The sequence below is a fragment of the Delftia sp. DLF01 genome, assembly GCF_014852125.1.
In the GTDB taxonomy this organism is placed as follows: Bacteria; Pseudomonadota; Gammaproteobacteria; order Burkholderiales; family Burkholderiaceae_C; genus Comamonas; species Comamonas acidovorans.
Genome location: NZ_JACVAZ010000001.1, coordinates 1,815,199 through 1,872,292 on the forward strand (window position 1 = coordinate 1,815,199; position 57,094 = coordinate 1,872,292).

At 67.5% G+C, this 57,094-nt stretch carries 47 protein-coding genes and 1 riboswitch (2 of these 48 running past the window's edge); of the genes, 29 read left to right on the forward strand and 18 right to left on the reverse strand.

The features are described 5' to 3' along the window. Positions 1–326: the 3' portion of a hybrid sensor histidine kinase/response regulator gene (locus tag IB269_RS08070; RefSeq protein WP_034393830.1), read on the forward strand. The gene continues 805 nt to the left of window position 1, outside the view; 326 of the gene's 1,131 nt are visible here — the last part of the coding sequence; the start codon falls outside the window, past its left edge; it ends in the stop codon at positions 324–326. Positions 327–370: 44 nt separating this feature from the next. On the opposite strand, the gene IB269_RS08075 is transcribed toward IB269_RS08070, so the two are convergent. From IB269_RS08075 to IB269_RS08090, 4 genes are all read right to left on the reverse strand, one after another. Further along, positions 371–739: a response regulator gene (locus tag IB269_RS08075; RefSeq protein ID WP_012205652.1), complete on the reverse strand. Its 369-nt coding sequence runs from the start codon at positions 737–739 to the stop codon at positions 371–373. A 184-nt stretch (positions 740–923) separates the two neighbouring features. Further along, complete coding sequence (locus IB269_RS08080) at positions 924–1,739, reverse strand: metallophosphoesterase family protein (RefSeq protein ID WP_192366856.1); 816 nt, start codon at positions 1,737–1,739, stop codon at positions 924–926. 23 nt (positions 1,740–1,762) lie between these two features. Beyond that, the gene (locus IB269_RS08085; protein ID WP_192366857.1) at positions 1,763–2,770 is read right to left on the reverse strand and encodes a diacylglycerol/lipid kinase family protein; all 1,008 of its coding nucleotides are present in this window, start codon (positions 2,768–2,770) and stop codon (positions 1,763–1,765) included. Between the two features lie 157 nt (positions 2,771–2,927). Next, the gene (locus IB269_RS08090) at positions 2,928–5,561 is read right to left on the reverse strand and encodes a GGDEF and EAL domain-containing protein (RefSeq protein ID WP_192366858.1); all 2,634 of its coding nucleotides are present in this window, start codon (positions 5,559–5,561) and stop codon (positions 2,928–2,930) included. 440 nt (positions 5,562–6,001) lie between these two features. On the opposite strand from IB269_RS08090, the gene IB269_RS08095 reads away from it, so the two are divergent. The 5 genes from IB269_RS08095 to IB269_RS08115 all read left to right on the forward strand — a co-directional run bounded on the left by IB269_RS08095 (position 6,002) and on the right by IB269_RS08115 (position 15,881). Then, entirely contained in the window at positions 6,002–6,484 is a 483-nt protein-coding gene (locus tag IB269_RS08095) for a YjfI family protein (protein ID WP_225613995.1), read from the forward strand. Positions 6,485–6,525: 41 nt separating this feature from the next. Beyond that, positions 6,526–7,236: a PspA/IM30 family protein gene (locus tag IB269_RS08100; RefSeq protein WP_012205647.1), complete on the forward strand. Its 711-nt coding sequence runs from the start codon at positions 6,526–6,528 to the stop codon at positions 7,234–7,236. Positions 7,237–7,310: 74 nt separating this feature from the next. Then, positions 7,311–7,979 (forward strand): ubiquinone biosynthesis protein UbiH, encoded by a 669-nt coding sequence (locus IB269_RS08105; RefSeq protein WP_192366859.1) that lies wholly within the window; start codon positions 7,311–7,313, stop codon positions 7,977–7,979. Between the two features lie 98 nt (positions 7,980–8,077). Further along, entirely contained in the window at positions 8,078–10,153 is a 2,076-nt protein-coding gene (locus tag IB269_RS08110; RefSeq protein ID WP_012205645.1) for a hypothetical protein, read from the forward strand. A 136-nt stretch (positions 10,154–10,289) separates the two neighbouring features. Next, on the forward strand, positions 10,290–15,881 hold the full coding sequence (locus IB269_RS08115) for a DNA repair ATPase (protein ID WP_225613996.1): 5,592 nt from the start codon (positions 10,290–10,292) through the stop codon (positions 15,879–15,881). Between the two features lies 1 nt (position 15,882). On the opposite strand, the gene IB269_RS08120 is transcribed toward IB269_RS08115, so the two are convergent. The 3 genes from IB269_RS08120 to IB269_RS08130 form a co-directional block, all read right to left on the reverse strand. Then, the gene (locus IB269_RS08120; protein WP_225613997.1) at positions 15,883–18,405 is read right to left on the reverse strand and encodes a TonB-dependent siderophore receptor; all 2,523 of its coding nucleotides are present in this window, start codon (positions 18,403–18,405) and stop codon (positions 15,883–15,885) included. 114 nt (positions 18,406–18,519) lie between these two features. Continuing rightward, positions 18,520–19,542, reverse strand: coding sequence for a FecR domain-containing protein (locus IB269_RS08125; protein WP_318652145.1), 1,023 nt, complete (start codon positions 19,540–19,542; stop codon positions 18,520–18,522). Then, positions 19,521–20,039: a sigma-70 family RNA polymerase sigma factor gene (locus IB269_RS08130; RefSeq protein WP_043822453.1), complete on the reverse strand. Its 519-nt coding sequence runs from the start codon at positions 20,037–20,039 to the stop codon at positions 19,521–19,523. Before IB269_RS08130 ends, IB269_RS08125 begins: the two co-directional genes overlap by 22 nt. Positions 20,040–20,309: 270 nt before the next feature. On the opposite strand from IB269_RS08130, the gene paoA reads away from it, so the two are divergent. The 7 genes from paoA (at position 20,310) to IB269_RS08165 (ending at position 27,854) form a co-directional block, all read left to right on the forward strand. Continuing rightward, a complete protein-coding gene (gene paoA, locus IB269_RS08135) occupies positions 20,310–20,954 on the forward strand; it encodes an aldehyde dehydrogenase iron-sulfur subunit PaoA (RefSeq protein ID WP_016453395.1) in 645 nt (214 codons plus the stop codon). After that, positions 20,951–21,901, forward strand: a complete 951-nt coding sequence (locus IB269_RS08140; RefSeq protein ID WP_013802388.1) for an FAD binding domain-containing protein — start codon at positions 20,951–20,953, stop codon at positions 21,899–21,901. Before paoA ends, IB269_RS08140 begins: the two co-directional genes overlap by 4 nt. A 4-nt stretch (positions 21,902–21,905) precedes the next feature. Beyond that, entirely contained in the window at positions 21,906–24,158 is a 2,253-nt protein-coding gene (gene paoC, locus IB269_RS08145; protein WP_192366861.1) for an aldehyde oxidoreductase molybdenum-binding subunit PaoC, read from the forward strand. Positions 24,159–24,449: 291 nt separating this feature from the next. Further along, entirely contained in the window at positions 24,450–25,790 is a 1,341-nt protein-coding gene (locus IB269_RS08150) for an MFS transporter (protein WP_192366862.1), read from the forward strand. Between the two features lie 68 nt (positions 25,791–25,858). Next, entirely contained in the window at positions 25,859–26,266 is a 408-nt protein-coding gene (ligA, locus tag IB269_RS08155; protein WP_192366863.1) for a protocatechuate 4,5-dioxygenase subunit alpha, read from the forward strand. Continuing rightward, positions 26,266–27,138, forward strand: a complete 873-nt coding sequence (locus tag IB269_RS08160) for a class III extradiol dioxygenase subunit beta (RefSeq protein ID WP_192366864.1) — start codon at positions 26,266–26,268, stop codon at positions 27,136–27,138. The genes ligA and IB269_RS08160 overlap by 1 nt, the downstream gene beginning before the upstream one ends. After that, positions 27,135–27,854, forward strand: a complete 720-nt coding sequence (locus IB269_RS08165; RefSeq protein ID WP_192366865.1) for an alpha/beta fold hydrolase — start codon at positions 27,135–27,137, stop codon at positions 27,852–27,854. The genes IB269_RS08160 and IB269_RS08165 overlap by 4 nt, the downstream gene beginning before the upstream one ends. An 18-nt stretch (positions 27,855–27,872) precedes the next feature. On the opposite strand, the gene IB269_RS08170 is transcribed toward IB269_RS08165, so the two are convergent. Further along, positions 27,873–29,153, reverse strand: coding sequence for a LysR family transcriptional regulator (locus IB269_RS08170; protein ID WP_192366866.1), 1,281 nt, complete (start codon positions 29,151–29,153; stop codon positions 27,873–27,875). A gap of 168 nt (positions 29,154–29,321) precedes the next feature. On the opposite strand from IB269_RS08170, the gene IB269_RS08175 reads away from it, so the two are divergent. Both IB269_RS08175 and IB269_RS08180 read left to right on the forward strand, forming a co-directional pair. After that, entirely contained in the window at positions 29,322–29,774 is a 453-nt protein-coding gene (locus IB269_RS08175) for a nuclear transport factor 2 family protein (RefSeq protein WP_192366867.1), read from the forward strand. Positions 29,775–29,890: 116 nt separating this feature from the next. After that, positions 29,891–31,069 carry a porin gene (locus IB269_RS08180; RefSeq protein WP_192366868.1) on the forward strand — a complete coding sequence of 393 codons (1,179 nt, stop codon included), beginning with the start codon at positions 29,891–29,893 and terminating at the stop codon, positions 31,067–31,069. 98 nt (positions 31,070–31,167) lie between these two features. Here IB269_RS08180 and IB269_RS08185 read toward each other — a convergent pair whose 3' ends face one another. The 4 genes from IB269_RS08185 to IB269_RS08200 all read right to left on the reverse strand — a co-directional run bounded on the left by IB269_RS08185 (position 31,168) and on the right by IB269_RS08200 (position 34,408). Then, entirely contained in the window at positions 31,168–31,914 is a 747-nt protein-coding gene (locus tag IB269_RS08185) for an anti-sigma factor domain-containing protein (protein WP_192366869.1), read from the reverse strand. Beyond that, positions 31,911–32,489: a sigma-70 family RNA polymerase sigma factor gene (locus IB269_RS08190; RefSeq protein WP_192366870.1), complete on the reverse strand. Its 579-nt coding sequence runs from the start codon at positions 32,487–32,489 to the stop codon at positions 31,911–31,913. The genes IB269_RS08185 and IB269_RS08190 overlap by 4 nt, the downstream gene beginning before the upstream one ends. Positions 32,490–32,554: 65 nt before the next feature. Next, positions 32,555–33,127, reverse strand: coding sequence for a DUF3455 domain-containing protein (locus tag IB269_RS08195; RefSeq protein ID WP_043822431.1), 573 nt, complete (start codon positions 33,125–33,127; stop codon positions 32,555–32,557). Between the two features lie 333 nt (positions 33,128–33,460). Continuing rightward, a complete protein-coding gene (locus IB269_RS08200) occupies positions 33,461–34,408 on the reverse strand; it encodes a Dyp-type peroxidase (RefSeq protein WP_013802400.1) in 948 nt (315 codons plus the stop codon). 37 nt (positions 34,409–34,445) lie between these two features. On the opposite strand from IB269_RS08200, the gene IB269_RS08205 reads away from it, so the two are divergent. Beyond that, positions 34,446–34,838 (forward strand): hypothetical protein, encoded by a 393-nt coding sequence (locus tag IB269_RS08205; protein ID WP_192366871.1) that lies wholly within the window; start codon positions 34,446–34,448, stop codon positions 34,836–34,838. Positions 34,839–34,854: 16 nt separating this feature from the next. Further along, complete coding sequence (locus IB269_RS08210; RefSeq protein WP_192366872.1) at positions 34,855–35,274, forward strand: hypothetical protein; 420 nt, start codon at positions 34,855–34,857, stop codon at positions 35,272–35,274. A 115-nt stretch (positions 35,275–35,389) separates the two neighbouring features. Here the strand turns inward: IB269_RS08210 and IB269_RS08215 are convergent, their stop codons facing one another. The 3 genes from IB269_RS08215 to IB269_RS08225 all read right to left on the reverse strand — a co-directional run bounded on the left by IB269_RS08215 (position 35,390) and on the right by IB269_RS08225 (position 39,804). Further along, a complete protein-coding gene (locus IB269_RS08215) occupies positions 35,390–37,588 on the reverse strand; it encodes an AAA family ATPase (protein WP_192366873.1) in 2,199 nt (732 codons plus the stop codon). After that, positions 37,585–38,835, reverse strand: coding sequence for a hypothetical protein (locus IB269_RS08220; RefSeq protein WP_043822406.1), 1,251 nt, complete (start codon positions 38,833–38,835; stop codon positions 37,585–37,587). Before IB269_RS08220 ends, IB269_RS08215 begins: the two co-directional genes overlap by 4 nt. 147 nt (positions 38,836–38,982) lie before the next feature. Beyond that, positions 38,983–39,804 carry a hypothetical protein gene (locus tag IB269_RS08225; protein WP_192366874.1) on the reverse strand — a complete coding sequence of 274 codons (822 nt, stop codon included), beginning with the start codon at positions 39,802–39,804 and terminating at the stop codon, positions 38,983–38,985. A gap of 205 nt (positions 39,805–40,009) precedes the next feature. On the opposite strand from IB269_RS08225, the gene IB269_RS08230 reads away from it, so the two are divergent. From IB269_RS08230 to IB269_RS08265, 8 genes are all read left to right on the forward strand, one after another. Beyond that, a complete protein-coding gene (locus IB269_RS08230; protein ID WP_065345810.1) occupies positions 40,010–40,741 on the forward strand; it encodes a 2OG-Fe(II) oxygenase in 732 nt (243 codons plus the stop codon). 12 nt (positions 40,742–40,753) lie between these two features. Next, positions 40,754–41,404 (forward strand): DNA oxidative demethylase AlkB, encoded by a 651-nt coding sequence (alkB, locus tag IB269_RS08235; RefSeq protein WP_192366875.1) that lies wholly within the window; start codon positions 40,754–40,756, stop codon positions 41,402–41,404. Between the two features lie 18 nt (positions 41,405–41,422). Continuing rightward, a complete protein-coding gene (locus tag IB269_RS08240) occupies positions 41,423–42,106 on the forward strand; it encodes a 2OG-Fe(II) oxygenase (protein ID WP_192366876.1) in 684 nt (227 codons plus the stop codon). A gap of 12 nt (positions 42,107–42,118) precedes the next feature. Beyond that, a riboswitch (cobalamin riboswitch) is annotated at positions 42,119–42,438 on the forward strand. Positions 42,439–42,558: 120 nt separating this feature from the next. After that, complete coding sequence (locus IB269_RS08245) at positions 42,559–44,715, forward strand: TonB-dependent receptor (RefSeq protein WP_192366877.1); 2,157 nt, start codon at positions 42,559–42,561, stop codon at positions 44,713–44,715. After that, complete coding sequence (locus IB269_RS08250; protein ID WP_192366878.1) at positions 44,715–45,758, forward strand: ABC transporter substrate-binding protein; 1,044 nt, start codon at positions 44,715–44,717, stop codon at positions 45,756–45,758. The genes IB269_RS08245 and IB269_RS08250 overlap by 1 nt, the downstream gene beginning before the upstream one ends. Further along, a complete protein-coding gene (locus tag IB269_RS08255) occupies positions 45,745–46,830 on the forward strand; it encodes a FecCD family ABC transporter permease (protein ID WP_016453415.1) in 1,086 nt (361 codons plus the stop codon). Before IB269_RS08250 ends, IB269_RS08255 begins: the two co-directional genes overlap by 14 nt. Continuing rightward, positions 46,827–47,615, forward strand: coding sequence for an ABC transporter ATP-binding protein (locus IB269_RS08260; protein ID WP_192366879.1), 789 nt, complete (start codon positions 46,827–46,829; stop codon positions 47,613–47,615). The genes IB269_RS08255 and IB269_RS08260 overlap by 4 nt, the downstream gene beginning before the upstream one ends. Continuing rightward, positions 47,602–48,384: a (2Fe-2S) ferredoxin domain-containing protein gene (locus tag IB269_RS08265; RefSeq protein ID WP_225614000.1), complete on the forward strand. Its 783-nt coding sequence runs from the start codon at positions 47,602–47,604 to the stop codon at positions 48,382–48,384. Before IB269_RS08260 ends, IB269_RS08265 begins: the two co-directional genes overlap by 14 nt. Before the next feature lie 4 nt (positions 48,385–48,388). Here IB269_RS08265 and IB269_RS08270 read toward each other — a convergent pair whose 3' ends face one another. After that, the gene (locus IB269_RS08270) at positions 48,389–49,315 is read right to left on the reverse strand and encodes a LysR family transcriptional regulator (RefSeq protein ID WP_179217879.1); all 927 of its coding nucleotides are present in this window, start codon (positions 49,313–49,315) and stop codon (positions 48,389–48,391) included. Between the two features lie 166 nt (positions 49,316–49,481). Between IB269_RS08270 and IB269_RS08275 the strand changes: the two genes are divergently transcribed. Together IB269_RS08275 and IB269_RS08280 are read left to right on the forward strand one after the other, a co-directional pair. After that, positions 49,482–50,807: a serine hydrolase domain-containing protein gene (locus IB269_RS08275; RefSeq protein WP_192366881.1), complete on the forward strand. Its 1,326-nt coding sequence runs from the start codon at positions 49,482–49,484 to the stop codon at positions 50,805–50,807. A 126-nt stretch (positions 50,808–50,933) separates the two neighbouring features. After that, positions 50,934–52,766 (forward strand): methyl-accepting chemotaxis protein, encoded by a 1,833-nt coding sequence (locus IB269_RS08280; RefSeq protein WP_192366882.1) that lies wholly within the window; start codon positions 50,934–50,936, stop codon positions 52,764–52,766. 68 nt (positions 52,767–52,834) lie between these two features. Here IB269_RS08280 and IB269_RS08285 read toward each other — a convergent pair whose 3' ends face one another. Beyond that, positions 52,835–53,827 carry a Bug family tripartite tricarboxylate transporter substrate binding protein gene (locus tag IB269_RS08285; RefSeq protein WP_192366883.1) on the reverse strand — a complete coding sequence of 331 codons (993 nt, stop codon included), beginning with the start codon at positions 53,825–53,827 and terminating at the stop codon, positions 52,835–52,837. 269 nt (positions 53,828–54,096) lie between these two features. Between IB269_RS08285 and IB269_RS08290 the strand changes: the two genes are divergently transcribed. Beyond that, positions 54,097–54,765 carry a GntR family transcriptional regulator gene (locus IB269_RS08290; RefSeq protein ID WP_012205610.1) on the forward strand — a complete coding sequence of 223 codons (669 nt, stop codon included), beginning with the start codon at positions 54,097–54,099 and terminating at the stop codon, positions 54,763–54,765. Between the two features lie 73 nt (positions 54,766–54,838). Here the strand turns inward: IB269_RS08290 and IB269_RS08295 are convergent, their stop codons facing one another. After that, a complete protein-coding gene (locus IB269_RS08295; RefSeq protein ID WP_192366884.1) occupies positions 54,839–56,440 on the reverse strand; it encodes a gamma-glutamyltransferase family protein in 1,602 nt (533 codons plus the stop codon). A gap of 284 nt (positions 56,441–56,724) precedes the next feature. Between IB269_RS08295 and IB269_RS08300 the strand changes: the two genes are divergently transcribed. After that, positions 56,725–57,094: the 5' portion of a GntR family transcriptional regulator gene (locus IB269_RS08300; protein WP_192366885.1), read on the forward strand. It continues 332 nt past the right edge of the window; 370 of the gene's 702 nt are visible here — the first part of the coding sequence; its start codon is at positions 56,725–56,727; the stop codon falls past the right edge of the window.

The following is a 57,094-nucleotide window of genomic DNA, read 5'->3' on the forward strand; positions in this document are numbered from 1 at the left end:
TGCTGGGCAATGCCATGCACCACGGAGATCCCGCGCAGCCGGTGCAGGTGACGGCCGATGGCCGCCAGGACGATCGCGTGTCCATCACGGTGCGCAACGGCGGCACCATTCCCGCGGAACTGCTGCCCACGCTGTTCAACCCGTTTCGCGGTGGTGAACGCCGGCCCGGCCAGCACCAGGGACTGGGCCTGGGGCTGTTCATTGCGCACCAGATCGTGCGTTCGCACGGCGGGCGCATCGATGTGCGCTCCGCCGACGGAGTGACCAGCTTCAGGGTGGAATTGCCGCGCGAGGCGGCGGTGGGAGGCTCCAAGGCCGTGCTGTGACGGCGGGAGCCGGGGGCGCCGGGGCGCGCGAAAGCGCGAACGCTTCAGTGGGCGGGGTTGCCGAGCGCTTCCTGGATGGAGTCCAGCAGCGTCTCCAGGTCCTCGATCTCGAAGGGCTTGAGCAGGGTCCGCACATGGGGGCCCCAGGCCGTGGGGTAGGGGCCCAGGTCGTAGCCGGAGCACAGGATGATCCAGCGCTGGGCATCGGCCTCCAGCAGCTGCCGCGCCAGGTCGGTGCCTGACAGGCCGGGCAGGCTGACATCGGAAACCACCACGTCGAAAGGCTGGGCCGCATCCAGTTCCAGGGCCTGCTCGGCGGTGGCGCAACTGGTCACGAAGCGCGATTCGCTCTCCATCAGCAGGCCAATGGTTTCGCGCAGGTCGGCATTGTCTTCAACGTACAGGATTCGCATATCTCTTTGTTGCAGTGCATCATGCTGCTATCAAAAAGGCAGCATTGACGAGGGCTGATCATCCACACCCTCGGGCGGCCATCGCGTAGGACAGCATGCAAACTTTTCTGCCGCCGCCTGCGTGGAGCCGAGGTTGTGGATTGTGCAATACAACGAAGAACGCCAGAGCAAGGCTTGCGCGCGTTCAGCGGGTGGAGGCCTGCGGCGGGTCCAGAACATGCTTTTGAACGGGCAGGAATTCATCCGCCTGCCGTGAATAGTCCCAGCGCGTGAGCTCGCGGCGCCAGGCCGGGCCCTGTCCAGCCGAGTCCTCCTGCTGCTCCAGCGTGAACAGGCTGTTGGGCGCATGCGCGCGCAGCCGCAGCGATACCGCAGTGCCCGCCTGCGCCGCCCACAGCCCCGGCAGCGGCTGGATCAGACCGGGGTCATGTCCATGGCCTGACAGCACCAACTGCGCTCCGGCGTCGCGCCAGGCCGCCAGGGCCGTTGCCGCGCGGTGCGGGCGGTGGCTGCAGTCCTGCGCATGGGCGGCTGCCAGCGGGTGGTGGCCGACCACAATGCGCCAGTCGCCGGGGCTGGCCTGCGCCAGCCTTTGGGCCACCTGCCGTATCTGGCTGGCCGACAGGCTGCCGCGCTGGTGGCGCCACCAGCGCGTGGTGTCCACGCCAATCACGCAAAAGCCCTGCTCTGCGCACCAGGGCTGCAGGTCGGCACTGATCCAGCGGGCGTAGCGATCATGGGCATGGCCGCCCAGCCGCTCCCACCAGGCCAGCAACGGCAGATCGTGGTTGCCCGGCACGACCAGGCGGCGCGGTACGGGAAGGGCATCGAGAAACTCGCGCGCCTGGGCAAACTGTGCGGCCGTGGCACGCTGGGTCAGGTCGCCGGAGACCACCAGCAGCGCCACGGGCAGACGTGCGGCCAGTCTTGCCGCGGCGGCGCACACGGCCGGATCGTGGGCGCCGAAATGCAGGTCCGACATATGCATGAGCAAAGCCATGGGCGTTCCTTGTCCCTTGATGATCAGGAGGAGGGCCCGGCATCGCCCGGCACGACCAGCCACAGCGGCTTATCGCCCAGGCGAAAACGAATGGGCGGCGCCATCCATTCGCGCTCGCCATCAAAGGCCACCTTCAGGCGCCGCGGGCGCCGGCCTGCGGGCTCTGCCACCAGCTCGGTGCAGGCCAGGCTGGCCACCGCATCGTCCTGCGCCAGCCGTCCCAACACGGCATTCCAGACCACGCGCGCCGGGGCCTCGCTGGCCTGCGGCAGCAGCAGCACGGCGGCCAGGTGCTGGCCGTCGGCCACGGCGCGGGCTTCGGCAATGCCCACGCGCTCCAGCTGCATCGGGTTGTTGCCCACGAACAGTGTGCTGGCCAGGTGCTCCTGCTGCTGCAGCGGCGCCTGGCGGTCGGAGCGCAGGGCGATGCGCCAGCGGCGCGCGCTGCCACCGCGAAGAATGCTCCAGATGGAGGCCGCAATGGCCACCAGCCGCGTGCGGCCAAAGCGTGTGGACGCGCGCTCGCGTTCGTCCAGCAGGCGCGGGTACAGGCCCAGGCTGGCGTTCACCAGAAACAGCCGTTCATTGACCAGGCCCACGTTCACGGGCCGCATCTGGCCGGCCTGCAATGCCTGAAGAATGTCCTGCACGGCCTGGGCAGGCTCCAGCGACAGCGCCTGCTCGCGGGCGAAGTAGTTGAAGGTGCCCAGCGGAACCACGCCCATGGGCACGCCCCGCGCCCAGGCTGCGGCGGCCACCGCATTGATGGTGCCGTCACCGCCGGCGGCCACGACCAGGCCGCCATCCTGGCTGGCCCTGTCCACGGCGCGGGCGGCCAGGTGCACGATGTCGGCGCGTGCGCCAGGCACATGCCACTGCACGCTGCGCTGCTGCAGCGCGGGCACGCTGGTGAGGCGGGCGCGCAGCTGTTCCAGGTCGGCGCCTGGGCGCAGGGGCACGATCAGGTGGATGGGGCCGGCGGGGTCCAGACGGGGCGGGGGCGGCTGGCTCTCGGAATAGGTGGGCGTCATGGAAGGCGGGAGGCTGGAACAGGCGCCGATTGTTTCGTGGATTGCACCTGCATGTGCACCGGATCATGCAAGCGGCACACGTCAGCCAAAGCCGACAGGCAGGGCACCACAAGGCAGCAGTGGATCACCAGCGACTCCCTGGTGGCCCACTGGTGGCTCACTCGTGCCAGGGAGAGCGGTACTCCAGCATCTGCGCCAGCGGCACGGGCCGCTCGAACAGATAGCCCTGTGCATGCTCGCAGCCCAGGGCGTGCAGCAGCCTGGCCTGGGCCTGCTCCTCCACGCCTTCGGCCACGACCTTGACGCCAAAGCCCTGGGCGATGCGCAGCACGGCGGTCACGATGGACTTGTCGGATTCGGACTCCGGCAACTGGCCAACGAAGCTCTGGTCGATCTTGATGCAGTCAAAGCGCAGGCGGCTGAGATAGGCCAGGGAGGAGTAGCCGGTGCCGAAGTCGTCAATGGCGATCTTCACGCCCAGCGCGCGGATGGCGGCAATGCGCTGCAGCGTGGCGTCGCTGTCGTCCAGCAGCATGGACTCCGTCAGCTCCAGGGTCAGCAACCGGGCGGGCAGGCCGCTGGTGGCCAGTGCCTGCTCCAGCGTGGAGGCGAAGTCGGACTGGATGAGCTCGCGTGCCGACATGTTGACGTGCAGCTCGAAGTCGGCGGGCAGCCGGGGCAGGTGGGAGGCGATGTCGTGCGCCGCCGTGCGCAGCACCCATTCGCCCACGCTCAGGATCAGGTCCGACTCCTCGGCCACCGGAATGAAGACGCCGGGCGGCACCATGCCGCGCGTCGGGCTGTTCCAGCGCACCAGGGCCTCGGCGCCGACCATGCTGCCCGTGGCCAGGTCCACCACGGGCTGGTAGAACACGCGCAGCTCGTTGCGCTCCACCGCCTGGCGCAGCTCCATGGCCAGCTGCGTGCGGCCCAGCATTTTCTGCGCCAGGCTGGGCTCGAACAGCAGGAAGGGGTGCGAGCCGCGCTGCGCCTCACCCAGCGCAATGCTGGCGTTGCGCAGCCACTCGGGCAGCGCGCCCGGCAGCAGCTCGCCGCTGACGGCGCCCGCGCAGGCGCGCAGCACGATGTCGTCCTTGCCCACGGAAAATGGCTGGTCGAAGATTTCCAGCAGATGGCGGCATTTGTCCTGCATCTGCTGCGGCGTGCAGTCATGCAGCCACAGCATGGCGAACTCGTTGCTGGCCGTGCGCGCCAGCAGGGCAGGAAACTGCAGATGGTGGTTGCGCAGCCGCTCGGCCACGGCCCGCAGCAGCTGCTCGCCCGTGCCGTGGCCCACATCGTCGCGGACGCTGCGGAAATTCTGCAGCTCCAGCAGGCACAGCGCTGCAGGGCAGGGCGTGTTGGCGGCTGCCGCCGCATCGGCCTGCTCGATCAGGCCGGCGCGCGTGAGCAGCTGCGTCAGGCTGTCGTACTGCAGCCGGGTGCGCATGTGCTCGAAGGATTCCTGCAGCCGCTGCGCCATGTTGTGGAAGGCCGAAACCAGGGACGATGTCTCGACCAGGGACGTATCCGGCAGCGCCCCTACCGCGCTCCAGTCACCCTTGGCCAGGCGGTTGGCCGCATCGGCCGTCACCGCCAGGGGGCGCAGCGCCCGGCGCAGGCACCACACGCCCAGCCCCAGTCCCAGCAAGGCCAGGCCGAAAGCGAGGACCAGCGCATGGCGGCTGTCCGCCCGCATGCTGCTGACCAGATCGGATTCGGGCTGCAGCACCAGGATCCGCCAGTCGATGCCGCGTCCATCGTGGAATGCGGTGACCTGGCCGTGGTAGATCTGCCCCTGTTCCTTGAAGCTCAGGTTGATGGTGTTCTCGGGACCCGCTGGCGCCGATGAATCCGCGCTCAGATGCGCAGGCAACAGGGCGGCCAGGCTGCGCAGCGCAAGATCGGGGCTTTCGGACAGCCGCAGGCGCACGGGCGGGTCATAGGGGCCTTCGCGCCGCTTCAGCACCGACAGCTCGGACGAGTGCGCCACCATGTAGCCCTGTGCGTCGACCACGGCGATATGGCCGTTGCCACGCAAGGGCTCGTCGCGCAGAAAGAGGTTCATGCTGCTCAGCCGCACATCGGCGGCCACCACGCCGGCCAGCTGGCCGGACACCCGCACGGACGTGGATGCGGAAATCGTGGTATCGCCGCGGTCGCCAGTCACCGTGTAGATGGGCGACCAGTGCGGGCCGTCTTTGTGGATGGCAGGCTGGTACCAGGGGCGCACGCGGGGGTCGTAGCCTGCAAGGCTGGACATGGGTGGGCCGGGCTCCAGCCCCTCGAAGATCTGCAGGGCGCCCTGGGTGCTGCGGTCCTGGAGAATCAGGCGGTAGCGGCCATCGGGCTCCAGCCGCACGCCCGTGTATTCACCTTGTACGCCGCCAAAGCTCAACAGGCTGATCTGGTGGTGCTGGGCATACAGCTCGGTGAATGAGCGTGTCAGATAGCCATAGATGGGGCGCAGGTCGCCGGGTGTGTAGAGCGCCTGCCGGGCCACGGTTTCGGCCAGGGCCTGCTGCACGCGCAGCGGGGTCTCCAGGTAATCGGCCAATTGGTGGCGCGTGGTGGTGGACAGGGAGTCGAGCAGCCGCAGGCTTTCGCGGTTGATGAGTTGGTCCACCTGGCGCTGCTGCCATGCCGCCAATAGCCCGGCCGTGACCACGAACACCGCTATGAAGGGGGCTGTGACTGCCGTGCGAAGTGAGAGCCTGAAGGCGGGCATGCAGAGGTTTCCGTAGCGTGCGCCGGGCAGCCAAGGGCCGGATCTGCCTGCGACAGCGGCCATTGTGCAGTGCCTTCGCAGCCCTGCGCCGCCGCCGCCGCAGTCCGCGCCTGGGCGCTCCTGTGGTTGATAGGAAAATTTGTTGATAAATGGTTTTGGGTAGAAAAAATGAATTCTTGATGGCGATTTGCCAGAACGCAAAGGCGGGCCGTGGCCTGCGCAAAGCCGACCATTGCGCCACTCGGTTTACATATCCGTTTACAAATTGATCGCCATTACATGTAGACATCACATGTAATGGCCGCTATGGTATCCGCATGGAACAAAAGACATCAGCCCATTACCAGCGCCTGCACCGGCAACGGCTGCGCGAACAGGGGCTGGTGAAAAAGGAGGTCTGGATTCTTCCAGAGTACGGCGCGGCATTGCAGCAATTGGAAAAGCAAATGCGCGTGCCGGGATTGCAACCGGAATCAATGGTTCTCATCCACAAGGAGGGCGGCATGGACAACAGCAGACAGGCATATCGGGATATTCACGCCTTGGCGGGCGATCTGCAGCAATCGGCACTGGTGCAAGGCGGCCGGCTCCATATCGAGGTGCTGGAAGGCGCAGACGCAAGTTTGCTGGTCAGCCTGCCCGAATTCGGCGATCTGCCGGTGCATGTGGCGCTTTCGGGCGACCAATTGGTGGTGGAGGCCTTTCTGTGGCCCGCCGACCAGGTGCACGACCGCGCCGGTCTCAACGAGCAGATGCTGCGCCTGCAAAAACTGTTTCCCTTCACCACGATGGCGCTGGAACCCCAGGCCCACGGCGGCGAGGGCTACGTGATGTTCGCCGCCCTGCACGCCAGCAGCAGCGAGGGCGACATCATTGCCGAGATCCTGACCCTGGCCGACAGCGTCATCCAGGCCACCGAGGCACTGGCCCACTACCTGACGCCGGTGCCCGCACCCGCGTCCGCATCCGCCCCCGTGCAGGCCTGACGCCCCGCCCGTTGAAGACACTGAGCCCCTAGGAGATCATCATGACCATCTGGAACAAGCTGGTGACAGCGTTGCGCGGCGCCGCCCACGAGGCCGGCGAGGCGGTGACCGACAGCCAGGCCCTGCGCATCCTGGACCAGGAAATCCGCGATGCCGACAGCGACCTGAACAAGTCCAAGGAAGCGCTGGCCGACATCATGGCCAAGCAGAAGCTGGCGGCCGGCAAGCTCAAGCAGACCCAGGAACGCATTGCCGAATACGAGGGCTACGCCGTCAAGGCGCTGGACACCAGCGACGAGGCGCTGGCGCTGGAAGTGGCCGGCAAGGTTTCCGTGCTGGAGACGCAGCGCGACGAGGAGCAATCCCAGCTGGACGCCTACACGCAAAGCGTGGAGCAGCTGCGCGTGGCCATACAGACGGCGCAAACGCATATCAAGCGCCTCAAGCAGCAGGCCGACACGGTCAAGGCCACGGAAAGCGTGCAGCGCGCCCAGGCCACGGTGGCCGGCCGCTACGCAGGCTCGCAGACGCGCGTGCAAAGCGCGCTGGATTCTCTGGAGCGCATCAAGCAAAAGCAGGCCGAGCGCGGTGCGCGCATGGAAAGCGCGGCCGAGCTGGCGCGCGACAGCAGCGAAGACGCGCTGGATGCCAAGCTGCGCGCTGCCGGCATCACGCCCCAGGCGGGCAATGCGCAGTCGGTGCTGGAACGCCTGAAGGCGCAGCGCGCCGCAACTGGCGGAAAAAACGCTTGATGCGCGGCCGTTGTCCAGGCAGGCACTGTCAGGCCTGCCGCCTCGGCTGCCGGATTTGAGGGGAGGGGAGAAACATGTCTGCATTCCTGCAATACGCGTTTGGCTTTCCGACTTTCATCTTTGGCGCCTTGCTGCTGTTCATGCTGCTGTACTGGCTGATCGCCATGCTGGGCCTGCTGGAGGTGGACTCGCTGGACCACTGGGTGCTGTTCGACGGCAGCGACCATGCGCACGGCGTGGAGCATTCGGTCAGCGCGCTGGCCGGGCTGCTGCTCAAGGTGGGCCTGGGCGGCATTCCGCTCACGGTCATCCTCACCGCGCTGTTCCTGATGTCCTGGCTGGCCTCGTATGTGCTGTGCCATTTCGTGCCCATGCCCCAGGGCTGGACCCTGGTGAACCTGCTGACCGGCTCCTTGGTGGCTGCGGCAGCCATGGTGCTGGGCTTTGCCGCCACCGTGCTGCTGCTGCGCCCGCTGCGGGGCATCGTCAACAAGGTGGCGCCTGCAGAGGAGCCCAGGGTGCTGCTGGGCCGAACCGGCCTGGTGCGCAGCGCCGTGGTGGACGGCACGCAGGGCTACGGCAGTGTCGAGGACGGCGGCGCGGGCCTGAACGTGCAGATGCGCTCGCCCGAGCGCGCACTGGGCCGGGGCACCGAGATCGTGCTCATCGAGCACCTGCCCGAGCACAACGCCTGGCGCGTGGTCAGCAAGGCCGAGTTCGACGGCACCGAGCTGCCGCGCTAGTTCCGGGATTCCCACAAGGCCCGAGCGTCCGTTCGGCGGGCGCGGCCTTTCCGTTTTTTCAGCGTTTTCACAGATAGCAATTCACAGGGGAGATTCGCATGAACATGAGCAACATGGAGTGGTACATCGTCGCCGGGGTGGTGATCGGTTCCGTCTTCGTCGTCATCCTCGGGCTGTTCGCCCTGGTCAAGGCCTTCTACATCAAGGTTCCGCAGGGCACGGCGCTGATCATCAACGACACCACGTCGCAGCCCAAGGTCAAGTTCACGGGCGGCCTGGTGCTGCCGGTGATCCACAAGAAGGAGTTCATGCAGATCTCGCTGCTGACGCTGGAGATCGACCGGCGCGGCAAGGAAGGCCTGATCTGCCGCGACAACATGCGCGCCGACATCACCGTGGCCTTCTACCTGCGCGTCAACGAAACGGCCGAGGACGTGCTCAAGGTGGCCAAGGCCATCGGCGTGGACCGGGCCTCGGACAAGACGGCCGTCAACGAGCTGTTCAACGCCAAGTTCTCCGAGGCGCTCAAGACCGTGGGCAAGCAGATCGAGTTCGTGAAGCTGTTCGAGAACCGCCAGGATTTTCGTGACCAGATCATCCATGTCATCGGCAACGACCTCAACGGCTATGTGCTGGAAGACGTGGCCATCGACTACCTGGAGCAGACGCCCAAGTCCTCGCTGGACCCCAACAACATCCTGGACGCCGAGGGCATCCGCAAGATTACCGAGCTGACGGCCAACCAGAACATCGTCACCAACGAGCTCGAGCGCAACTCCGACCTGGCCATCACCAAGAAGAACGTGGAGACCAAGGAAGCCATGCTGGCGCTGGAGCGCCAGCAGGCCGATGCCGAGGCGCGCCAAAAGCGCGAGATCGCCACCATCCAGGCGCGCGAGCAGGCCGAAACCCAGAAGGTGCAGGAAGAAGAGCGCCTGAAGGCCGAGCAGGCGCGCATCCAGACCCAGGAGCAACTGGACATCCGCGAGGAAAACCGCCAGCGCGAAGTGGCCGTGGCCCAGCAAAACCGTGAGCGTGCCGTGGTGATCGAGGTCGAGAAGGTCACGCGCGCCAAGGAGCTGGAGATCGTGGCCCGCCAGCGCGAGGTGGAGCTGCAGCGCATCGAGAAGGAAAAGGCCATCGAGGTCGAGAAGGCCAACATCGCCAACGTGGTGCGCGAGCGCGTGGTGGTGGAAAAGTCCGTGGCCCAGGAAGAGGAACGTATCAAGGAAGTGCGCGTGGTCTCCGAGGCCGAGCGCATGAAGCAGGTCACCGTGCTGACCGCCCAGGCCCAGGCCGAGGAAGACATGGTGCGCCAGGTCAAGAAGGCCGAGGCCGAAGAGGCTTCCTCGCGCCACAAGGCCGTGGAAGTCACGACCATGGCCCAGGCCGAGCTGGAAGCGGCCAGCAAGACCGCCGAAGCCAAGAAGAAGCTGGCCGAGGCCATCGAGGTCGAGCGCGCCGCGCCCGGCCTGGCCGATGCCAAGGTGCGCGAAGTCACCGCCGCCGCCCTGGAAAAGGAAGGCCTGGCCCAGGCCCGCGTGATTGCCGAGAAGCTGATGGCCGAAGCCAAGGGCCATCAGGAAAAGGGCCTGGCCGAGGCGCGCGTCATCGAGGCCACGGCCGACGCCAACGAAAAGCAGGGCCTGGCCGATGCCAAGGTGCTGGAAGAACGCCTGCTGGCCCAGGCGCGCGGAGAGGCCCAGGTGGGCGCCACCAAGGCCACGGTCACGCGCGACGTGGGCATGTCCGAGGCCGATGTGCTGCGCGACAAGCTCTTCGCCGAGGCCAAGGGCCTGACCGAGAAGTTCACCGCGCTGGCCTCGCTGTCCGACCAGGCGCGCTCGCATGAGGAGTTCCGCATGCAGCTGGAGAAGAACTTCGAGCAGGCGCTGGCCGCCATCGAGGCCAACAAGAGCGTGGCCAAGGACCAGTCCGAGGTGCTGTCGGCCGCGCTCAGCAAGGCCAACATCGACATCGTGGGTGGCGAGGGCGCCTTCTTCGACAACTTCGCCAAGGCGCTGTCCGTGGGCAAGGCCGTGGAAGGCGTGGCGGGCAAGAGCCCCATCGTGCAGGACCTGATCAGCAAGTTCCTCAGCGGCAAGGGCGGCGCATCGCTGCTGAACGCGCTGGGCGACGGCAAGGGCCTGCCGCCCACGCAGAGGGTCGACTGAACGGGGCGGCCGCCCGGCCGCTCCCTCCATCGGCTGCCCAGCCTCCCGCATCCGCCTTCCTCCGCCCGCCAGCCAGCCAGTCAGCTGGCCGGGGAGGGCGTGAATGGTCCCTGACACGCGAAAGCCCGTGACGCCCATGTCCCAACCGTCCCCATCGTCCTCACAGTCCCTGTCCCCTGACACCGCGGCCTCTGCCGTGGACCAGGCAGTCGCCAGCGGCGGCTCCTACGAAGTGCTGGCCAAGCGCCTTGACGGCCAGGGGCAGGCGCTGGAGACGCTGGCACGCCAGCTCAACGAGGAGCGGCTGGAGGAATTCGGCCGCAGCCAGATGGAAGTCATCGGGCGCATGCGCGTGCGCACCGAAAACAACTGCCTGGGCCGCGATATCGCCCAGGTCGGCGGCTACCTGCTGTTTGGCTACAACGTCTTCATGGGCCTGAAGCAGTCCACGCGCGTGGAAGACGTGTTCGTGCTGTACCGCCTGCACGAGGGAGAGCAGGGCTACGAGGTCACGCCGGTCGATCTCAAGGACAGCTTTCTGGGCATACAGAGCTTCGTGCAGGACTTCCAGGAGCTGTACGCCTACTACAAGAACACCCGGCTGATGCAGCTGGCCGTGCGCGACGGCAAGCTGCTGGCGAGCTTTCAGATTGGCGAGCGCCTGTCCGATGTGCGCGTATTCCGCTGGTCCGTGCCCGTCGATGGCCAGCCCATCCGCTACATAGACAACCGCGGCGAGCGCGACATCGAGCTGCCTGCGCCCCATGACTTCGAGTGGCAGCGCGCCGGGCGCGAGCAACTGGTGCAGGGGCGCCATCCGCACATCAACATCCTGGACAAGGTCTTCGTCGAGACCCTGGGCGGCACGCTGACCATCAAGGTCGAGAACAACACCAACGACGGACTGGGCATCTACAGCGAGCCCGTGCAGGAGAAGAACCAGTCGCTGGACGACGCCGTGTTCGAGTACGCCGCCGTCGGCAGCCTGATCCTGCTGAAGATCCTGCCCTACCGCGAAGAGCAGTGGCGCTACCTGATCTTCAACACCCTGTCGCGCCAGGTGCTGCGGATGGACGCCATCGGCGCGGCCTGCATCCAGCTGCCGCAGGACCACGGCATCATCTTCCCCGGCGGCTACTACCTGCAAAGCGGCGAGAACCGCTCGTTCGAGCAGAACATGCAGGGCATGCGCTACCGGCGCAGCATCCGCTCGCCCAACGGCGAGGATGTGCTCTACGTGTTCTACGAGCCCGAGAGCGGGCGCATGGCGCTGTTCAAGTACAACCTGATCGAGCGCGCCCTGCAGCCGCCCATCATCGGCCACGGCTATGCGCGCATGGACGACGGGCGCGTCGTCATCTTCGCGGCCGAGAGCAACGAGGCCTCGCGCGTGCACCCCATGCAGGTCTGGCGCACGCCCTTCGCCTCGGACGACTATGCGGCACGCCAGCCGCAGCGCGACAGCTTCCTGGGCCGCATCGGCAATGCCGAGCTGGTCAGCGGCATCTCCGACCTGTACAGCGTGCGCAAGGAAATCGCGGCCACCGAGGTCTCGCTGCCGCGCTACGAGCGCCTGATCGACGCCGCGCGCCGCCTGTTCGAGCGCTACCACTGGCTGGGCGCGCCGCAGCTCAAGGGCGTGCACGAGACCCTGCTGGGCATCCTCGCCACGGGTGATGCGGTCATCGACGAGTACGAAAAGGTCGAGAGCATCCGCAACGCCTCGGCCAAGGCCATGGGCGAGGTTTCCAGCCGCCACGGCCAGCTGCTCAAGACACTGCGGCTGGCCGACTGGAAAAGCATTGGCGAGTACGTGGACGCGCTCACCCAGCTGGGCCAGTTGCGCGGCCAGCTCATGGCCACGCGCGACCTGCGCTATGTGGACCAGGCCGCCATCGACATCATGGTGCATGGCGTCAACGAGGCCCAGGCCGAAGTCTCCCAGCGCACGGCCGCCTTCATTGCCACCGACGAGGCCATGCAGCCCTATGCCGACCAGCTGCAGGCACTGGACCAGGCCGCGCAGGCGGCAGCCACGGTGGCGCAGATCAACGAGCCGCTGGCGCGCATGGCCGACATGGCGGCCGCGCTGGACATGCTGTCCGAGCTCATGGGCAGCCTGTCCATCGACGACGCCACGCAGCGCACCCAGGTGGTGGATCGCATCTCGGCCGTCTACGCGCGTCTGAACCAGGTGCGTGCACGCGCCGAGCAGCGCCGGTCGGGCCTGGGCGGCGCCGAGAACGTGGCCCAGTTCGCAGCCCAGCTGGCGCTGTTCTCGCAAAGCATCGTCAGCGCCCTGGGCCTGGCGCAGACGCCCGAGAAATGCGACGAGCAGCTGGCGCGCCTGCTGGTGCAGCTGGAGGAAATTGAAAGCCGCTTCGGCGAGCACGAGCAGTTCCTCGGCGACATCATGGCCAAGCGCGAGGAGGTGCTGGAGAGCTTCGAGGCGCGCCGCCAGTCGCTGCAGGACGAGCGCCAGCGCAAGGCGCAGGGCGTGCTGGACGCGGCGCTGCGCATCGTGCAGAGCCTGCCCAAGCGCACCGAAAAACTGGCCAGCGCCGATGCCCTGCATGCTTTTTTTGCAGGCGATCCGCTGATCGGCAAGCTCAAGGAGCTGGCCCAGCGCCTGCGCGAGCAACTGCATGACCCGGTCAAGGCCGACGACATCGATGGCCGCGTCAAGAACCTGCGCAACCAGGCGTTTCGCGCGCTGCAGGACCGCACCGAGCTGTACGAAGGCGACGGCGCCATCATCCGCCTGGGCCGCCACCGCTTCAGCGTGGGCAACCAGGAGCTGGACCTGACCCTGCTGCCGCGCAACGGCGAACTGTTCCTGCACCTGGTCGGCACCGAGTATTTCGAGCCCATGGACAACCCGGAGCTGGCCGCCCTGCAGGCCTACTGGGATGCCTCCACGCCGGCCGAATCGCCGCAGTTCTACCGGGGCGAATACCTGGCCCTGGAAGTGGTGCTGGCCGCGCGCCAGCGCCGTGACGGCTGGAGCGAGGCCCGGCTGGCCCAGTTGCTGCCCGACGAGGCGGCACTGACCCAGGCCATCCGCGAGTTCTCCGCGCCGCGCTACCGCGAAGGCTATGAGCGCGGCATCCACGACCATGATGCGGCCCGCATCCTGCAGGTGCTGCTGCCCCTGCGCGATGCCGCCGGCGTGCTGCGCTTTGCGCCCGACGCCCGTGCGCTGGCCCTGCTGTTCTGGAGCGCACAGGCCCAGGTGCAGCAGCCGCAGCTGGCTGCCGCCATGGCGCAGTGGCCGCTGCGCGCCCAGCAGGCCCAGGCCATGCAGCAGATGTTCGGCAGCGAGGCCGAACAGCTGAGCCTGCGCACCGACATCTCCGAGCGCCTGCGCGCCTATGCCGAAGAACGGGGCCTGCTGCGCGACCTGCTGCCAGGACAGGCGGCGCCCGCAGACAGCGATATCGACAGCCTGATCCACGGCGCCGCCGACTACCTGCAGGCCGAGCTGGCGCAAAAGGCCGTGCGCTTTTCCTTCTCCAGCTACAGCCAGTCGGCCATTGCCGCGCTGCAGGCCGCCGTGCAGCAGCAGGCCCAGCCGCTGCAGCGCTGGGAAGAAATGCAGGCCTACTGGCAGGGCGAGGACCGGCGCGACAAGGCCGTGGCGCCGCTGGACCAGCGCTGGCGCAGCGCGCTGCACTGGCTGCAGACCGCCTGCCGCACGCTGGACGACGGGCAAGGGCAGGCCTGGCTGGCCTATTGCGGCGAGGCTGCGGCATGGCTGTGCTGTGCCGGCCAGTTGCCCTGCAAGGTCAGCAGCGTGGACCTGCGCCACGAAGTGCCGGGCCTGCTGGGCCAGCATCCGCGCATTGCTAACGGCCGCATGTGGCTGCAGATCGACGACCTGGGCCAGCGCGCCGCGCGCCATTTCCGAACCTTTGTTCCCGAATTCGGCCGCTACCAGGCGCTGCGCCAGCAGCTGCTGCAGGACTGGCGCTCGCGCGTGCGGGTGGAGGAATTCAAGGCCCGGCCGCTGTCGTCCTTTGTGCGCAACCGGCTCATCAACGAGATCTACCTGCCCGTGATCGGCGACAACCTGGCCAAGCAGATCGGCGTGGCCGGCGAGAACAAGCGCACCGACCAGATGGGCCTGCTGATGATGATCTCGCCGCCCGGCTACGGCAAGACCACGCTGATGGAGTACGTGGCCAACCGGCTGGGCCTGATCTTCATGAAGATCAACGGCCCGGCGCTGGGCCACTCCGTGCGCTCGCTGGACCCGGCCCAGGCGCCGGACGCCACGGCGGCCAAGGAGCTGGAAAAGCTCAACCTGGCGCTGGAGATGGCCAACAACGTGATGCTGTACATCGACGACATACAGCACACGCACCCGGAGTTCCTGCAGAAATTCATCTCGCTGTCGGACGGCACGCGCCGCATCGAGGGCGTGTGGAAGGGCCAGACCCGCACCCACGACATGCGCGGCAAGCGCTTTTGCGTGGTCATGTCGGGCAACCCGTACACCGAGTCGGGCGAGGTCTTCAAGATCCCCGACATGCTGGCCAACCGTGCCGACATCTACAACCTGGGCGATGTGCTGGGCGGCATGCAGGAAGTGTTCAAGCTCAGCTACATCGAAAACAGCATGACCTCGAACGCCGTGCTGGCGCCGATGGCCACGCGCAGCCTGCAGGACCTGTACCTGCTGCTGGACAAGGCGCAGGGCCGGGAGGTCTCGGGCAATGCGCTGTCGCACGACTATTCATCGGCCGAGCTGCGCGAGATCGAGGCCGTGCTGGCCCGCATGGTGCAGGTGCGCGAGCTGGTGTTCAAGGTCAACCAGCAGTACATCCAGAGCGCCGCGCAGGACGACGGCTACCGCACCGAGCCGGCCTTCCGGCTGCAGGGCAGCTACCGCAACATGAACAAGCTGGCCGAGAAGATCACGCCCGTGATGAACGACCAGGAAATGCAGCAGATGCTGGCCGACCACTACCAGGGCGAAGCGCAGATGCTGACCACGGGCGCCGAGGAGAACCTGCTCAAGCTCGCCGAGCTGCGCGGGCAGATGAGCGACGAGGACAGCGCCCGCTGGCAGCAGATACGCCAGCAGTTCCTGCGCCGCCAGGCCGCAGGCGGTGCCAATGCCGACGCCGCCACGCGCGTGACGGCGCAACTGGTCGATCTGGTCGCCGCCACGCGCGAGGTGGCCCAGTCGGTGTCCCAGTCCCAGCAGCAGGCGATGCAGGAAGGCGCCGCCGACCAGGCCCACGCATCGGCAGCGGCCGCGCAGGCCGCCGCCACCCGGGATGCCGAACAGTCCCAGCTCCTGCAAGCGCTGCAGGCACTGCTGGCCCAGTTGCTGCAGACGCAAAGCGCCGCAGGCGACTCGCTGCACGGCATACGCGAGCTGATGGCGCAAAGGGCGGCCAGCGAGCCCATCGGCGCCAAGGCCAGCACCCCGTCGGAGGTACAGGCCGCCCAGGACCGTCAGGCCCTGGTCCACATGCTGGGCCAACTGCTGACCCGGTCGCTGGCCCAGTCCCTGGAGCCCGTGGTCACGCACCTGGACCAGGCCCGCCGCCAGCAGCTGGGCCTGCACCGCGTGCTGATGCAGGTGGCCACGCGCATGCAGGAGCAGATCGACGCCCAGCGCGCGGGCCGTCCGGTGCCGGCTGCGGGCGCCATACGCTCCGAGGAAATCGACAAGGCCTTCGAGCGCATGCAGCGCGGCGACGTGCCGCCAGCGGCCTAGCTCAGAAACGCCCGCGCACCGTCAGCATCACGTTGCGCGGCTCGCCGAAGTAGTTGGAACCGTAGGCGGCCCACACGCGCTGGTAGTACACCTTGTCGAACAGGTTGTTGATGGTGAGCGTGGCGTCCACATGGCGGTTGATGCGGTAGCCGAGCTGCAGCGTCGCCGTGGTGGCCGGACCCTGCGAGAACTTCACATCGCCGTTGAGCCGGTACATGCGGCTGACGCTGCGCAGGCCGCCGCCCAGGCTGAAGCCCTCCAGCGCGCCGGTGCCGAACTGGTAGCGCGTCCACAGGTTGAAGCTGTGGCGCGGGGCGATGAAGGTGTACAGCTGGGCCTTCTGGTCGGGCGTGCCCTCCAGTGTCTTGGTCTGTGTGTAGGCGTAGCCGGCCGACACATTCCATCCGGGCGCAATGCGCCCGCCGATCTCGGCTTCCACGCCCTGGCTGCGCATCTTGCCGGATGCCACCGAGAACAGCGGATTGGCCGGATCGGTCATGGCGCGGTTGGTGTCCTCCATGCGGAAGAGGGCGGTGCGCGCGTTGAGCTGGCCGTCCATCCACTCGCCCTTGAGTCCCGCCTCGTACTGCTGGCCCACGCGTGGGCGCAGGGTGTTGCCCGCGGCGTCGCTGGTGGTCTGCGGCGCAAAGATGCGCGTGTAGCTGGCATAGGCCGACACCTGGTCATTCAGGTCCAGCACCAGACCGGCATAGGGCGTGAACTTGCCGTTGATGCGGTTGTCGGTTTCCGAGAACTGGTTGAAGTAGGCATTGCGGTTGATGGCGTGGTTCTGCCACCAGGTCATGCGCCCGCCCACGCTGATGAGCAGGCGGTCCACGGGGCGCAGATTGGCGCGCCCATACAGGCCGAACTGCTCGGTGCGGTTGTCGTTGCCGTTGGAGAAGCTGTAATTGGTCGGCAACGGCACGTTGTTGTCGGGCTGGTAGATGTTGATGGGCGCGTTGTCGCCGCCGCCGTACTGGAAGTTCTTGCGGATCTTGCGGTAGTCGGCGCCCACGGCCAGCTCGTTGCGGGTGCTGCCGAAGGCGCTGAAGGGCAGGCTGGCGGAGGCGTCCAGGCCATGCGTCTTCCAGTGGCTGCGATAGGCCCAGCTGACCAGGCAGCTGTCGCCCGTGGCCGGGTCGGCGGCGCAGTCCGACCAGCCGAACATGCGCGAGGGCTCGTCCTGCTCGCGGTACATGGCGTTGAGCCTGATGCGCCCACCGTTGTCCAGTCGGTGCAGCAGCTCGGCAAAGTACTCCGTGTTCTTTTCCGTGATGTGGTTCCAGATGGGGTCCAGGTAGCTGGAGCGAGGAATGTCCAGCAACTGCCCATCGGGCAGGGCCGGCAGCCCGAAGGCCGGGCGGCCCTTGTACTGTTGGTAGCTGCCGCCGGCCGTGAGCGTGGTGGACGGGGCCAGGTCCACCTCGACCACGCCGTAGACCAGGGGCTTGCGCGAGTACACATGGTCCACGAAGGATTGCTGGTCCTGGTAGGCCGTGACCAGCCGGCCGCGTACGCGGCCGTCGCGGGACAGCGGGCCGGTCATGTCGGCCTCTGCGTAGTAGCGCTGCCACGAGCCTGCCGAGAACTGCGTGTTGAACTCGGCCTGCGCCTTGGGGCGCTTGCGCACCAGGTTGATGGAGCCGCCCGGATCGCCCGCGCCCTGGAACAGCCCGGCCGGGCCGCGCAGCAGCTCGATGCGGTCGTACATGGCCATGCCGAAGCCGGTGGACAGGTCATTGCCGGTGCTGGCCGGCATGTTCACGCCATCGGTCTGCACCGTATCCACGGCATAGCCGCGCAGATAGAAGTTGCCATGGTTGCCGCCCGTGCTGCCGGGCTCCACGGTGACGCCGGCCAGGGTGCGCATGGCATCGTCCAGGCTCTGGATGTTCTGGTCTTCCAGCATCTGGCGTGTGACCACGGACACGGATTGCGGAATCTCGCGCAGGCTTTGCACGCTCTTGCCCAGCGTTACCACCCTGGCCGTGTAGGCGCCGGTGTCCTCGGTGGCGGTGGAGTGCTCGGCCCGGGCGTTCACCCGCACCTCGCCCAGGGTGAAAGACGCCGCGGCGGCCGCAGGCGGCGTGACCACGGGATGGGCCGCGCTCTTGCGCAGCACGTAGACGCCCTGGCCGGCCTGCACCGCCTCCAGCCCCGTGCCGCGCAGCAGCTGCGCAAGCCCGCCCGTCAGCTCGAAGCGTCCCTTGAGGCCGGCGGACTGCAGGCCCTGCGTCAGGCGCGGGTCGGCCGACAGCGTCACGCCCGACTCGCCGGCCAGACGCGACAGTGCCTGGCTCAGCGAACCAGCGGGAATGTCGTACTCGCGTGCTGTCTGCGCGGCCGGGGCGCTTGGGATGGCCTGTGCGGCTGCCGCACCGGCGGCGCCCAGCATCAGCCCGAGCAGGGCAGCCTGAACGGGCCGGCGCACAAGTCGGTGCGAAAGGCGCTGGTGGACCGAGGCGGCAAGCGCCGAAAGAGGGAAGGGGGCCGTGGCGGCCAGGGAAATACGCTGCGCCATGAAGAACTGTCCTTTGGAAGACGAGGGAAGCGGTGCCCAGCCAGCCTGGGACGCGCCGTTGAAGCTGTCTTCCTGTATGACCGCCGATCCCGCAAAAGGGGACATGCCGCAGGCTCAGGGCGCGGCCAAGCCCGAAATCTGCACCCAGTAGCGCGTGCGCTGGTGGATGCGCACCGGCAGCGAAGCGGCCAGCGCCAGCAGGGCCTGGTCCGTGTCGCGCAGCTGGAAGGCGCCGCTCACGGGCAGACGGGCCACGGCCGGGTCGCAGCGCAGAATGCCGGGCCGGTAGCGCGACAGTTCGGCCACGAATTCGCCCAGCGGCGTTTTCTCGGCATAGAGCACGCCCTGCGTCCAGCCGTCCGAGGCCAGGCCAGCGGGCTGCACAGGCTCTGCCGCGCCGCTGGCCATGCGCGCCTGCTGGCCCGCCGACACGCGCACGGGCTCGCCGCCCCGTGCCGGGCGCAGCTGCACCGCACCTTCGCGCACGACGACCAGGGTGCTCTCATCGTCCATAATGCGCGCCGCATAGCGTGTGCCCAGGGCCAGCGCCGTGCCCTGCGGCGTCTGCACAAGAAACGGGCGGCCGGCCGCATCGGCAGCGGTCTGTATCCACACGGCGCCCGCGCGCAGTACCAGGCGGCGCTCCATGGCGGTGAAGGCAATGTCCACGGCGCTGCCGGTATCCAGCTGCATGCGGCTGTCGTCTGGCAGCTGCAGTTCGCGGCGCTCGCCCGTGGCCGTGCGCACGTCGGCAGACCAGGCCGACCACGGTCCGGCGCGCCAGGCCAGATAGCCTGCAGGCCCGGCCACGATCAGCGCGGCCAGCAGCTGCGTGGTGGCGCGGCGCCGGGCGCTCCCTGCATCCCTCAGGGCCGCCGCCCCCAGCGGACCCAGGGCCGCGCCGTTGCCGGATGGCGCTGTGGCCGTGCCCACGCGTCCCATCACCAGCTCGGCGCGTTGCCAGGCGGCTTCGTGCTGCGGATCGGCTGCGCGCCAGCGGGCCAGCGCCTGTGCCTGGCCCGCATCTTGCGGCTCGCATTGAATGCGCACCAGCCATTCGGCTGCTTCGCGCGCGGCGCGCGCATCGATGGCGCTGGAGGTGGACGAAGCGCCCATCAGCAGACCAGCACGATGCACTGCGCAAAGGCCTGGGCCATGAAGCGCTTGATGGTGCGTTCGGTCACCCCCAGGCGCTCCGCCGCCTGGGCGTAGGTCAGTCCGTCCAGTTGCGACAGCAGGAAGGCCTCGCGCACCTTGGGCGGCAGGCCGTCGAGCATGGCGTCGATCTGGTGCAGCGTCTGCAGGATCAGCAGCCGCTCCTCGGGCGAGGGCGCCATGGGCTCGGGCATTTGCGCCAGGGTGTCCAGCCAGGCTCGCTCCAGCGATTGGCGCTGCACGTGGTTGATCAGCAGGTTGCGCGCCACCGTGGTGAGGTAGGCGCGCGGCTCGCGCATCTGCAGATCGCCGCGTGCTGTCTGGGTGGACAGCAGGCGAACGAAGGTGTCATGCGCCAGGTCGGACGCGTGGTCCGAGCCGCCCAGCTTGCGGCGCAGCCAGCCCAGAAGCCAGGGGTGATGCGCCCTGTAGATGGCTTCAACATCGCTGTGCGAGGTGGCGCAGTGTGGAGCAGACACGGTCTGGAAACTCTGGAAGACAGCCCCGAAGGCCTGTGGAGATGAAGGTCGGAAATAAGAATCGGTCGCAATTATAGGGATGCGGTGGCCGGATTTTTCCTTGTCGATGGCTTGGCCGTTGCGGTCCTTGGCTGAGCCGACATCGCAAACCTCGATGTCCCGGACATGGGTCCCTCACCTACAGCCTGACCCAGCTCAGGCGCCGATGCTGGGGCAGCGTGTCCGCCACGGCGTGCACGCCCCACGAAGAGCCAACACGATGGACGCCCCATGGAACACAACACCCAGCTTTCCGTCTCCCGCAGGGACCTGCTGATTGCAGGTGCCTCCACGGCTGCGGCAACGGCCGTGCCTCGATCGGCCGGCGCGCAAGTGCAGCCTCCCTCCATCCCCGAAGGGGTCCAACTGCCCGTCACCCTGCAGGTGAACGGCCAGGAACACCGCCTGGACCTGGACACCCGCACCACGCTGCTCGACGCCCTGCGCGAGCACCTGCACCTGACCGGCACCAAGAAAGGCTGCGACCATGGCCAGTGCGGGGCCTGCACGGTGCTGGTCAATGGCCGGCGCGTGGTGTCCTGCCTGAGCCTGGCCGTGATGAACCAGGGCGCCGCCGTGACCACCATCGAAGGCCTGGGCACGCCGCAATCCCCGCACGCCATGCAGGCCGCCTTCGTGCGGCACGACGGATTCCAGTGCGGCTACTGCACGCCGGGGCAGATCTGCTCTGCCGTGGGCGTGCTCGATGAAATCAAACGCGGCATGCCCAGCCATGCCAGCGAAGACATCGTGGCCCAGCCCCTGGTGTCGGCCCATGAACTGCGTGAACGCATGAGCGGCAACCTGTGCCGCTGCGGGGCGTATTCCAACATCGTCGATGCCATCACCGAAGTGGCGGGGGAGGGCAGGACATGATTGCCTTCACCTACGAACGCGCCCAGTCCCCCGCGCAGGCTGCCGCCGCCGTGGCGGCCCGGCCGGGCGCCCGCTTCATCGCCGGGGGCACGAATCTGCTGGACCTGATGAAGCTGCAGATAGAAACCCCCGTGCATCTGGTCGATGTGAACGGCACCGGCATGGACACCGTGGAGCCCACTGCGCAGGGGGGCTTGCGCATAGGCGCGCTGGTGCGCAACAGCGACCTGGCCGCCCATGCGCGCGTGCGGCGCGACTACGGCGTGCTGACCCGCGCCCTGGTGGCCGGCGCCTCGGGCCAGTTGCGCAACATGGCGACCACAGGCGGCAATCTGCTGCAGCGCACCCGCTGCCCGTATTTCTACGACACCAATATGCCGTGCAACAAGCGCGTGCCGGGCAGCGGCTGTTCGGCCATTGCCGGCGTGAGCCGCCAGCATGCGGTGATCGGTGGCAGCGAGGCCTGCATTGCCACCCACCCCAGCGACATGGCGGTGGCGCTGCGCGCGCTGGACGCCACGGTGGAAACCATCCAGGCCGACGGCAAGGCCCGCGTCATCCCCATTGCCGACTTCCACCGGCTGCCCGGCAGTACGCCGCATGTAGAGACGGCCTTGCAGGCCGGCGAACTGATCACCTCCGTCACCCTGCCGCCCCCGCCGGGCGGCACGCACATCTATCACAAGGTGCGTGACCGCGCTTCCTATGCGTTTGCGCTGGTGTCGGTGGCCGCCATCGTGCAGCGCGACGGCAGCGGGCGCGTGGCCCTGGGCGGCGTGGCGCACAAGCCCTGGCGGCTGGAGGCTGCCGAAGCACAGATGCCGCAGGGAGCCAAGGCCGTCACCGACCGCCTGCTGGCAGGCGCCCGGCCCACGCAGGACAACGCCTTCAAACTCACGCTGGCGGAGCGCACGCTTGCCGCCGTGCTGCATCAGGCAAGGAGCTGACGCCATGAAATTCGACACCCCCGCAACGGTCAACCCCATTGACCAGCTCAAGATCATCGGCCAGCCGATGAACCGCATCGACGGCCTGCTCAAGACCACCGGCACGGCGCCGTATGCCTATGAACGGCATGACGTGGTCCAGCACCCGGCCTATGGCTATGTGGTGGGCTCGGCCATCGCCAAGGGCCGCATACGCAGCATCGGGCTGGCGCAGGCAAGCCGCGCGCCCGGCGTGCTCGCCATCGTTACCGCGCAGACCGCTGGCAAGCTGGGCCAGGGCAAGATGAATACCGCGCCGCTGCTGGCAGGCCCCCAGGTGGCCCACTACCACCAGGCCGTGGCCCTGGTGGTGGCGGAAACCTTCGAGCAGGCGCGCGCTGCCGCGCAGCTGGTCCGTGTGGACTACGAGCCCGTGGCTGGCGCTTATGACCTGGCCAAGGCCAAGGACTCCGCCGTGCCACCCGACAGCATCAATGGCGATGCGCCGGATACGGCCATTGGCGACTTCGACGGCGCGTTCGCCTCCGCCCCCGTGAAGGTGGACGCCACATACACCACGCCAGACCAGTCGCACGCCATGATGGAGCCCCATGCCACGCTGGCCGCATGGAAGGGCGACCAGCTCACGGTATGGACCTCGAACCAGATGATTGCCTGGGGCCAGGGCGAGCTGGCAAAGACGCTGGGCATTCCCAAGGACAAAGTGCGCCTGGTCTCGCCATTCATTGGCGGCGGTTTTGGCGGCAAGCTGTTCCTGCGGGCCGATGCACTGCTGGCCGCGCTGGGGGCCCGCGCGGCAGGCCGGCCCGTCAAGGTCGCACTGCAGCGCCCGCTGATGGCCAACAACACCACGCACCGCCCGGCCACCATCCAGCGTGTGCGCATCGCGGCAGGGCAGGACGGCAGGATCACCGCCATCGGCCACGAAAGCTGGTCGGGCGACCAGCGCGGAGGATCGGCGGACGGTGCCGTGGACCAGACCCGCCGCATGTATGCCGGCACCCATCGCATGACCGCCACGCGCCTGGCCGTGCTGGACCTGCCCGAGGCCAATGCCATGCGCGCCCCCGGCGAAGCCACGGGGCACATGGCACTGGAGGTTGCAATGGACGAGCTGGCGGAAAAGCTCGGCATCGATCCCGTGGAGCTGCGCATCCGCAACGACACCCAGGTGGTGCCGGACAGCGGCAAGAAGCCGCAACCCAAGGCGAAGGAGGGCACCCCTGCCCAGGAGCACAAGCCGTTTTCCCGCCGTGAGTTCGTGCAGTGCCTGCGCACGGGCGCCGAGCGCTTCGGATGGAGCCAGCGCAATCCCCAGCCGGCCCAACGACGCGAAGGGCGCTGGCTGATCGGCCTGGGCATGGCCGGCGCCTACCGTGGCGCGCCTGTCATGAAGTCCGCCGCCCGCGTGCGCCTGGACAGGCAGGGCATGCTCACCGTGGAAACCGACATGACCGACATCGGCACGGGCAGCTACACCATCATTGCCCAGACGGCGGCCGAGATGCTGGGCCTGCCGCTGCAGCAGGTGCGCGTGCGGCTGGGCGACTCCGGCTTTCCCGTGTCTGCCGGTTCGGGCGGGCAATGGGGCGCGGCCAGTGCCACCTCCGGCGTCTATGCCGCCTGCGTGAAGCTGCGCGAGGCCGTGGCGCGCAAGCTGGGCATGGACCCGGCGACGGCCGAATTCTCGGATGGGCATGTGCAGGCGGGCGGCAAGCGCCGGGCCCTGGCCAGCGCTGCCGGCGACGCCGACCTGACGGCCGAGGATGCCATCGAATTCGGCGTGCTCGACAAGAAGATGCAGCAGTCCACCTTTGGCGCGCACTTCGTGGAGGTGGCCGTGGACGCATTCACCGCCGAGGTCCGCGTGCGCCGCATGCTGGCCGTTTGCGCGGCCGGCCGCATCCTCAATCCCAAGACGGCCCGCAGCCAGGTCATCGGCGCCATGACCATGGGCGTGGGAGCGGCCCTGATGGAAGAGCTGGCCGTGGACACGCGACTGGGCTATTTCGTCAACCATGACCTGGCAGGCTACGAGGTGCCCGTGCATGCCGACATTCCGCACCAGGAAGTGATCTTTCTGGACGAGGTCGATCCCATGGCCTCGCCCATGAAAGCCAAGGGTGTGGGCGAGCTGGGCATCTGCGGCGTGAGCGCAGCCATTGCCAACGCCATTCACAACGCCACCGGCGTGCGGGTGCGCGACTACCCGATCACGCTGGATAAGCTGCTGGCAGGACTGGGGAGGCTGGCATGAGAGGGGACTGCACCTGAGGCAGCCCGCTCAGGCCCTGGATTCTTGATGAACGAAGGCCGGTCACCTCTGGGTGGCCGGCCTTTTTGCCTGTGGCCATCAATAGAACGCATAGCTTGCGCGTCCGTCGGCATTGGCCTGGAAAGGCTGGCGTGGAGATACTTTTTGCACTGGGGAATGTCGGCGCTGTGCGCTCCGAATGCAGGCCGCCCCCAGTTTTCCCACAAAAGAACCTGGCCTGGGCGCAAAGCGCCTGCCAGGGCAAAGAGACAACCTGCTCCGACAAGGACTTGTATGAAAGATATCCGCAAGACGATGGACGAGGGCGCCATGGCGCCGTTCCAGTGGCTGGCCGTGGCCATCTGCACCCTGCTCATCATGCTGGACGGCTTCGATGTGCTGGTGATGGCCTTCACCGCCTCGGCCGTCGCTGCCGAATGGAAGCTCAACGGGGCGCAGCTGGGCGTGCTGTTCAGCGCCGGTCTGATCGGCATGGCCCTGGGCTCGCTGTTCCTGGCGCCCGTGGCCGACCGCCGTGGCCGGCAACCCATCATCGTGCTGTGCCTGGTGCTGGTGTCCGTGGGCATGCTGCTGTCTGCGGCAGCGCGCAGCCATGTCGAGCTGGCAGCCCTGCGCGCCATGACGGGCGTGGGCATTGGCGGCATGCTGGCCAGCGTGGGGGTGATCACCTCTGAGTATTCATCGAACAAATGGCGCAGCACGGCGATTGCGCTGCAGGCCACGGGCTATCCGATTGGCGCCACGCTGGGCGGACTCATGGCCGCCTGGCTGCTGACACACCATGGTTGGCGCTCGGTCTTTGTGTTCGGCGGCCTGGCCACGGCGCTGATGGTGCCCATCGTGCTGTGGCGCCTGCCGGAGTCGGTGGATTTCCTGATGGGCCGTCGCCCGGCGCGTGCGCTGGAAAAGCTCAACCGCCTGATGGCACTCATGGGGCACCCCGCCATGCTGCAGTTGCCCGCGCAAGCTGGCGGTGACGTCCAGCAGGGCAATACGGTGGCCGCCTTGTTCAAGAACGGCCTGGCGCGCCCCACGCTCATGCTCTGGGCCGGCTTCTTCCTGCTGATGTTCAGCGTCTACTTTTCCCTGAGCTGGACGCCCAAGCTGCTGGTGCAGGCCGGCCTGTCGGCACAGCAGGGCGTGACGGGCGGCGTACTGCTCAACCTGGGCGGCATTGCCGGCGGCAGCCTGTTCGGCCTGCTGGCGGTGAAGGCCAAGCTGCGGCATCTGGCCATGGGCAGCCTGTTGCTGAATGCCTTGTTCACCGCGCTGTTCGGCCTGGCCTCGGCCAGCCTGGGCTGGGCGTTCGCCGCAGCGGTGGGCGTGGGCGTGTTCCTGTTCGCCTCCATGGCCGGGCTGTACGGGTTGGTGCCGGCCACCTATCCGGCCCAGGTGCGCGCCACCGGCATGGGCTGGGCCATAGGCATTGGGCGCATAGGCGCCATCGTGGCGCCCACCATGGCTGGCCTGCTGCTGGACGGCGGTTGGCAGCCTGCCTCGCTGTACTACGTCTTTGCCTTGCCGCTGATTGCCGCTGCGTTGGCCGTGTGGGCCACGGGCGCCGGCCGCACCCTGGCGCCGGGGGGTGGCGCGCTGCGAGCGCCTGGTGCTTGATCCTTGAACCCCTATCCGTAAGCACGCGCCCGAGCGCTCAAGCGCTCAAGCGCAGGAGAAACACTTCCATGGCATTGGACAAACCCTATCTCGACGTACCGGGAACCACGGTCTTCGACGCCGAGCAATCCCGCCAGGGCTACTGGCTCAACCAGTTCTGCATGTCGCTGATGAAGGCCGAGAACCGCGAGCGCTTTCGGGCTGACGAGCGCGCCTATCTGGGCGAATGGGCCATGACGGCCGAGCAAACACAGGCCGTGCTGGACCGCGACCTGAACCGCTGCATTGCGCTGGGCGGAAACATCTACTTCCTCGTGAAGATCGGCGCCACCGACGGCGTCAGCGTGCAGAACTTGGTCTCGACCATGAGCGGCATGAACGAGGAGGACTACCGCCAGATGATGCTGGGCGGCGGACGCAGCATCGAAGGAAACCGCTACCTGCATGAGCAGGAAAGACAGGAAAAAGGCATCTGATGGCACGCATCACCGCATCCGTCTACACCTCGCATGTGCCCGCCATCGGCGCGGCCATGGACCTGGGCAAGGCGGGCGACCCCTATTGGCAGCCTTTGTTCAAGGGCTTCGAGCACTCGCGCCAATGGCTCAAGGACAACAGGCCCGACGTGATCTTCCTGGTCTACAACGACCACGCGACCGCGTTCAGCCTGGACTTCATCCCGACGTTTGCCATCGGCACGGCCGCTGAGTACCAGCCCGCCGACGAAGGCTGGGGCCCGCGCCCCGTGCCCAGGGTCGTCGGCCATCCGGAGCTGGCCAGCCACATCGCGCAGTCGGTGATCCAGCAGGACTTCGACCTCACCATCGTCAACAAGATGGACGTGGACCACGGCCTGACCGTGCCGCTGTCGCTGATGTGCGGCGAGCAGGACGCGCGCACGGGCGCCTGGCCCTGCCCGGTGATTCCGTTTGCCGTCAACGTGGTGCAGTACCCCGTGCCGTCGGGCCAGCGCTGCTTCAACCTGGGCCGTGCCATCCGCCGCGCCGTGGAAAGCTTCGATGAAGACCTGAACGTGCAGATCTGGGGCACGGGCGGCATGAGCCACCAGTTGCAGGGCGCGCGTGCGGGCCTGATCAACAAGGAGTGGGACAACCGCTTCCTGGACCTGCTGATCGAGAACCCTGCCGGCCTGGCCAAGATGCCGCATATCGACTACGTGCGCGAAGCCGGCTCGGAAGGCATCGAGCTGGTGATGTGGCTGATCGCGCGCGGCGCCATGGCCGATGTGGATGGCCCCGCGCCGCTGCCCAAGGTCAACCACCGCTTCTACCATGTGCCCGCGTCCAATACGGCCGTGGGACACCTCATCCTGGAGAACGCTGCATGAGCCGGCCTTGCGTGGTACTTCTGCCGGGCCTGCTGTGCGACGAGACGGTCTGGCGCGGGCAGCAGGCGGCCCTGTCCTTTGCCGGTGTTGCCGAGTGCATTGTTCCGTCCTATGGCGCGGCGGCCACCATCGAAGACATGGCGCGCCTTGTGCTGGACTGCGTGGCGGCCGAGCGGTTTTCGCTGGCGGGCCATTCCATGGGCGGGCGCGTGGCCCTGGCCATTGCCGGCGTGGCGCCCCAGCGCGTGGAGCGGCTGGCCTTGCTGGACACCGGCATGGACCCCATCGCCCCGGGTGAGGCCGGCGAGAGCGAACGCGCCAAGCGCATGGCGCTCTTGCAGATCGCCCGGCACAGCGGCATGCGCGAGATGGGCCTGCAATGGGCGCGCGGCATGGTGCATCCCGACCGGCTTGATACGCCACTGTTTGGCGAGGTGCTCGACATGGTGGCGCGCTTCACGCCCGAGGTGTTTGCTGCGCAGATCAATGCCTTGCTGAACCGCCCCGATGCGGGCGATGTGCTCCGGCAACTGCGCTGCCCGACCCTGCTGGCCTGCGGTCGCCAGGATGCCTGGAGCCCGCTGTCACGCCATGAGCGCATGCAGGCCCTGTGCCCGGGCGCCGAGCTGGTGGTGATCGAGGACAGCGGCCACATGAGCACCATGGAGCAGCCGCAGCAGGTGTCGCGGGCACTGCTCGACTGGATGGGCCGCTGAGCGAGCGCTGCGCTCAGGCTAGGCCGGCAGATCGCCCACGGCCCGCCGGCAGGCCCGTATGAACAGCTCCAGGTCCTGCGATGCCGTGCTCAGCGCACGCGTGGCCAGCCCGATGCGCCTGCGTGTGGAAGGCAGGTCCACGGGCACGATGGACAACTGCCCGCCGTGGTCATCCTGCAGGGCCTGTCCGCGCGAGGCCAGGGCCAGCCGGCCCGTCTGCAGCACAAAGGCCAGCGTCATGGTCGGGCTGCTGGCGCGCAGGCTGGCGCGCGGCGGCTCCAGGCCCTGGCTGCGGAACAGCTGGACCATGGCGCGGTCGGCCGGCGTGCCGGGCAGGGGCGACACCCAGGGCCATTGCAGCAAGTCCTCCAGAACCAACTGGCCGCAGCCCAGGCAGGCATGGCCGGCCGGTGCCACCACGACCAGGTCATCGTCGAACAGGTGTAGCTGGCGTACCTCATCGGAGGGCATGTCGGCGCGCAGGGCGCCAGCGATGGCGTCGATGTCGGCGCTCAGCAGGTGCTGCACCAGGCTCTCGTAGGTGCCGTCCACGATGCTGACCTCGATGTCCGGGTGGCTGGCGGCCAGGCTGTCGACCGCGCGCGGCAGGAAGATTCCCACCGACAGCGGCAGCACGCCGACCACCACGCGCCCCCGGATCTCGCCGCGCCAGGCGGAAATATCGCTGTCCATGCCGCGCACCTCGGCCAGGGCCAGCTTGACACGGCGCAGCAGCGCTTCGCCGGACGGCGTCAGCCGCGTGCCGAAGGCCAGCTTGTAGAACAGCTGCATGCCCAGACTGGCTTCCAGCCCCTGCAGCGCCGCATGCACGGCGGGCTGCGTCAGGCCCAGCCACTGCGCGGCCAGGGATTCGCTGCCGCAGTCGGCAATGGCCATGAGGGCGCGCAACTGGCCTGCAGGCACGCTCTCGGCAAAACGCTCGGGCAGGGGAGGGCGCCTGGCCGCCAGCGTGGCGGCGGCCTGGGCGTCGGCCGCGCCGCTGCCCAGATGCTGGAGCATGGCCTCGATGCGGGCGGCCAGTTGGCTGCCCAGCGGGGTCGGCATCATGCCGCGCGCCCCCCGCATGAACAGCGGCAGGCCACAGGCCTCTTCCAGTTGCAGCACCGAGCGCGCCACGGCTGGCTGAGAAAGATGCATAGCCTGGGCGGCCCGCGTGGTGCTGCCGTGGCGCACCACGCCCAGCATGGCGCGCATGGCCCGCAAATGGCCTGCCAACTCGGGAAAACGCGAGGGATTGCTGGTGGCCGGGCCGGTCCAGGGGGCAAGGTAAAGGTTCATGGAAAGGCGTTGAACGGTACGTTGGAAAACCGTGTTTTGATTGTCCCATAAGAAAAACGCATTGATGGCCGGGGCTCCGGCATTGGCCGGATCGATGCCGGCGTGGAATGCTTGGGGCCTGATCAAGACAGCCCATCGCAGGCTGCGAATTCCGGGGAGACAAGACACATGAACCATGAAATCGACCGGCTGCTGGCCCGCCAGGCCTGCCTGGACCTGGTGCTGCGCGCTGCTGCCTTTGCGGATGCCGGTGATGCCCAGGCCCTGGCGCAGCTGTTTGCCGCAGACGGCCAGCTGCAACGGCCCGGCGGCGAGGTGCTGGGCGGGCGCGCAGCCATCGCCGCCGCGTACTCCCGGCGTCCTGCGGGCCGCATGACCCGGCATCTGGTCACCAACACGCTGGTGGAACTGCAAGGCCCGGACCGCGCCAGCGCGCGCAGCCAGGTGCTGCTGTGGTCCTGCGACGAGGCCGATGCCATCACGCCGCACGGCCGCCCGGCCCAACCGCGCCAGCTCGTTGGCGAGTTCGATGACATCTTTGGCCGCAGTCCTGAAGGCCATTGGCTGATCACGCGCCGCGTGGCGCGCTTCGTCATGTACCGGGACCTCCCGGGCGCCTGAAGCGCAGGGCGCCCAGCCGCTTTCTCCCATTTCCCCGTGCCCGCCACTGCAGCCCTATCCCAGGCGCAGCGTTGCGGCGTGCCGATTCCACGACGACAACGACAGGAGACAAAAGCATGAAACGCACTCTCAAGAGCATTCCCCAACCCCCAGCCAGGCGCCCACTGCGGGCTTGTCTGGCCCGCCTCGCCCCGCTCGCCATGCTGGCAGCAGCAGGCGGCGCCCAGGCCCAGACAGCCTCATCGGTCACGCTGTACGGCCATCTGGACACCGGCATCGAGCACCTGACGAATGTGCAAGGCGGCGGATCGCTGACGCGCATGCCCGGCCTCACGGGAACGGCACCGTCGCGCTGGGGGCTGCGCGGGAGCGAAGATCTGGGCGGCGGCCTGAGCGCCATCTTTGCGCTGGAGTCAGGCTTTGGCCCGGATGCCGGCACCTTCAACCAGGGCGGGCGGGGTTTCGGGCGCCAGGCCTGGGTGGGACTGTCCGGAGGCTGGGGCAGCGTCTCGCTGGGGCGCAACTACACCATGCTGTACTGGGCGCTGTTCGACGCCGACCTGCTGGGTCCCAACGCCTTCGGTCTGAGCAGCCTGGACAGCTACATCCCCAACACGCGCACCGACAACTCCCTGGCCTACCGGGGGCGCTTCGGCGCCTGGAGCCTGGGTGCGGCCTACAGCCTGGGACGCGATTCCGTCAACGCCGGCCCCAGCCCGGCCGGCACCAACTGCGCCGGCGAATCGGCCATGGACAGGCAGGCCTGCCGCCAGTGGTCCGCCATGCTGAAGTACGACACCGCGCCCTGGGGCTTTGCGCTGGCCGTGGACGAGATGCGCGGCGGCGCCGCCGCATTTGCAGGGCTCACGCGCTCGGACCTGAAGGACCGCCGCATCATGCTCAACGGCTATGCCGCGCTGTCACCCACCATCAAGCTGGGCGCCGGTCTCATGCGCCGCGACAACGACGCGGCCCAGGCGGCCTCGGCCAGCAACGGCGCCACGCCGCGCAGCACCCTGGCCTGGGGCGGCTTGTCCTGGTCCCCCAGCGCCGCCGTCGTGGTCGATGGCCAGCTGCAGCAACTGCGCTATGCCCAGGGCGGCGACCGCTCCACCCTGCTGGCCCTGCGCGCCACCTACAGGTTCTCCAAGCGCACGGCGGTCTATGCCCAGGCCGCGCGCATTGACAACGGACAGCGCCTGGCCATCTCGGTCAGCTCGGCCGCAGCCGGCGGCAGCCCGCTGGCGGGCGCGTCGCAGACCGGCCTGATGCTGGGCCTGCGCCACTCGTTCTGAAACCGAAGGCCAGGCCGGCCGCATCCAATGCGACGCCTGGAGCGTGTGATCACCAGCGCGAAGAGCCAACGCGGGCACTTGAAAGTGCACACCACGCTCTAGATCTGTACAGCGCGGCCGATGAACTGAATGGGCCCTGTCGGGCGTCCGCTTGGGGAGCCGCCTTCTGGCTCCAAGGTGAGCTCGAAAAGCTGATTCGGCTGCAGAGGCGGCAACTGGTCTACCGGCACTTCGATGGCTTCGCCCGGTTTGACCAGACCCAGGGACACCGGCGCTTTCCAGCCGTCGGCCTTGGTCCAGAACTGCAGGGATTTTTCCGCCGGAATGGCATCCTTGCCCAGTGGCAAAAGGCGCAGACGGCCTTCAGACTGGGCCTGGACCACCCACCCGGGGGCCTGATTCTGCGGCGCTGCCAGCACGACGAAATAGCGCGGGGCAGCCGGCGGTGATGCCTCTCGCACCACCAGCACAGCCGCTAGCAGTGCTGCAGCTGCAAAGCCGCCACCCGCCAAGCCGCGCCAAAGGGCGAGGCTATCCCAGTGCCACCAGGCACCACGCTGTGCGCGGACCGCTGGCCTGGCCGGCTTGACGCTGGCCGCGATGCGCTGCCACAGCGTTGCGGAGGGCTCGATGGGGGGAGCCAGCTGAACCAGCGGCAGGAGCCGTTGCTCCCATGCCTGCACGGCCGTGCGCAACGCAGGCTCGTAGGGCAGACGGGATTCGATGGAGCGGCGCTGGGCTGCATTGAGGGTGCCCAATACGTACTCGCCGGCCTGCATCTGGAGATCGTCCGGGGAGCCGCCATCCGTCGACTCTGAGGGATTGGGGTGGGTGTCGCCGCTCATTGCATGCACTCTCTCAGGGCACGCAGTCCGCGTTGAACCCAGGCCTTGACCGTACCAAGCGGCGCCTGCACACGCGCCGCAATTTCGCTGTGGCTGCAGCCGTCCACGTAGGCGTGCAACAGGCAGGCGCGGCGCTCGGGGTCCAGCCGGTCGAGGCAATCGCCAAGACGACCCAGCGTCGCCTGCCGCTCCCATTCACTGCCGCCTTCCTTCCATGCCGAAAGTGCGGCCTGGGCGTCATGCGCTTCATGGGCAGTTTCATCCAGCACGGTTTCGCGTGCGCCATCCCGTACACGGTTGAGGGCGGCGTGCCGCACCACGCTGTAGATCCACCCTCGACCACTTCCGCGATTGCCGTCGAAGGTGGATGAGCGGTTCCAGATGGAGACAAACGCATCGTGCAGCACGTCTTCCGCAGCGGCGCGATCGCGGACGATGCGCAGTGCCACGCCGAGGAGGAAGCGCGCCTCGGCCTCATAAATCCGCTGCAAAGCATCGCGTTCGCCGCGTGCACATGCATGCAATGCTGCGTCATGGTCGAAAGCTTCGTCGTTCTGGGAGACAGCGGGCGGCACGAAATGGAGCGAAGGGGGCGTTGCAGGAAATCCTTCGTCCAGTGTATCCGCGCCGCTGCCGGCTCTTACATGGGCTTCCAGAAGATGTAGTCGGCCTGGTACTTCACGGTGGTCTTCTGGCCCTTGTTGGCGGCCATGCAGGGCTTGTCAGCCGGCGCCACTCCGCCCTGGAGCGCCACGCGCTGGATGTAGCTCACACCCTCCAGCGCGCCGCTGCCCATGGCCGGGTTTGCCTTCACCAGCTGGTAAGGCAGATTGCCTGCGCCGGACGGCGCCACAGCCAGCTGGGTGGCGGTGAGTTTGGAGCCGTCGTTGGCCTCCCAGGTTGCAGGGGGTCCGTAGTAGCGGCCCACTTGTTTGCCCATGCGGTCCTTCAGCACAGCATCGGGTCCCACAAAGACCCATTCCGTCTGGCCAGGCGCGTTGGCCTTGTCGCGGCATTCGTAGGTGATGTCACCGCTGCCTACGGTTTCCCACGCGACCTTGTTGCCCGCAGGAACCTGGATGGGGGCGGGCAGCGATGCCTGGGAAAAAGTGCTGGCCGGCTTGTGCATCGAGCCACAGGCAGTGAGCAGGGCCGCTGTGGCTACAGCGAAAGAAACGGCGGCGGTGCGGGATGCGGAACGAGAGGTCAACATTGCAATTCTCCAAACAGTTTTGTGAAGGGGACTGAAGCAGCGCCTTTTTTTTGGGCTGCTGCTGGTACTACCCGCCATCGCATCGTTTGGATGCACCCCATGCAAAAATATTTTCGACAAATGCCAGCGCCAGACTCCATCAGACTGCGGTTGGTGACATTCTTGACCTGCAGCACCCGGGCCACCTCTCCCGAGGCGCGCGGCTCCCAGTAGGCCACGCGGCCGGTGAGCCAGGGCAGGGGAGAGAACTTGACGCCTGCTTCCCAGCCATCATTGATGGAGGGCCTGAGGTTGCGATCCTGCGTGCGGCAGGCGTCGATGCCCGAGCCGATCTCAAAGGTGGGCGAGCATGTCCTTTGACGGAACGAAGAAGGCAATGCCTGTCACCGCCGCCGAGAAGTCAAGGATGCGGTCATGGAGCGGGGGCGGGCTTCCGATGAACATCCGTTCGAGCATCTGCTCGATCACCCAAAGGTGCCTGGAATAACCGATGAAATAGGTTCCGTACTCCTTGAGTGCAGGCCTCGCGAAGGGCATGTTGTCTCGCAGGATGTCGTGCTCGACGCCGTCCTGCGTGATGGTGCACAGCGTCTTGTGTGACTTCTGTTCCGCCTCCGAGGCATCGGGAAGCTCGGTGTTGGTGAACTTCTTTCGTCCAATGATCTGCTCCTGGGCTTCGGTGCTCAGGCTTTTCCATGCCGGGAGGTCGTGGAGGTACTTCTGTACGACGACATAGCTTCCGCCCGCATGTTCAGGATCTTCCTCGCCGACTATCGTTGAGGCCGGCAGCGCCAGGCCAACCGGATTCGCCGTGCCATCGACAAAATCCAGCAGGTCGCGTCCGTCGAAGTACCGGAATCCGGCGACCTCATCCATGGCCGCGACTGTCCCTTCCAGGGCCTCCAGGAGCATCTGCTCGAACGCCACGATGAGATCCATGGACCTGGCGCGGATGTGGAACAGCAGGTCCCCCGAAGTAGAGACTGCCACATGGGTGGCGCCCCGGATTTCGCGGAATGGATGGAGCTCGGCCGGAAGCGGGGTACCGACGAGCGGACCCCACACATCGGCACCGATGCCCACGTTGCAGGTAAAGGTCCCGGTCACGTCCCGTACAAGGACGTTCTTGATCAGGCCGTCCAGATCGCCGAGCACGGATCGCACGGTGGAGAGGGACGCTGCGTCTCTTGCAACGGTAAGGACCAGGAAGGATGCGGCGATCGACAGCGCTGCATCAATTTGCTGGGGCTCGGCCTGGCGCGGGATCGTGGGTGTGGTCATTGGAAGTACCGGCAGATGGACGAAATGGGCGTCAGGGATGGCGCATTATCTGGCCCAACCGGCGCAGCCGGCCCAACCGGCACCAGGAGCAACATCACGGACGGTTTCGCCAGATCCTCACTCCCATTTTTTCGGCATCTTCCCGGTACTCCTGGATTTTCTGCTTCAGGTACTCCTGCAGCGGCCTGCCGACCAGGGAGTAGGGGCTGTGGCTGTAACCGCATGCGGAAGCGCAGGGGAGGGCACATCCCAACCCACGAAATGCCAAAAGGTCGTTGCCTATGGCAATCCGGCGGCACAGTGCACGACATTGAAGGGCGGCGAAGTGATATCGCTCAATGAAAATACGATGGTTCGCGTGGTGCGCTGGCTGCACAGCATCGACTGCGGCGAAGTCGTCAACAAGGGCCTTCCCAATCAGGTGGTCTGACAATCTGTCTGCCGCCGTGAAAGATGCCGGAATATCCAACATCGACCTGTGGCAAGGCGGCCCAGAGTCGAATGTCGTGGCGCAGGCCCGCGTCATCATTCCGGCCTTCAAGGTGAAGTATTTCCAGCCGCATCATCTCGGAACCCGGGCAACGAAGGTGGATGGAAATTCCGTAGGCTTCAGCCTCGAATACGGACTGCATTTTCCCTATCTCGAAACCGAAGTGCCGCGTCTGACGGACTATCTGAAGTCTGCGAACGCTGTTGCCTACAACCCCGTGAACTATTTCGATGCATGGTCTCTGTCCAAGGACGGCTTCAAGTCACAGGACAACGCCGACGTGAAGGCCGTGTATGGACTGCCTGCCACCGGTCCCGGCCCTGGCAAGCAAGGTCCGAACCCCCGGGCTGGCCAGTTGGAGTGCACCGGTGCGTAAGAACTCTTGCCCTCTGCTTTGTTTGATACGATGTATATTATGTTAAATCACAAACGCAGATAACAGCCTGAAAACCAAGGCAAGGCACTCCTCCAGTGCCTTGCCTGCTTCGTTTTCAGCTGTTCAGGACGGTTTCCAGGCCTTCAAGCTCCTGCTTCAGCAAAAGCGCGGTTTCCTGTGGCTCGAACTGGCGCTGCAGCAGCGGGATGGTGAAGACGTAGCTTGCATCGTGCACGCCGTGGGTTTCATCGCGGCGCAGGACGTAGGCCAGTTGCAGGCGCGCCAGGGACCGGCGCAAGGCCTGGGCCTGGCCGGTGGCGCCGTGGGATTGGACCAGGGCGTCGAGTGCGGTCAGGCTGGTCTGTCCTTGCTGGGCCGTGTGATAGACGGCGATGCGGTCCAGGCGACAGGCCTGTTCATCGGTGCTCAAGCGGCCCCATCCCACCAGCGCGTCTTGCACAGGCTGGGATGCCATGGCCTGGCGCAGGTGGCGTTCTTCGATGACGCGTTCGTCGGGTCCCAGGGCTTCCAGGCATTCCTGGCAGAGGATGGCGACCAGGTTGGCGCGCCTGCCGCTGGCCTCTATCAGCCGCTCGGCCAGAGCGTCGTTGGCAAAGCCCAGGCGCAGCCTGCGCAGCGGTTCGGTGGCCAGGGCTTGGCATGCCGCTGGCTCCAATCCCCCAATGGCCAGGATTTCGCCGAAGTTGCGCAGCGGCGACTGGTAGTCGAGCAGCGCTGCCGCGTACAGATCCCAGAATCCCGCCAGCATGAACCAGCAACGGCCCTCCTCGCTCAGCGCGCGCAAGGCGCTGAGCTGGGGGTAGCCATTGCGGGCTTCGTCGCGGAAGAACAGGTCGGCTTCGTCGATCAGCAGGTACAGCCGCCTGCCCTGCGACTGCTTGTGCAGGTGTTCGATGATGGCCTCCAGCGGTGTTTCCACGGGAAGGCCGAACTGCGTGGCCAGGCGCGGCGTGAGGCGGTGGTCGCGCAGCGAGATGTAGTGGCAGGCGATGGCCGGATGCTCCTGCAGCCGCCGCTGCACGGCCTTGAGCAGGCTGCTTTTGCCGAGCTGGCGTCCTCCCACGACCAGGTAGTTGGCCGGTTCGCGGTTGAGCACGCGGGCCAGCAGGCGCTCGCGGCCAAAGAAAACGTCCTCGCGCGTTACGCCGCCGCGCGTCTGGTAGGGCGATATGCGCGTGACCTGCAACTGAGTGGCCAGCAGCCGCAGCAGCACCTGGTCCGGATCGCCGCCCAGCAGCCATTCGGTCTGCCCCGGGCTGTCCAGCAGCACGTGCAGGTTGGCGCGGTCCTGGGCATGGCGCTGCAGCAGCGGCATGGGCGACTGGGGATGGTGCGGGCTCACGATGAGCACCACATCGCCGCCGGTTTGCAGCAGGCGCAGCTGGCGCACGAGCTCGCCCTCTTCCAGCTCCGCCGGGGGCGCATAGACCAGGCAGCGACCCAGGGCGATGGGCAGCTCGGGCGGCAGCGTCCACTCGAACATGTCGCCGGGCACGGGCCACTCGCCTTGCGCCGTTTTGCAGACGGCGGACAGGCGTTCGGCCAGGGCCCGCACGCGGGCGCCTGGGCTTGCGCCGGCAAGGCGCAGGGCGCGCTGCCAGTCCGGCGGGCGTATGCCTGCAGCGCGCAGGACGGCGGAACGGCGGCCGGTGAGCCGCAGCAGCCGGTCCAGCTGGGGCAGATGCTGGTAGGGCTTGCGGCGCAGGCGCTCGGGCTTGAGCTGTGCCGGGCCTATCAGCGGATGGCGCACCAGCCACAGCAGGGCCAGGCAGCCAAAGACCAGTGCGCTGGTCCAGATGACGCTGCGCAGCCATCCAAAGGGCTCATGCTCGGGCTGGCCCGGCGAGGGGCTGCAGTTCAGCGGCAGGTAGCGCGGCGGAGTCGGAGGCAGGCCGCCCTGGCAGCTCCAGTCCCAGCGTTGCCTGTCCAGTTGCAGCAGGACCTGGGTTCCGGCGAGCACGCCCATCTGGCTGTCGCGCACCACGTCCGCCTGCAGCACGAATGGACTGGGCGAGCTCATGCGCACGCGTGGTTCGGCAATGTCCGGCGCCACGCTGGCCAGGTCCTGCGGCCAGCTTTCATGCTGGCGCACATAGTCCATCAGGGCCAGGCGCCACAGGATGATTTCGTTCCAGACCCGGCCCGAGCTTTCCGCGCCCTGCAGGCTGCTGCGGGTGACGGGGTTGTAGCGGGGCAGCAGGATGGCCGTGCCGATGAACAGCGTGACCAAGGCGAGCAGCGCGGCGCGCCACCAGGATCTGGGCAGTTGCACAAGCCGGCCCAGGCCGCTCATGCCTGCAGCACCGCCACGGCGGCTTCGCGGGCAATGTCGCAGCGCCAGTGCAGATGGGCGCCCTCGCCTGCTCCGCGCACCTGCAGCAGATTGCCCCAGAACAGGCGCCGCAGCACGGCATCCTGCAGATAGGGGCGTGCACGGCCCAGCGATGCCGCGTCCACCAGCCCGCGCAGTTGCTCGCGCGTGGCAGGCTCCTGCGCCAGGGGCAGCAAGGTCTGCCACAGGCGCGCACTGGCCACCAGATGGGCGCGCAGCAGGGGCGAGTGCACGGAAGCGACGCCCACGCCCTGCTCCACCAGCCATTGCAGCGCTTCCTCGAAAAGCGCGGGATGCCCGCCCGTCAGCGCCTGCAATGCCTCGATGACCTCGGCCGGCCAGGCTGTGCCGGGCCAGCGCTGGCGCGCCATCAGGGCCAGGTCTTCCAGCGTGGGATCGGGCCAGTGGGCCACCTGGCCGATGTTGAGCAGCGACAGGTCACCGCTGCGGTACTTGAGGTCGGCCAGGGCCTCGCTGCCGCACAGCAGCAGGTGCAGGCGGCCGCTGTGCATTTCGCTGAGGCTGCGCAGGATGCCGGCCAGTGTCTCGCGCAGCTGCGCCGTGCCCTGCTCGAAGCGGCTGACCAGGCAGAACAGCCGGCCGCCGGCCAGCAGGCGCTTTTCCAGCAGGGCCTCGAATTCGTAGTCCGAGCCCACTTCGCCCAGCCCGCATTGCCGGCCCAGGGCCGCAAAGTAGTCGGCCGCAGCCGTGCTCACGCTGTAGGGCGGCTGGATGTGCAACACCGCCTCGGCGCCATACTGGGCGCGGGCGCGCAGCAGCAGTTCCTGGCGAAACGGGGGCTGTCCCCAGTGCGCGGGCGACAGCAGCATGGTGATGGCATAGGGCCGGGCCTGGGCCAGCTGGGCGAAAAGCCGGTCCATGAAGCCTGCAAAAGGCTGGGCGCCAGCGGCGGCGGCCTGCAGCGGAAACTCCGTGGCAAAGCCAGCGGCGGAGAACAGGCGATTGGTCTCCGCCTCCGTCAGGCGCAGGTACTGGGCGCAGGCGGCCAGCCGGTCGCGCGAGCGCGGATTGGGCAGGGAAACCCCATTCCTCCAGTTGTTGACGGCTTCCCGGCTCAGCCCGATCTCGGTGGCCACGCCCGAGGCGCTGGCGCGGATGCGGCGCATGTACAGCCCCAGCAAATGGCCGAAATCCTCGTGAACGCCTGGTGCCACGGCAGCCCCCTGTTCAATGGCGGTGGGCTGCATCAGCGACGGCTCCGCTCAGGAAAACAGCGCCTGCTGGCGCAGATCCACCCTGCCGGGGCCATGGTCCGTATCCTCATCCTGTTCACCCTCTCCTGGGATTCAGCTGGTCTTGTGCAATTTGTTTCATTTTGCCGAGCGCGGATTGTCTCAGGATGCGGCATCGCCGCCACCCTGCCCCGCAAACTCCCGCCGCGCGCCGGCCATGCGGTACAGCGGCAGCACCACCGCCAGCAACAATCCCAAAGCCAGCCAGAGCCACAGTCCCTTGCCTCTGAAGGCCAGGGCCGCAATGACGGTGAAGGCCACGGCCTCGCACAGCCCGCGAAAGCCGGCCCGCAGCATGAACAGCCCCACGATGCCCTGCACGGGCGATACGCCGCTCTTGCGCAGGCTGGCCATGGTGTCCAGCAGGGCCTGCACGGATTCCTGGGCCTGGCGGTCACGCTCCTGGTCCCGCTCGCGCAGCCGGGTGATGGTCATGGGCTGGGCCGGATTGGTGAGGGCGGTGCCGTCGGCGCCCTCTTCCTGGCCGGGCTGCGGATAGACCTCGCCATTCGTATCGACCAGCACCTGGCGCTCCGGGTAACGGGACAGCCAGGCGTGGTGGCTGACCCATTGGCCGGCATCGAAGTGGTAGCGCTCGCTCTCGCCCACCTGGTCGTAGAAGACATGCAGCACCGCCGCCTGCAGCCCGTGCTGGAACAGCGTCTCCAGCAATCGCCAGGGCATGCCGGCCGTGGTGCGGGTGTCAAAGCCCAGCTCCAGGTGCTGGGGATGGCCCAGGGCGCTGGCATTGGCCCAGTCGTCATCCCACAGCGAGGACCGGTCCAGGGCGGGGTCCAGCTCATGGATCCAGCGCTCGGCCTGCTCCCAGGACTGCCGGGCCAGGTACTGGCAGATCAGTTGCACGCGGCGCAGCTGCAGGGGCGTATCGAAGAAAAGATAGAGGTGATGGACGTTGCTGGACATGGCGGGCCTGAGGCGTTTGCAGGAATGCCTCGATTGTTCAATTGCAGCCGCCAGCCCGCCCTCCCAGGCCTGTCCAGCAGGCGGCTGGCAGGCGCTCCCACCGGTTGACATTCTGTCCACTGCAAGAAGCGGGATGCAGGCGCTGCGGCGCCGCCCTAGACTGCGGCAATTGCCCACAGCGCCCATATTGCCAACCGCGCCCGCCATGCACAACCTCGGTCTTTTCGACAACGAAGCTTGCGAATCCGCCCCGCCCTGCCACTGGACGCAGATGGAGCACCAGCTCGATGAGCAAGGCTGCGCTCGCCTGCCCGGCCTGCTGGATGCGCAGCAGTGCCGCGACCTGGCCGCTCTTTACGCAAGGGAGGACGGCTTTCGCTCCCGCATCGTCATGGCACGCCACGGTTTCGGGCGCGGCGAGTACCAATATTTCGACTACCCCTTGCCACCGCTGCTGCAGCGCCTGCGCGAGCAGCTGTATCTGCGCCTGGCGCCGGTGGCCAATCTCTGGAACCAGCGCATGGGGCTGGAGGTGCGCTATCCGGACCGGCTGCAGGACTTCCTGGCGCGCTGCCACGCGCAGGGCCAGTTGCGGCCCACGCCGCTCATCCTTCAATACGGTGCGGGCGACTACAACTGCCTGCACCAGGACGTCTATGGAGAGCATGTGTTTCCGCTGCAGGTGGTGCTGCTGCTGTCGCGGCCCGGGCGGGACTTCACGGGTGGCGAGTTCGTCATCACCCAGGCCGACGGCGACCGGCAGCGGGCCGATGTGATGGCACTGGACCAGGGCGATGCACTGGTCCTGGCCGTGCGCCACCGGCCCGTGCCCGGGCGGCGCACCGGCTACCGCCGCGTGGCCATGCGCCATGGGGTCAGCCGCATCCACAGCGGCCATCGCCATACCGTGGGGCTGATCTTTCATGACGCACTTTGATGGATGGCCGGCATGAGCACGCTGGATCTTTTCGCCGATGAACATCCCACCGGGGCCGAATCCATAGGCCCCCAATCCGTGGTGCTGCGCGGCCATGCCCTGCCCCATGCCGCGCAGTTGCTGGAGGCGGCCGAAGGCATTGCGGCGCGGGCGCCGCTGCGCCATCTGGTCACGCCGGGCGGCTTCACCATGTCGGTGGCCATGACCAACTGCGGCGCGCTGGGCTGGACCAGCGACAGGCGCGGCTACCGCTACAGCGCCATCGACCCACTCAGCGGCCAGCCCTGGCCGGCCATGCCGGCCGTGTTTGTCCGGCTGGCGGGCGAGGCGGCCGCTGCGGCGGGGTTCGATGGCTTTGTGCCCGATGCCTGCCTCATCAACCAGTACCTGCCCGGCACCCGGCTTTCCCTGCACCAGGACCGCGACGAACGCGACCTGGGCGCGCCCATTGTCTCGGTGTCCCTGGGCATGCCGGCCACGTTTCTGTTTGGAGGACTGGCGCGCGCGGACAGCACGGCCAGGGTGCCGCTGCAGCATGGCGACGTGGTGGTCTGGGGCGGTGTGGATCGGCTGCGTCACCACGGCGTGTTGCCGCTCAAGGACCAGCCTCACCCGCTGCTGGGCGGGCGGCGCATCAATCTCACTTTTCGCAAGGCGGGCTGAATGGTTGGACGGTCTGAAATGGACAGGCTCAACAGCCAGGATCGCTTCGCCCGCCTGGATTGGGCGCGGATTGCCGCTGAGCTCGATGCCGAAGGCCATGCCCTGCTGCCGCAGCTGCTGACTGCGGATGAAAGCCGCGCCTTGGCCCGCGAGGCGGCAGCCGCGTCTGGCCTGCCGCCCTGCGTGCAGGCATGGCGCCCGGTGCTGTACGGGCATCTGCTGGCCCTGGCCAACCGCTGGCGCGAACACATGGGCATGCAGCCTGGGTTGCCAGGCTGCTTCGAGGATTTCATGCGTCAGGGCCGGCAAGCAGGCCAAACGCAGCCGCAGCCACATCTGCTGCGCGTGCCGCAAGCGGGCCATGCCCCGCTGCGTTCATACAGCGAAGGTGCGGCGGTGTTTCCGCTGCAGCTGGTGCTGCTGCTGTCCCGGCCGGGCCAGGATTTCGAGGGCGGCGAATTCGTGATGACCGAGCAGCGCCCGCGCATGCAATCGCGCCCCATGGTGCTGCCGCTGAGCCTGGGGGATGCGGCCATCATCGCCACGGGGCCGCGCCCGGTGCGCGGTGCGGCAGGCTTTTACCGCGTGCACCTGCGGCATGCCATCAGCCGCGTTCACCGTGGCGAGTGGCTGGGTCTGGAGCTGCTTTTGCACGACGTGCCCCAGGCGCCAAAGGCTCTGCAAACAGACCGCTGGCTATAATGCCGCGCCTGCAAAGGCATCCGTGCAACAGGTGTCCACATGCCAGCCATGGGGATGAAACGGGAACAAGGTGACTGCCAGCAAATGCTTTTTGCGCTGCCGGCACAGGCCTTGGCTGCCCCCGCAACGGTAAACAAGTCAAGGCGCTCCATGCCTGTCCCGCCAGTCTCCGCAACCCTGCGGAGGGGCGATGACAGGCTGTCACTGGTTCATGGCGTGGTCTGCAGCATGCAGCTTTTCGCGGGTGGATTGGGAAGACGGGGCGCTGGGCGCAAGGCATGTTCTTGCGCCGCTTGTGAGCCCGGAGACCGGCCTGCTGCGTTTCGCGCCTGCTGTGCAGGCGTTTTCTTGACTGTCTGCGGGGTGCGGATGGCAACGTCCTGCTCCCCTTCCTCCCACGCTGGCTGGAGAGGTGGCAGTGCCTTGCTTTCGCATCAGACGGTCGAAGACCGATGTTCGAAATGCATTCTTCCTTTTCCAGGGTTTCCAGCGCTCGCGCTGCCCAGTCCCTTTCCGTGCGGCTGAGCCCGCTGGCCCTGGCCTGCGCCTTCATCTGCCTGCCGGCGCAGGCTCAAACCCAAACGCCCACGCCAACGCCCCCATCAACCGCCCTGCCCGAGGTCCAGGTCACCGGCCAGGCCGAACGCATAGGCCAGCAACTGGCCCAGCCTGCGCGCTCTGCCAGCCATACCGGCGTCTCCAACCAGGAAGTGCCGGCCAGCGTGGACGGCGTCTCTGCCGAGCAGATGCAGGAGCGCGGCGACTACGCCCTGGTGGACGCCGTCACACGCACCGTGGGCCTGACCTCCAGCAGCACGCCGGGCAACGGCGGCCTGGCCTTCAGCAGCCGCGGCTTTGCGGGTGTCAATTCCGTGGGCGTGGCCGAAGACGGCATGGTGCTGGGCGTGGCCGCCGGCACCACGGCCTATCCGGGTGACAGCTGGGGCTACGAGCGCATCGACGTGCTGCGCGGCCCGGCCTCGCTGATGTACGGCAGCGGCACCATGGGCGCCACGGTCAACGCCATCCGCAAGCAGCCCAGCCGCACCAGCTCGGCCGAGGTGCTGGTGGGCGCGGGCACGGACGACACGCTGCGCCTGGGCCTGGGCGTGACCGGCGCCCTGGGCGCCTATGCCAGCTACCGCATCGACAGCTACACCGCCCGCAGCGCAGGCGAGCGCGATCTGGACCAGTCGCGCAACGGCAAGTTCATGAGCACGCTGCGCTTGGAGCCCACGAGCGACCTGCAGATCGACCTGATTGCCGACCGCAGCGTGCAAAAGCCCAGCCGTTACTGGGGCACGCCGGGCCTGGACGGCAAGGTGGTGGAGTCCCTGCGCGACCGCAACTACAACGCCGAAGACAGCGTGCTGCGCTATGCCGACGAGCGCCTGCGCGCCAAGGTGCAATGGAAGGCCAATGACTGGTTGACGGTGCGCAACGAGCTGTACCACGTGCAGTCCGACCGCCACTGGCGCAACATCGAGGCCTACGCGCTCAACCCCGCCACCTGGACCGTGGGCCGCTCCGACTACCTGGAAATCCTGCACGACCTGGAGCAGACCGGCAACCGCCTGGGCCTGAACGTGGACCGGGGCTCGCACAAGATCGCCATGGGCTGGGAGGCCGCGCGCATCAACCTGCGGCTGTCCAACAACTCGCCCTATGGCGGCTCGTCCACGGTCTCGGCCTGGGATCCCGTGCATGGCAGCTGGGCCAGCCCCGATCTCACCGCCGCCAAGACAGAAACCGGCGTGACCCAGCATGCCCTGTACCTGGAAGATGCCTGGCGCATCAGCAACCGCTGGCTGGCCATGGCCGGCCTGCGCCGCGATGTCTACGACTTTGCCAGCCACTCGCTGGTGGGCGGCACTGATTTCAACAAGACGCTGGCCGCCACCTCCTGGCGCCTGGGCCTGACCTATGAGCTGGCCCGCAACACCCATGTCTATGGGCAGATCAGCTCGGGACACGATCCCGTCAACAGCCTGGTGTCGCTGAACCTGGCCAACACGGCTTACAAGCTGAGCAAGGGCCGCCAGGCCGAGATCGGCATCAAGCAACAGGTGGCCGGCGGGCGCGGCGAGTGGACGCTGGCCGTGTTCGACATCAAGAAGGACGACATCATCACGCGCGACCCGGACCGCCCGGCCATCTCCATCCAGGGCGGCAGCCAGTCCTCGCGCGGGGCCGAGGTCACCGCCACCTTCCAGGCCACGCCCGCCCTGCGCGTGGAGGGCAATCTGTCCTATGTGGACGCCCAGTTCGACAAGCTCATCGAGGCCGGCGGCAACCGCGCCGGCAACCGCCCGCAGAACGTGGCCAAGACCACGGCCAACCTCTGGGGCCACTACCGCGTGGGCGTCTGGCAGGCCTCGCTGGGCCTGCGCTACGTGGGTGACCGCTTTGGCAACAACGCCAATACCGTGAACCTGCCCGCCTACACCGTGGCCGACGCTGCTCTGAGCTGGCAGGTGGACCCGCGCACCACCCTGAGCCTGATCGGCCGCAACCTGGCCGACAGGGTCTATGTGGGATCGAGCTACGGCAGCCAGTTCCTGGTCGGGCAAGGCCGTCGCTTCGAGATCGCGGCCCATATCCGGTTCTGATGGCCATGGCGCGCTCCAAAAGCCTCCACGGCCTGTGCGCTGGCGCCCTGGCGGCCACCCTGCTGCTGGCCGGCTGCTCGCGCAGCGATTCCGGCACCACCAGTGAACTGCCGGCACCGGCTGCCGTACCGCAGGCGGCCGTGACCGTCAATGTCTGCGGCAGCCCCGTGACCTACGCCAGCGCACCGCTGCGCGCCGTGACCCATGACGTGAACATCACCGAGATGTTCCTCTTTCTGGGCCTGGGCGATCGGCTGGTGGGCTACAGCGGTATCACGCAGGCCAAGCAGATCGACCCGGCCTTCCAGGCCCAGCTGGCCCGCGTGCCGCGGCTGGCCGAGCGCGAGATGAACCTGGAGGCCATCCTGGGCGCCTCGGCAGATTTCGTCTTCGGAGGCTGGAGCTACGGTTTTCGCCAGGGCCAGATCACGCCCGAGGTGCTGCAGCGCCACGGCATTGCCTCATATGTGCTGTCCGAATCGTGCATCCGCGTGGGGCCGCGCAGCCAGGTGGCGCTGGAAGACGGCCTGACCGACCTGCGCAACCTGGGCCGCATCTTCCGCATTGACGCCCATGCCGAGCAACTGGCGCAGGGGCTGGAGCGCGAACTCAAGGACCTGCGCGAGCGCATGCAGGGCGTGCGGCAGCGGCCTTCGGTCTTCGTCTACGACAGCGGCCAGGACATCCCCGTGACCGTGGGCCGCTACGGCATGCCGCAGGCCATGATCGAGGAAGCGGGCGGGCGCAACATCTTCGACGACATTCCCAGCAACTGGCCTGCAGGTAACTGGGAGGACGTGGTGCAGCGCAACCCTCAGTGGATCGTCATCATCGACTACGGCCAGCCCCATGCACAGGGCAAGATCGACTTCCTGCTGGCCAAGCCCGAGCTGGCCGGCGTCGATGCCATCCGCGAAAAGCGGTTTTTCGTGATGACCTATGCCGAGGCCACGCCCGGCCCGCGCAATATTGCGCGGACCCGCGCCCTGGCGCAGGCCCTGCACCCCGACCGCATGCCGGCGCCCAGCCATGCGGCCAACTGATTCCCGCTGGCCCAGGCGCTCGGGCGCCGCCCGCCTCTGGTGCCTGCTGCTGTTCGCGGCCCTGTTGTTGGTGATGACGCTGGCCATCACTTGGGGGCCAGTGGACATGCCGGCGGGCACGGTCTGGCGCATTGCCTGGAGCCGGCTGCTGCAGGTGCTGGGCATGCAGCCGCCGCCACTGGAGGGCATCACGCCGCAGCACCAGCAGATCGTCTGGCTGATCCGCATGCCGCGCGTGCTGCTGGCGGCCCTGGTGGGCGCGGGGCTTGCCGTGGTGGGCACCATCATGCAGGCCATGGTGCGCAATCCGCTGGCCGATCCCTATCTGCTGGGCGTGTCCTCTGGTGCGTCGGTGGGCGCCGTGGCCGTGCTGGCCTTCGGTGCGCTGGCCTCGGCCGGCATGTACGCCCTCACGGCCGGGGCCTTTGCCGGGGCGCTGGCGGCCACCGTCGCCGTCTACCTGCTGGCCCGCTCCCAGGGCCGCATTCATGCCACGCGGCTGATCCTGGGTGGTGTGGCCATCGGCTATGTGCTGGCAGGCGTGACCAGTCTGATCACCCTGTCATCGGGCCAGCGCGACCTGGCCAATGCCCTGCTGACCTGGACGCTGGGCAGCCTGGCCGGCACGCAGTGGGAGGAACTGGGCATTCCCGCTGCCGTGCTGGCTGCGGGAATGCTCTGGCTGGGGCTGCAGACGCGCCCGCTCAACGCCCTGCTGGCCGGTGACGAGGCCGCCGCCACGCTGGGCGTGGACACGGCACGGCTGCGGCGCGCACTGTTCCTGGCGGTATCGCTGCTCACGGGCACCATGGTGGCGGTCAGCGGCGCCATCGGCTTTGTGGGGCTGATCGTGCCGCACGCCGCGCGCATGCTGGTGGGCACGGACCACCGGCGCGTGCTGCCCGTGGCCGCCCTGGCCGGCGCCCTGCTGCTGGTGCTGGTGGATCTTGTCGCGCGCACGGCCTTTGCGCCCATGGAACTGCCCGTGGGCGTGATCACCTCGCTGATCGGCGGACCCTTCTTCGTCTGGATGCTGGTGCGCCAGCCGGTGCAGGGAGGGCGCGGCCCATGAAGCTGCAAGCCCAGGACCTGTGCTGGAGCGCCGATGCCCGGCGTGCCGACGCCCGGCGCATCGTGGACCAGGCCAGCCTTGCCCTGCACGGCGGCGAATGCGTGGGGCTCATCGGCCCCAACGGAAGCGGCAAATCCACCCTGCTGCGCATGCTCTACCGCGTGTTGCGGCCCGACGCAGGCTGCGTGCTGCTGGACCAGCGCGACATCCGGGACATGACGGCGCGCGAGTTCGCGGCCCAGGTCTCGGTCCTGGCGCAGGAGGCGCCGCAGAGCTTTGACTTCACCGTGCGCGAGGCGGTGATGATGGGCCGCATCCCCCACCAGTCTCCCTGGGCGGGCGACAGCGCCGAGGACCTCGCCTGCATGCGCCAGGCACTGGCCCAGGTGAATGCCCTGGCGCTGGAGGAGCGGCGTTTCTCCAGCCTGTCCGGCGGCGAGAAGCAGCGCGTGCTCGTGGCCCGCGCGCTGGCCCAGCAGCCTCGGCTGATGCTGCTGGACGAGCCCACCAACCACCTGGACATACGCCATCAGCTGGAGTTGATGTCACTGGTCCGGCGCCTGCAGATCAGCAGCATCGTCGCCCTGCACGACCTCAACATCGCCACCCACTACTGCGACCGTCTCTATCTCATGGAACAAGGCCGCATCGTTGCCCATGGCACACCGGCGCAGGTACTGACCCCGGCCACCATCGGCCAGGTCTACGGCGTGGCTGCCGAGGTGGACATCCATGCCGCCACCGGCCGGCTGCGCATCAGCTTCATTCCCGATGAACTCCTCTGAAACATCCATCCCGCCCGGGCCCGACGCCGTGATCGTGCTGGGCCGTGGCGGCACGGGCGCCGCCTCGCGCCAAAGCCTCATCGAACTGGCCGATGCCTTGCGCCCGACGCTGGAGCCGGCCTGCAAGGTCGTCACATCCTTCGTGGACAAGGCCGCACCCTCGCTGCCCGAGGCGCTGCAGCAATGCCTGCCGGCGCGCTCCATCGTCGTGCTGCCTCTTTTCTCGCCCGACGAGCCTGCCCTGCTGCGCTGGCTGCACAAGCTGGCCATGCGCTGGCGCTCGCAGTTGCCGGACCAGGGCGTGCAGGTGCGGTTTGCCGACCATCTGCTGGGCGCTGCGGCCATGCCCGCGCTGCTGCTGTCTCAGATGGCCCGGGCCCTTCAGGCCCCCGACATTGCCGAGACCGCTGGCGACCAATGGCAGCACGATCCCCAGGCCTGGTCCCAGGTGCCAGACCACCAGCACCACGCCCTGGTCTGCACGGGACCGCGCTGCACCGCCCTGGGCGCCGTGGCCGTCTGGCAAAGCCTGGGCGATGCCGTGCAGGCCAGCAGCGAACTGCGTGCCAGGCTGCGCCTGCTGCAGACCAGTTGCCAGTACCCCTGCAACCATGGCCCGCTGGCCATCGTCTATCCGGACGGCGTCTGGTACGGGCGGCTCACGGCCGAGAATGCCGCCGAAGTGATCGAAACCCATGTGCTCTCGCGGCAGGTCTGTGCGGAGCACCACGTGCACGGGCCAGTGGAGCTGGGGACGCGGGCTTCGTGATGGATCAGGGCTGGGCCGCCTCCAGCTCGGCCAGCCTCACCGCCACAAAATCCCGCAACGCACGCACCAGCGGCGTGAACTGCCTGCGGCTGGGGGCGACCAGGAACAGCGGCACGCACTCGGTCGTCCAGTCGGTGCACAGCGCAAGAAGGCGGCCCCGGGCCAGGTCCTCGGCCACGTCGAAATACGACTTGTAGGCAATCCCCCGCCCGGCCACGGCCCAGCGCCGCACGGCATCTCCGTCATTGGCCACATTGCGGCCGCGCACCCGCACATGGACGGGCTCAGGTACGGCAGCCCCCTGCCCTGCCGGCCAGAAGCTCCAGCGGTCGTGCACTTCCTCGCCCAGCATGAAGCACAGGCAGTCATGGCCGGCCAGGTCGTGGGGGGTGGCGGGTGCGCCGCGTTCCTGCAGATACGAAGGCGCGGCGCAGAGCACGCGGCGGTGCGTGTCCGACAGCGGCAAGGCCACCAGGCTGGAATCCTGCGGCCTGCCGTAGCGAAAAGCCGCGTCCACGGGCTCGCTGTAGACATTGGCAGCGCGGTCGGACAGGTGCAGGCGCAGATCCACGCCTGCATGCTGGCTCTGGAACTCGTCCAGCCAGGGCATGAGCACGTTGCGGCCCAGGTCGGAGGGGGCGGCCAGTTGCAGCGTGCCGCGCAAAGCGGCCTGGCCGCCAGCCAACTGGTCGCGCACCTGGCGCAGGCCGGCCAGCGCGGGGCGGCAGTGCTCCAGAAACAGCTCGCCCTCCTGCGTGAGCCGCAGGCTGCGCGTGGAGCGCACGAACAGGGTCACGCCCAGCTCTGCCTCCAGCCGCTTGAGCGCTGCGCTGGCCGCAGCCGGGGTCAGGTCCAGGGCACGCGCCGTGGCCGAGAGGCTGCCGCTGTCTGCGGTGCGCACGAAGATATCCAGGTCTTGCAGGCTTTTCATGGGCATTCGCCAGGCTTTGATTTTCAAAAACTATTTGAAGCTTAGTCCAACGAGAAAGCCATTTGTCGCGCTTGCGCCAACTGGGCGCACGGCCTGGGATGGAAGCCGGCTTCCACCCTTTGGCAGCGGATCTTGGCGCCGCGGCAACCGTAGTATGGTTGCCGCCATGCAGCTCAAACATTTCGCCGGTGCCCTGGCTGGCAGCCTTGTATTCGCCACAGCCACGGCAGGGGTCACCGCAGCCAAGACCCCCTCCTACCCCGATGCCGATGCCAGCGACCCCGCAAAGCTGGGCTGGATGGTGGGCTCGCCGCCGCCGCCGGACCGCATGCTGCGCTTCGACGACGGCTCCTATTTCCAGTTTCCCGCCATGCGCTGGAGCGTCTCGCACTTTCGCCAGCTCATGCCCACGGTGAATGTGTCGCGCGGCCTGGCGCCTGCAGCGCCGCTGGCCCAGGCGCTGCGCGAAGACATCGACGAGTTGCGCTTCACGCCATTGGGTGCCAGCCAGCCCATGACCTGGCGCGATTCGCTCAAGGCCAACTACACCGACGGCATCGTGGTGCTGCACAAGGGCCGCGTGATCTATGAGCGCTACTTCGGCGTGCTCAAGCCCGAAGGCCAGCACGGCGCCATGTCGGTGACCAAGTCCTTCGTCGGCACGCTGGCGGCCATGCTGGCTGCCGAGGGGCAGCTCGACCCCTCGCGCCGCGTGTCGGAGTACGTGCCAGAGCTGGCGGCTTCGGCCTTCGGCAATGCCACGGTGCGCCAACTCATGGACATGACCACGGGCATACGCTTCAGCGAAGACTATGCGGATCCCCAGGCCGAGGTCTGGGCGCACGCGGCCGCGGGCAACCCGCTGCCCAAGGCCAAGGACTACACCGGGCCGCGCAGCTACTACGAATTCCTGCAGACCGTGAAGCCCGAAGGCGTGCACGGCAAGGCCTTCGGCTACCGCACGGCCAATACCGATGCGCTGGGCTGGGTGCTGGCGCGCGTGAGCGGCCAATCGGTGGCCGAACTGCTGTCCGAGCGCATCTGGAGCCGCCTGGGCGCCGAGCAGGATGCCTACATGTCGGTGGACTCCACAGGCACGCCCTTTGCAGGCGGCGGCCTGAACCTGGGCCTGCGGGATCTGGCGCGCTTTGGCGAGATGCTGCGCAATCGGGGCCAGTTCAACGGCCAGCAGATCATTCCCGCAGCGGCCGTGGACGATGTCCGCCGGGGCGGCGATGCGGCGGCCTTTGCCAAGGCCGGCTACAAGCTGCTGCCGGGCTGGACCTACCGCAACATGTGGTGGGTCACGCACAACGCCCATGGTGCCTTCGCGGCGCGCGGCGTGCATGGCCAGACCGTCTACATCGATCCCAAGGCACAGATGGTGATTGCGCGCTTCGCCTCCCACCCGGTGGCTGGCAATGCGGCCAATGACCCGACCTCGCTGCCGGCCTACGAGGCGCTGGGCAGGCTGCTGGCTGGGGAGCGCTGAAGCGCTGAAGGGGCGCGAATTTCCCGCATAGGCTTCGGCGGCCAGGGGGCACAGCCTGCAAGAATGCGTATTGTCAAGAAAATTTGCTAACGTATGTAGCATCTTCTTGCAATAAGTAATTCTTCTATGTTCCAGTCCCTGCGTGCGCGACTCATCGCGCTCAGCGTGGCCATCGTCACCGTGGCCATGCTGGCCCTGGCCATTGCCAACTTCCTCACGGTGCAGCGCCATGTGCTGTCCACCCTCGACGACCAGAGCCGCCAGCTCGTGAACGCCCAGGCCCAGGTGCTGGGCGAATGGGTGGCGACCAAGCGCCTGCTGACCCATACCCTGGCGCAGGCGGTCGATACGCCGGAGCCGCGTGCCGTGGTCCAGGCTCTGCGCGACGGCGGCGGCTTCTCGGATGCCTACTTCGGCTACACCGACAAGCGCATGTTCTTCCTCAATGAGATGGCTGCCGACTACGACGTGACGGCCCGCCCCTGGTTCAGGCAGGCGCTCAATGAAGGCAGGCCCATCGTGACGGCGCCCTATCTGTTTGTCTCTCCGCCCGAAGTGGGCGTGACCTTTGCCGAGCCCGTGGGCCCGGCCGGCAATCCCGTCGCCGTGGTCGGCACCGACGTGCTGCTGACCACGGTGGTGCGCACCGTGGGCGCCATCCGGCCCACGCCGGGCAGCTTTGCCTTCTTGGTGGATGAGGCGGGCGCCATCGTCACCCATCCCGATCCGGCACTCACGCTCAAGCCCGTCTCCGCGCTCTCGCCCCAGTTGCGTGCCGACGCCATCCAGGCCCTGCCCAAGGAGGACACCGGCATGCGCACGGCCGTCGGCGGCAAGGACTTCCTGCTCTACGGCCAGGGCGTGCCCGGCACGAACTGGCAACTGGTGGTGGCCGTGCAGCGCGACGAGGCGCTGTCCGCGCTGGGTTCGCTGCTCAAGGTGTCGGGCGCCATCGTTGCCATTTCGCTGATCCTGGCGATTGCGCTGCTGGGCGCCGTCATCGCCCGCGTCACGCGCCGGCTGGCCGTGGTGCGCGATGCGCTGGAAGACATCGCCTCGGGTGACGGCGATCTCACGCGCCGCCTGTCGGTGCAAGGCAATGACGAACTGACGCAGATCGCACGCGCGTTCAACCACTTCACCGACAAGATCGCCTCGGTGCTGGTGCGCATCCGGGAATCGTCCGAGACCGTGCGCCATGCCTCCACCGAAATCGCCAGCGGCAACCAGGACCTGTCGGCGCGCACCGAGCAGCAGGCCAGCTCGCTGGAGGAAACGGCTGCCGCCATGGAGCAGCTCACGGCCACCGTGCAGCACAACGCCGAGAATGCGCGCCAGGCGCGCGAACTGGCCAGCAGCGCCTCGGACATCGCCACGCATGGCGGCACCGTGGTGGACCAGGTGGTGCGCACCATGGGCGGCATCGAGCAGTCCTCGCACCGCATCGCCGACATCATTGGTGTGATCGACTCCATTGCCTTCCAGACCAACATCCTGGCGCTGAACGCCGCTGTGGAAGCGGCCCGCGCCGGCGAACAGGGCCGGGGCTTTGCCGTGGTGGCCTCTGAAGTGCGCACGCTGGCCCAGCGCAGCGCCACGGCCGCCAAGGAAATCAAGGCGCTGATCGATGACTCCGTGGGTCAGGTCGATGCCGGCAGCCGCCTGGTGCAGGACGCGGGCGCCACCATGGGCAAGGTGGTGGAAAGCGTGCAGCGCGTGACCGCCATCGTCACCGAGATCAGCAATGCCAGCCAGGAACAGAGCACGGGCATTGCCGAGATCGGCACGGCCGTCAGCCAGATGGACCAGTCCACCCAGCAGAACGCGGCCCTGGTCGAAGAGGCCACGGCCGCGGCGCAGTCGCTGCAGCAGCAGGCCGCGCAACTGGCGGACGTGGTGGCAGGCTTTCGGCTGGACAGCGAATCATCCCGGTCCAGGAGCATCGCCCTGCATAGATGAAATCGGCGCCGCACGGCAGGCAACCCACCGCCGTGCCCCACCGCCCTGCCCCGGCGGCGCCGGTCCGGTTACTGCAGCGCGATTGCGGCCTGCCGCACCAGCTTCTCCGTGCGGGGGACCTCGGTTTTGACGAAGGCCTCGAAGTCGGCAACGCTGCCGCCACGGGCTTCGGCGCCGGTGGCCACCAGGCGCTCGCGGAACTCAGGGGTGTTCAGCAGCTTGTTGATCTCGGTGTTGAGCCGGGAGACCACGGCCGGCGGCGTGCCGTGGCTGGCCACGATGCCGTACCACGGGGCGATGTCAAAGCCCGGATAGCCTTGTTCGGCAATCGTCGGGATATCCGGGGCCATGGCGGCGCGGCTTGCAGTCGATACGCCCAGGGCGCGCAGCTTGCCGGCCTTCACCTGGGGCAAGGCGGTCATGATGGTGTCGAAGTACAGGGAGACCTGGCCCGATATCAAGGCCGGGATGGCCTCGGCCGCACCCTTGTAGGGCACATGCACTATGTCGATGCCGGCGGCCTGGCGCAGGAACTCGCCAGCCATGTGCGAGGTCGTGCCGGCCCCGAAGGAGGCATAGGTCAGCTTGCCGGGGTTTGCCTTGGCATAGGCCACCATCTCAGCCAGCGTACTGAACGGCAGGGACGGGTTTGCCAGCAGCACATTGGGCGTGACCGCCACGATGGCCACCTTCTCGAAGGCGTCCGGGTTGTAGCTCAGCTTCTTGTACAGAAAACGGTTGGTGACCATGGAGGCCGGCCCGCTCATCAGCAGGGTGTAGCCGTCGCCCGGGGCCCGGGCCGCGGTGTCGCTGCCGATCATGGCCGCGGCACCCGGCTTGTTTTCCACCAGCACGGGCTGGCCCAATGAATTGCTCAGCCCGGCGCCAACCTGCCGGCTCAGAAGATCCGTGGCGGACCCGGCCTGAAAGGGGACGACGATGCGAATGGGCTTGCTGGGCCAGGCGCCGGCCCCCTGGGCAGAGGCTTGAGCGGATGCGACAAGGGCCAGGGCAGACAGCAGGGCCGTGGCCAGGGGAGTGCGGAGCGTTTGGAGAGGCATGGTCTTCATCAGGTTGGAGAGCAGGCATGGCGAAGGAACAGGTTCCGGCTGCCATGGGGAAAATGCATAGATATTTGGATATTTGTATCCAATCATGCAGAAGACTAGCAAGCAATAATCGAACCAGCTCTAGGGAAAACCGCCTCTTGCCATCACCTGCACAGGCATGGCTGCGTGGAAACCGGCACAAACGGGGTCCCCGGGAGGCGCAGGCAGGCCCCCGTAGAATCGGCGGGCCCCTGCCCTGGGCGAAAGACACCGGATAAACCATGCTGACCGACCGACGCGCCTCGTTTGACACTGTCCATGCCACGGCACAGGAAGAGGCCTACCAACACATCAAGCGCGGCATACGCACGGGCGAACTGCGCCCGGGCATGCGGCTGGCACCGGATGACATCGCGGCCGAAATTGGCACCAGCCGCATGCCCGTGCGCGAGGCGCTGAACCGCCTTGCCACGGAAGGGCTGATCGTCAACCGCCCCAACCGTGGCTCGGTGGTCCGGGTGCTGACCGAAAAAGAGGTGCGCGAGGTGTTCGCCATGCGTTCGGTGCTGGAGGGCCTGGCAGCCACCCTGGCAGCCGAGAACGTGACCACCAATGACATCCACGATCTGGAGCAGTTGCTGCAGCGCATGCACCGCAGCGGCCTGAATGCATCGGAATGGATCACGGCGCACCGCCAGTTCCACGAGCGCCTGTGCACCATTGCAGACGCTCCCCAGCTGATGCGGCAGATCGCGTCCCTGCACTCGGTCTCCGAGCCCCTGATGCGGGTGTGGCTGGAGGGCAAGCCATCGACGGACTACGTGCACGACAGGCACGAAGAACTCATAGGCGCATTGAAGGCCAGGGATGGCGCAAAGGTGGAAGCCCTGATGCGCGCCCACATCCTGCGCACGCTTCCAGGCATCCTCCAGGCGAACCAGGCCGACTGAAATCCGCACTTAAAGCCGCGCTGGCCCCTTCGCTGTCACGACAGCCTGGAGCCAGCGCGCAGGCTGCCGTCCGTCAGGAAAGGTTGGCGCCCATGGCGCAGCCGTCCTTGCGGTGGTCGGATGCGCCGTGCAGCACACCGTTGTCCCAATCCACCCGAATGGCCTGGGCGCCGCCGATGGCAGGATAGCCGGGCGCCACCAACCGGTAGCCCTGCTGCTCCAGCGCCTGCGCGACATGCTGCGGCAAGGTGCTTTCGACCTCGACCTTGTCGGTGCCGGGAATGGGGAACAGCCGTGGCAGATCGCTGGCGGCCTGGATGTCGCAGCCGTAGTCGATCACCTTGGACAGAAAGTGCGCATGGCCCATGGCCTGGTAGTGGCCGCCCATCACGCCGAACACCAGCTCCACGCGGCCATCTTTCGTGGTCATGCCGGGGATGATGGTGTGCAGGGGCCGCTTGCCTGGCCCGATGCAATTGGGGTGGCCCTCAGCCAGTTCAAAGCTCTGGCCCCGGTTGTGCAGCAGCACGCCTGATTTGGGCGACATCAGGCCGGAGCCGAAGGGGTGGAAGATCGAGTTGATGAAGCTGGCGCAGTTGCGATCCTTGTCCACCACCGAGATGTAGACCGTGTCCTTGTGCTCCGCTGCCGCATTGGTCGCCGGGGTCTTGAAATGCTCCGGGAACTCGCCGTTGCGCAGCTGGGCGGCCAGCTCCTGCGACAGCAGATAGTCGATGTCCACATCGGCAAAGCGCGGATCGGCCAGCAGCGCATCCCGCACCCGGTACGCCATGCGCGTGGCATCGATCTCGGCCTTCAGCCGCTCGGGCGAGAGCGGGTCCGTGCCCGGCTCCAGGCCCTGCAGAATGTTCAGCAGCAGCAGGGCAATGATGCCTTGGCCCGGAGGGGGGCACTCGTGCACCACATGGTCTCGGAACCTGCTCTTGACCGGCTGCACGAACTCGCCACGATAGGTGGAGAAGTCCTCAAGCGTGTGCACGCCACCGAGGCTGCGCAGATAGGAGACGATGTCCTGCGCGACCTCCCCCTCGTAGAAGCCGGCACGGCCCTGCTCGGCAATTTTGCGCAAGGTGGCGCCCAACTGTGGCTGGCGGTGAACCGATCCGATGGCCGGTGCCTGACCATCGACCAGCATGATGTCGCGCGCAGTGGTGGCGGCCAGCAGTTGCGTGTGCATGGCCCAGTCGGCGCCGGCGCGCGGCGCCACGGCATAGCCTTGCTCGGCGAAGCGGATGGCATCTTCCAGAAGGCGGCCCATGGGCAGCCGGCCGAACCGGTCCGTCAGGGCGACCCAGGCGTCCACGGCGCCAGGCACCGTGACCACGTAGGGCGACTGGCGGCGCAATTGCTTTTCCTCGCCCGAGGCAAGAACGGCCTTCAGGGAGGTGGCCTGGGGCGCCCAGCCGGCGCCGTTGTAGGCCGTGATCTGGTCAGAGCCCTTTTCGCTGTACAGCGCAAAGCAGTCTCCGCCAATGCCGGTGGAGCCAGGCTCCACCACGCACTGGACCGCACAGGCCGCGACGGCGGCATCCATGGCGGTGCCGCCGGCCTCCAGGATGCGAACAGCGGCCTGGGTGGCGGCCGGGTGCGAGGTTGCCGCCATGCCGTGCGTGGACATGACGACGGAACGGCCAGGATTCTGGAAATTACGCATAACGGTTCTTCTTCCTTGTGTTGCTGGGACTTGGATTTCGGGCAATGAATGGGGGGCCGGGGGGCTGCCAACGCTGCTTGCAGCGGACCGCCATCGACGCAGGGCGCGATGGCAGCCTCGAGATTACCGTATCCTGATATCTTTGTATCCAATTTTTCCAAAGATACCCAAGCAATCACCATGCCTGGATTGGCCGTACACAATGCACCATCAGAGTGCGCCCTGGACCCTGATAGCCAAACCTAGAATGACGACCGGGCTCCGCCCACCCCAGAACCATCACCATGCTGCCACTTGCCACCCCCTCGCCCGATGCGGCACAGACCAGTGCCCACGAAGAGGCCTACCAACACCTCTCTCATGGCATTCGCATGGGGCTGCTGAAGCCGGGCGACAGGCTGGTGGCCGATGACATCGCCAACTCCATCGGCATGAGCCGCATGCCGGTCCGCGAGGCCTTGCGCCGGCTGACTGCGGAAGGCCTGTTGGTCATGCCGCCGAACCGGGGCGCGATCGTTCGGGAGCTTTCCGAGAGCGAGGTCATCGAGGTTTTCGAGATGCGGGCCGTGCTCGAAGGCCTGGCCGCAGCCATGGCCGCCAGGCGCTGCACCCAGGCGGATGTGGACGACCTGCAGGACCTGCTTTTGAAAATGA

Bases quoted from the DNA above. Each gene is read 5' to 3' on its own strand.
- IB269_RS08075 (WP_012205652.1), bottom strand. From the start codon at position 739: ATGCGAATCCTGTACGTTGAAGACAATGCCGACCTGCGCGAAACCATT.
- IB269_RS08080 (WP_192366856.1), bottom strand. From the start codon at position 1,739: ATGGCTTTGCTCATGCATATGTCGGACCTGCATTTCGGCGCCCACGAT.
- IB269_RS08085 (WP_192366857.1), bottom strand. From the start codon at position 2,770: ATGACGCCCACCTATTCCGAGAGCCAGCCGCCCCCGCCCCGTCTGGAC.
- IB269_RS08090 (WP_192366858.1), bottom strand. From the start codon at position 5,561: ATGGCCGCTGTCGCAGGCAGATCCGGCCCTTGGCTGCCCGGCGCACGC.
- IB269_RS08095 (WP_225613995.1), top strand. From the start codon at position 6,002: ATGGACAACAGCAGACAGGCATATCGGGATATTCACGCCTTGGCGGGC.
- IB269_RS08100 (WP_012205647.1), top strand. From the start codon at position 6,526: ATGACCATCTGGAACAAGCTGGTGACAGCGTTGCGCGGCGCCGCCCAC.
- IB269_RS08105 (WP_192366859.1), top strand. From the start codon at position 7,311: ATGTCTGCATTCCTGCAATACGCGTTTGGCTTTCCGACTTTCATCTTT.
- IB269_RS08110 (WP_012205645.1), top strand. From the start codon at position 8,078: ATGAACATGAGCAACATGGAGTGGTACATCGTCGCCGGGGTGGTGATC.
- IB269_RS08115 (WP_225613996.1), top strand. From the start codon at position 10,290: ATGTCCCAACCGTCCCCATCGTCCTCACAGTCCCTGTCCCCTGACACC.
- IB269_RS08120 (WP_225613997.1), bottom strand. From the start codon at position 18,405: ATGGCGCAGCGTATTTCCCTGGCCGCCACGGCCCCCTTCCCTCTTTCG.
- paoA (WP_016453395.1), top strand. From the start codon at position 20,310: ATGGAACACAACACCCAGCTTTCCGTCTCCCGCAGGGACCTGCTGATT.
- IB269_RS08140 (WP_013802388.1), top strand. From the start codon at position 20,951: ATGATTGCCTTCACCTACGAACGCGCCCAGTCCCCCGCGCAGGCTGCC.
- paoC (WP_192366861.1), top strand. From the start codon at position 21,906: ATGAAATTCGACACCCCCGCAACGGTCAACCCCATTGACCAGCTCAAG.
- IB269_RS08150 (WP_192366862.1), top strand. From the start codon at position 24,450: ATGAAAGATATCCGCAAGACGATGGACGAGGGCGCCATGGCGCCGTTC.
- ligA (WP_192366863.1), top strand. From the start codon at position 25,859: ATGGCATTGGACAAACCCTATCTCGACGTACCGGGAACCACGGTCTTC.
- IB269_RS08160 (WP_192366864.1), top strand. From the start codon at position 26,266: ATGGCACGCATCACCGCATCCGTCTACACCTCGCATGTGCCCGCCATC.
- IB269_RS08165 (WP_192366865.1), top strand. From the start codon at position 27,135: ATGAGCCGGCCTTGCGTGGTACTTCTGCCGGGCCTGCTGTGCGACGAG.
- IB269_RS08170 (WP_192366866.1), bottom strand. From the start codon at position 29,153: ATGAACCTTTACCTTGCCCCCTGGACCGGCCCGGCCACCAGCAATCCC.
- IB269_RS08175 (WP_192366867.1), top strand. From the start codon at position 29,322: ATGAACCATGAAATCGACCGGCTGCTGGCCCGCCAGGCCTGCCTGGAC.
- IB269_RS08180 (WP_192366868.1), top strand. From the start codon at position 29,891: ATGAAACGCACTCTCAAGAGCATTCCCCAACCCCCAGCCAGGCGCCCA.
- IB269_RS08185 (WP_192366869.1), bottom strand. From the start codon at position 31,914: ATGAGCGGCGACACCCACCCCAATCCCTCAGAGTCGACGGATGGCGGC.
- IB269_RS08195 (WP_043822431.1), bottom strand. From the start codon at position 33,127: ATGTTGACCTCTCGTTCCGCATCCCGCACCGCCGCCGTTTCTTTCGCT.
- IB269_RS08200 (WP_013802400.1), bottom strand. From the start codon at position 34,408: ATGACCACACCCACGATCCCGCGCCAGGCCGAGCCCCAGCAAATTGAT.
- IB269_RS08205 (WP_192366871.1), top strand. From the start codon at position 34,446: ATGGCGCATTATCTGGCCCAACCGGCGCAGCCGGCCCAACCGGCACCA.
- IB269_RS08215 (WP_192366873.1), bottom strand. From the start codon at position 37,588: ATGAGCGGCCTGGGCCGGCTTGTGCAACTGCCCAGATCCTGGTGGCGC.
- IB269_RS08220 (WP_043822406.1), bottom strand. From the start codon at position 38,835: ATGCAGCCCACCGCCATTGAACAGGGGGCTGCCGTGGCACCAGGCGTT.
- IB269_RS08225 (WP_192366874.1), bottom strand. From the start codon at position 39,804: ATGTCCAGCAACGTCCATCACCTCTATCTTTTCTTCGATACGCCCCTG.
- IB269_RS08230 (WP_065345810.1), top strand. From the start codon at position 40,010: ATGCACAACCTCGGTCTTTTCGACAACGAAGCTTGCGAATCCGCCCCG.
- alkB (WP_192366875.1), top strand. From the start codon at position 40,754: ATGAGCACGCTGGATCTTTTCGCCGATGAACATCCCACCGGGGCCGAA.
- IB269_RS08240 (WP_192366876.1), top strand. From the start codon at position 41,423: ATGGACAGGCTCAACAGCCAGGATCGCTTCGCCCGCCTGGATTGGGCG.
- IB269_RS08245 (WP_192366877.1), top strand. From the start codon at position 42,559: ATGTTCGAAATGCATTCTTCCTTTTCCAGGGTTTCCAGCGCTCGCGCT.
- IB269_RS08250 (WP_192366878.1), top strand. From the start codon at position 44,715: ATGGCCATGGCGCGCTCCAAAAGCCTCCACGGCCTGTGCGCTGGCGCC.
- IB269_RS08255 (WP_016453415.1), top strand. From the start codon at position 45,745: ATGCGGCCAACTGATTCCCGCTGGCCCAGGCGCTCGGGCGCCGCCCGC.
- IB269_RS08260 (WP_192366879.1), top strand. From the start codon at position 46,827: ATGAAGCTGCAAGCCCAGGACCTGTGCTGGAGCGCCGATGCCCGGCGT.
- IB269_RS08265 (WP_225614000.1), top strand. From the start codon at position 47,602: ATGAACTCCTCTGAAACATCCATCCCGCCCGGGCCCGACGCCGTGATC.
- IB269_RS08270 (WP_179217879.1), bottom strand. From the start codon at position 49,315: ATGAAAAGCCTGCAAGACCTGGATATCTTCGTGCGCACCGCAGACAGC.
- IB269_RS08275 (WP_192366881.1), top strand. From the start codon at position 49,482: ATGCAGCTCAAACATTTCGCCGGTGCCCTGGCTGGCAGCCTTGTATTC.
- IB269_RS08280 (WP_192366882.1), top strand. From the start codon at position 50,934: ATGTTCCAGTCCCTGCGTGCGCGACTCATCGCGCTCAGCGTGGCCATC.
- IB269_RS08285 (WP_192366883.1), bottom strand. From the start codon at position 53,827: ATGCCTCTCCAAACGCTCCGCACTCCCCTGGCCACGGCCCTGCTGTCT.
- IB269_RS08290 (WP_012205610.1), top strand. From the start codon at position 54,097: ATGCTGACCGACCGACGCGCCTCGTTTGACACTGTCCATGCCACGGCA.
- IB269_RS08295 (WP_192366884.1), bottom strand. From the start codon at position 56,440: ATGCGTAATTTCCAGAATCCTGGCCGTTCCGTCGTCATGTCCACGCAC.